The organism is Streptomyces sp. NPDC040410, from assembly GCF_055595715.1.
Genome location: NZ_JBVIVK010000006.1, coordinates 311,918 through 369,453 on the forward strand (window position 1 = coordinate 311,918; position 57,536 = coordinate 369,453).

Annotated in this window: 49 protein-coding genes and 4 pseudogenes (1 of these 53 cut by a window edge); 26 read left to right on the top strand and 27 right to left on the bottom strand. The window is 69.2% G+C overall.

Translation table 11 applies throughout. The features are described from left to right. Positions 1-224: 224 nt before the first annotated feature. Positions 225-695, bottom strand: a pseudogene (locus ACZ562_RS15775) (alpha/beta fold hydrolase); the annotation flags it as partial. Between ACZ562_RS15775 and ACZ562_RS15780 the strand changes: the two are divergent. After that, positions 648-968, top strand: a pseudogene (locus tag ACZ562_RS15780) (PLP-dependent aminotransferase family protein); the annotation flags it as partial. The pseudogenes ACZ562_RS15775 and ACZ562_RS15780 sit on opposite strands and share 48 nt — an antisense overlap. Before the next feature lie 195 nt (positions 969-1,163). Here ACZ562_RS15780 and ACZ562_RS15785 read toward each other — a convergent pair. Both ACZ562_RS15785 and ACZ562_RS15790 read right to left on the bottom strand, forming a co-directional pair. Further along, a complete protein-coding gene (locus ACZ562_RS15785) occupies positions 1,164-1,826 on the bottom strand; it encodes a response regulator (protein ID WP_471178554.1) in 663 nt (220 codons plus the stop codon). Then, positions 1,823-3,112 carry a sensor histidine kinase gene (locus tag ACZ562_RS15790; RefSeq protein ID WP_471178557.1) on the bottom strand — a complete coding sequence of 430 codons (1,290 nt, stop codon included), beginning with the start codon at positions 3,110-3,112 and terminating at the stop codon, positions 1,823-1,825. The genes ACZ562_RS15785 and ACZ562_RS15790 overlap by 4 nt, the downstream gene beginning before the upstream one ends. A gap of 395 nt (positions 3,113-3,507) precedes the next feature. Between ACZ562_RS15790 and ACZ562_RS15795 the strand changes: the two genes are divergently transcribed. Next, positions 3,508-4,998 (top strand): alpha/beta hydrolase family protein, encoded by a 1,491-nt coding sequence (locus tag ACZ562_RS15795; protein WP_471178559.1) that lies wholly within the window; start codon positions 3,508-3,510, stop codon positions 4,996-4,998. Between the two features lie 274 nt (positions 4,999-5,272). Here ACZ562_RS15795 and ACZ562_RS15800 read toward each other — a convergent pair whose 3' ends face one another. The 9 genes from ACZ562_RS15800 to ACZ562_RS15840 form a co-directional block, all read right to left on the bottom strand. Next, complete coding sequence (locus ACZ562_RS15800) at positions 5,273-6,508, bottom strand: cytochrome P450 (RefSeq protein WP_471178562.1); 1,236 nt, start codon at positions 6,506-6,508, stop codon at positions 5,273-5,275. A gap of 24 nt (positions 6,509-6,532) precedes the next feature. Further along, positions 6,533-7,924 (bottom strand): NAD(P)/FAD-dependent oxidoreductase, encoded by a 1,392-nt coding sequence (locus ACZ562_RS15805; protein WP_471178565.1) that lies wholly within the window; start codon positions 7,922-7,924, stop codon positions 6,533-6,535. Further along, positions 7,914-8,141, bottom strand: a complete 228-nt coding sequence (locus tag ACZ562_RS15810) for a ferredoxin (protein WP_471178568.1) — start codon at positions 8,139-8,141, stop codon at positions 7,914-7,916. Before ACZ562_RS15810 ends, ACZ562_RS15805 begins: the two co-directional genes overlap by 11 nt. Before the next feature lie 107 nt (positions 8,142-8,248). Further along, positions 8,249-8,887: a hypothetical protein gene (locus tag ACZ562_RS15815; RefSeq protein ID WP_471178571.1), complete on the bottom strand. Its 639-nt coding sequence runs from the start codon at positions 8,885-8,887 to the stop codon at positions 8,249-8,251. A 2-nt stretch (positions 8,888-8,889) separates the two neighbouring features. Further along, complete coding sequence (locus ACZ562_RS15820) at positions 8,890-9,183, bottom strand: hypothetical protein (RefSeq protein ID WP_471178573.1); 294 nt, start codon at positions 9,181-9,183, stop codon at positions 8,890-8,892. A gap of 132 nt (positions 9,184-9,315) precedes the next feature. Beyond that, positions 9,316-9,714 carry an ACT domain-containing protein gene (locus tag ACZ562_RS15825; RefSeq protein WP_471178576.1) on the bottom strand — a complete coding sequence of 133 codons (399 nt, stop codon included), beginning with the start codon at positions 9,712-9,714 and terminating at the stop codon, positions 9,316-9,318. A 32-nt stretch (positions 9,715-9,746) separates the two neighbouring features. Then, positions 9,747-10,034 (bottom strand): hypothetical protein, encoded by a 288-nt coding sequence (locus ACZ562_RS15830; protein ID WP_471178578.1) that lies wholly within the window; start codon positions 10,032-10,034, stop codon positions 9,747-9,749. Continuing rightward, positions 9,992-10,342 (bottom strand): hypothetical protein, encoded by a 351-nt coding sequence (locus tag ACZ562_RS15835; RefSeq protein ID WP_471178581.1) that lies wholly within the window; start codon positions 10,340-10,342, stop codon positions 9,992-9,994. Before ACZ562_RS15835 ends, ACZ562_RS15830 begins: the two co-directional genes overlap by 43 nt. Beyond that, positions 10,339-11,442: a M20 family metallopeptidase gene (locus ACZ562_RS15840; protein WP_471178839.1), complete on the bottom strand. Its 1,104-nt coding sequence runs from the start codon at positions 11,440-11,442 to the stop codon at positions 10,339-10,341. The genes ACZ562_RS15835 and ACZ562_RS15840 overlap by 4 nt, the downstream gene beginning before the upstream one ends. Before the next feature lie 265 nt (positions 11,443-11,707). Here ACZ562_RS15840 and ACZ562_RS15845 point away from each other — a divergent pair, with 265 nt between their 5' ends. The 4 genes from ACZ562_RS15845 (at position 11,708) to ACZ562_RS15860 (ending at position 16,054) form a co-directional block, all read left to right on the top strand. After that, entirely contained in the window at positions 11,708-12,592 is an 885-nt protein-coding gene (locus ACZ562_RS15845; RefSeq protein ID WP_471178583.1) for a LysR family transcriptional regulator, read from the top strand. Between the two features lie 262 nt (positions 12,593-12,854). Beyond that, positions 12,855-14,045, top strand: coding sequence for a CHAT domain-containing protein (locus ACZ562_RS15850; RefSeq protein ID WP_471178586.1), 1,191 nt, complete (start codon positions 12,855-12,857; stop codon positions 14,043-14,045). 32 nt (positions 14,046-14,077) lie between these two features. Beyond that, entirely contained in the window at positions 14,078-14,590 is a 513-nt protein-coding gene (locus ACZ562_RS15855; protein ID WP_471178588.1) for a hypothetical protein, read from the top strand. Then, positions 14,591-16,054, top strand: coding sequence for a hypothetical protein (locus ACZ562_RS15860; RefSeq protein ID WP_471178590.1), 1,464 nt, complete (start codon positions 14,591-14,593; stop codon positions 16,052-16,054). Here the strand turns inward: ACZ562_RS15860 and ACZ562_RS15865 are convergent. After that, entirely contained in the window at positions 16,030-18,105 is a 2,076-nt protein-coding gene (locus tag ACZ562_RS15865; RefSeq protein WP_471178592.1) for a hypothetical protein, read from the bottom strand. The two genes, ACZ562_RS15860 and ACZ562_RS15865, sit on opposite strands and share 25 nt — an antisense overlap. Positions 18,106-18,595: 490 nt before the next feature. Between ACZ562_RS15865 and ACZ562_RS15870 the strand changes: the two genes are divergently transcribed. The 5 genes from ACZ562_RS15870 (at position 18,596) to ACZ562_RS15890 (ending at position 23,622) form a co-directional block, all read left to right on the top strand. Further along, positions 18,596-20,134 carry a phytoene desaturase family protein gene (locus ACZ562_RS15870; protein ID WP_471178595.1) on the top strand — a complete coding sequence of 513 codons (1,539 nt, stop codon included), beginning with the start codon at positions 18,596-18,598 and terminating at the stop codon, positions 20,132-20,134. Then, positions 20,131-20,991, top strand: a complete 861-nt coding sequence (locus ACZ562_RS15875) for a fatty acid desaturase family protein (protein WP_471178597.1) — start codon at positions 20,131-20,133, stop codon at positions 20,989-20,991. Before ACZ562_RS15870 ends, ACZ562_RS15875 begins: the two co-directional genes overlap by 4 nt. After that, a complete protein-coding gene (locus ACZ562_RS15880) occupies positions 20,984-21,589 on the top strand; it encodes a TetR/AcrR family transcriptional regulator (RefSeq protein WP_471178600.1) in 606 nt (201 codons plus the stop codon). The genes ACZ562_RS15875 and ACZ562_RS15880 overlap by 8 nt, the downstream gene beginning before the upstream one ends. Positions 21,590-21,884: 295 nt before the next feature. Continuing rightward, positions 21,885-23,183 carry a DUF6745 domain-containing protein gene (locus ACZ562_RS15885; protein WP_471178602.1) on the top strand — a complete coding sequence of 433 codons (1,299 nt, stop codon included), beginning with the start codon at positions 21,885-21,887 and terminating at the stop codon, positions 23,181-23,183. Between the two features lie 13 nt (positions 23,184-23,196). After that, entirely contained in the window at positions 23,197-23,622 is a 426-nt protein-coding gene (locus tag ACZ562_RS15890; RefSeq protein ID WP_471178605.1) for a hypothetical protein, read from the top strand. 181 nt (positions 23,623-23,803) lie between these two features. Here the strand turns inward: ACZ562_RS15890 and ACZ562_RS15895 are convergent, their stop codons facing one another. Beyond that, positions 23,804-24,277, bottom strand: a complete 474-nt coding sequence (locus ACZ562_RS15895; protein ID WP_471178608.1) for a hypothetical protein — start codon at positions 24,275-24,277, stop codon at positions 23,804-23,806. A gap of 479 nt (positions 24,278-24,756) precedes the next feature. Here ACZ562_RS15895 and ACZ562_RS15900 point away from each other — a divergent pair, with 479 nt between their 5' ends. The 3 genes and pseudogenes from ACZ562_RS15900 to ACZ562_RS15910 all read left to right on the top strand — a co-directional run. Then, positions 24,757-25,362, top strand: a complete 606-nt coding sequence (locus ACZ562_RS15900; RefSeq protein ID WP_471178611.1) for a GNAT family N-acetyltransferase — start codon at positions 24,757-24,759, stop codon at positions 25,360-25,362. 402 nt (positions 25,363-25,764) lie between these two features. Then, positions 25,765-26,940 carry a serine/threonine-protein kinase gene (locus ACZ562_RS15905; RefSeq protein ID WP_471178613.1) on the top strand — a complete coding sequence of 392 codons (1,176 nt, stop codon included), beginning with the start codon at positions 25,765-25,767 and terminating at the stop codon, positions 26,938-26,940. A gap of 43 nt (positions 26,941-26,983) precedes the next feature. After that, positions 26,984-27,118 (top strand): annotated as a pseudogene (locus ACZ562_RS15910) (AraC family transcriptional regulator); the annotation flags it as partial. 62 nt (positions 27,119-27,180) lie between these two features. Here the strand turns inward: ACZ562_RS15910 and ACZ562_RS15915 are convergent. Then, a complete protein-coding gene (locus ACZ562_RS15915; RefSeq protein ID WP_471178616.1) occupies positions 27,181-27,687 on the bottom strand; it encodes a PadR family transcriptional regulator in 507 nt (168 codons plus the stop codon). Between the two features lie 1,026 nt (positions 27,688-28,713). Here ACZ562_RS15915 and ACZ562_RS15920 point away from each other — a divergent pair. Beyond that, positions 28,714-30,030, top strand: coding sequence for an ABC transporter substrate-binding protein (locus ACZ562_RS15920; RefSeq protein ID WP_471178619.1), 1,317 nt, complete (start codon positions 28,714-28,716; stop codon positions 30,028-30,030). A gap of 217 nt (positions 30,031-30,247) precedes the next feature. Then, positions 30,248-30,850: a hypothetical protein gene (locus ACZ562_RS15925; RefSeq protein ID WP_471178622.1), complete on the top strand. Its 603-nt coding sequence runs from the start codon at positions 30,248-30,250 to the stop codon at positions 30,848-30,850. A 132-nt stretch (positions 30,851-30,982) separates the two neighbouring features. On the opposite strand, the gene ACZ562_RS15930 is transcribed toward ACZ562_RS15925, so the two are convergent. From ACZ562_RS15930 to ACZ562_RS15940, 3 genes are all read right to left on the bottom strand, one after another. Next, a complete protein-coding gene (locus ACZ562_RS15930; RefSeq protein ID WP_471178625.1) occupies positions 30,983-31,819 on the bottom strand; it encodes an SDR family NAD(P)-dependent oxidoreductase in 837 nt (278 codons plus the stop codon). 471 nt (positions 31,820-32,290) lie between these two features. Further along, positions 32,291-32,794 (bottom strand): ATP-binding protein, encoded by a 504-nt coding sequence (locus tag ACZ562_RS15935; protein WP_471178628.1) that lies wholly within the window; start codon positions 32,792-32,794, stop codon positions 32,291-32,293. 299 nt (positions 32,795-33,093) lie between these two features. After that, positions 33,094-34,356 (bottom strand): ABC transporter substrate-binding protein, encoded by a 1,263-nt coding sequence (locus ACZ562_RS15940; protein WP_471178631.1) that lies wholly within the window; start codon positions 34,354-34,356, stop codon positions 33,094-33,096. Positions 34,357-34,511: 155 nt separating this feature from the next. On the opposite strand from ACZ562_RS15940, the gene ACZ562_RS15945 reads away from it, so the two are divergent. The 3 genes from ACZ562_RS15945 to ACZ562_RS15955 are packed head-to-tail and all read left to right on the top strand — an operon-like array spanning position 34,512 to position 38,096. After that, positions 34,512-35,015: a PadR family transcriptional regulator gene (locus ACZ562_RS15945; protein WP_471178634.1), complete on the top strand. Its 504-nt coding sequence runs from the start codon at positions 34,512-34,514 to the stop codon at positions 35,013-35,015. Continuing rightward, complete coding sequence (locus tag ACZ562_RS15950; RefSeq protein ID WP_471178637.1) at positions 35,012-35,782, top strand: ABC transporter ATP-binding protein; 771 nt, start codon at positions 35,012-35,014, stop codon at positions 35,780-35,782. The genes ACZ562_RS15945 and ACZ562_RS15950 overlap by 4 nt, the downstream gene beginning before the upstream one ends. Positions 35,783-35,786: 4 nt before the next feature. Further along, positions 35,787-38,096 carry an FtsX-like permease family protein gene (locus ACZ562_RS15955; RefSeq protein ID WP_471178640.1) on the top strand — a complete coding sequence of 770 codons (2,310 nt, stop codon included), beginning with the start codon at positions 35,787-35,789 and terminating at the stop codon, positions 38,094-38,096. Positions 38,097-38,585: 489 nt separating this feature from the next. Here the strand turns inward: ACZ562_RS15955 and ACZ562_RS15960 are convergent. After that, positions 38,586-38,743, bottom strand: a pseudogene (locus tag ACZ562_RS15960) (IS256 family transposase); the annotation flags it as partial. Positions 38,744-38,858: 115 nt separating this feature from the next. Further along, positions 38,859-39,884, bottom strand: a complete 1,026-nt coding sequence (locus ACZ562_RS15965; protein ID WP_471178643.1) for a recombinase family protein — start codon at positions 39,882-39,884, stop codon at positions 38,859-38,861. Positions 39,885-40,490: 606 nt separating this feature from the next. Here ACZ562_RS15965 and ACZ562_RS15970 point away from each other — a divergent pair. Both ACZ562_RS15970 and ACZ562_RS15975 read left to right on the top strand, forming a co-directional pair. Next, entirely contained in the window at positions 40,491-42,848 is a 2,358-nt protein-coding gene (locus ACZ562_RS15970; protein WP_471178646.1) for an ATP-binding protein, read from the top strand. A gap of 304 nt (positions 42,849-43,152) precedes the next feature. After that, complete coding sequence (locus tag ACZ562_RS15975) at positions 43,153-43,464, top strand: NIPSNAP family protein (protein ID WP_471178649.1); 312 nt, start codon at positions 43,153-43,155, stop codon at positions 43,462-43,464. A gap of 193 nt (positions 43,465-43,657) precedes the next feature. Here the strand turns inward: ACZ562_RS15975 and ACZ562_RS15980 are convergent, their stop codons facing one another. Continuing rightward, entirely contained in the window at positions 43,658-44,575 is a 918-nt protein-coding gene (locus ACZ562_RS15980; protein WP_471178652.1) for a LysR family transcriptional regulator, read from the bottom strand. 79 nt (positions 44,576-44,654) lie between these two features. Here ACZ562_RS15980 and ACZ562_RS15985 point away from each other — a divergent pair, with 79 nt between their 5' ends. The 4 genes from ACZ562_RS15985 to ACZ562_RS16000 all read left to right on the top strand — a co-directional run bounded on the left by ACZ562_RS15985 (position 44,655) and on the right by ACZ562_RS16000 (position 51,380). Next, positions 44,655-45,398 carry a helix-turn-helix domain-containing protein gene (locus ACZ562_RS15985; RefSeq protein WP_471178655.1) on the top strand — a complete coding sequence of 248 codons (744 nt, stop codon included), beginning with the start codon at positions 44,655-44,657 and terminating at the stop codon, positions 45,396-45,398. Positions 45,399-45,528: 130 nt separating this feature from the next. Then, a complete protein-coding gene (locus tag ACZ562_RS15990) occupies positions 45,529-46,179 on the top strand; it encodes a CatB-related O-acetyltransferase (protein ID WP_471178658.1) in 651 nt (216 codons plus the stop codon). Between the two features lie 492 nt (positions 46,180-46,671). Beyond that, positions 46,672-48,429: an RNA ligase family protein gene (locus ACZ562_RS15995; RefSeq protein ID WP_471178660.1), complete on the top strand. Its 1,758-nt coding sequence runs from the start codon at positions 46,672-46,674 to the stop codon at positions 48,427-48,429. After that, positions 48,429-51,380 carry a poly(A) polymerase gene (locus ACZ562_RS16000; RefSeq protein WP_471178841.1) on the top strand — a complete coding sequence of 984 codons (2,952 nt, stop codon included), beginning with the start codon at positions 48,429-48,431 and terminating at the stop codon, positions 51,378-51,380. Before ACZ562_RS15995 ends, ACZ562_RS16000 begins: the two co-directional genes overlap by 1 nt. Positions 51,381-51,606: 226 nt before the next feature. On the opposite strand, the gene ACZ562_RS16005 is transcribed toward ACZ562_RS16000, so the two are convergent. After that, on the bottom strand, positions 51,607-52,365 hold the full coding sequence (locus ACZ562_RS16005) for a hypothetical protein (RefSeq protein ID WP_471178663.1): 759 nt from the start codon (positions 52,363-52,365) through the stop codon (positions 51,607-51,609). 859 nt (positions 52,366-53,224) lie between these two features. Then, a complete protein-coding gene (locus ACZ562_RS16010; RefSeq protein WP_471178666.1) occupies positions 53,225-53,653 on the bottom strand; it encodes an Lrp/AsnC family transcriptional regulator in 429 nt (142 codons plus the stop codon). 84 nt (positions 53,654-53,737) lie between these two features. Here ACZ562_RS16010 and ACZ562_RS16015 point away from each other — a divergent pair, with 84 nt between their 5' ends. After that, complete coding sequence (locus tag ACZ562_RS16015) at positions 53,738-54,382, top strand: LysE family transporter (protein WP_471178669.1); 645 nt, start codon at positions 53,738-53,740, stop codon at positions 54,380-54,382. Between the two features lie 49 nt (positions 54,383-54,431). On the opposite strand, the gene ACZ562_RS16020 is transcribed toward ACZ562_RS16015, so the two are convergent. The 4 genes from ACZ562_RS16020 to ACZ562_RS16035 form a co-directional block, all read right to left on the bottom strand. Continuing rightward, a complete protein-coding gene (locus tag ACZ562_RS16020) occupies positions 54,432-55,025 on the bottom strand; it encodes a DinB family protein (protein WP_471178672.1) in 594 nt (197 codons plus the stop codon). A gap of 250 nt (positions 55,026-55,275) precedes the next feature. Continuing rightward, positions 55,276-55,839 (bottom strand): hypothetical protein, encoded by a 564-nt coding sequence (locus ACZ562_RS16025; protein ID WP_471178675.1) that lies wholly within the window; start codon positions 55,837-55,839, stop codon positions 55,276-55,278. Between the two features lie 335 nt (positions 55,840-56,174). Then, entirely contained in the window at positions 56,175-56,924 is a 750-nt protein-coding gene (locus tag ACZ562_RS16030; RefSeq protein WP_471178677.1) for a maleylpyruvate isomerase N-terminal domain-containing protein, read from the bottom strand. A 144-nt stretch (positions 56,925-57,068) separates the two neighbouring features. Beyond that, positions 57,069-57,536 carry the 3' portion of a GNAT family N-acetyltransferase gene (locus ACZ562_RS16035; RefSeq protein WP_471178680.1) on the bottom strand. 153 nt of this gene lie beyond the right edge of the window, so the window shows 468 of its 621 coding nt (coding positions 154-621); its start codon lies beyond the right edge, outside the window; its stop codon occupies positions 57,069-57,071.

The following is a 57,536-nucleotide window of genomic DNA, read 5'->3' on the forward strand; positions in this document are numbered from 1 at the left end:
GTACGGGGGTGTGACCGTGTCCGGAGCGGGCCTTGCCCGGTACGCGGGCGGCCCTCACCTGGGCAGTGGCTTCACGGCCGGCGGGGGACCGGGGGAAAGCCGCACGGCCTGATCGGCCACGACGAGGGCATCAGGTTGAGTGTGCTGTCTGCTGCGGTTCCGAGGGAGGCGTTCCGCAGCCTCAAGAGGCGGACGACGGGCGGCACTGCCGCCGTCTTGTCCGGTCAGTCACTGATGGCCGCCAGAAACCGCGCCAGCGCCGCGTTGAACCGGGCCGGGCGTTCGAGGTTGGGCATGTGCGCTGCGGCTTCGATGACTGCGAGGGTGGACTGGGGCAGGGCCGCGTGCATGGCTTCTGCGTCGGAGACCGGGGTGTACGGGTCGTCGCGGCCCACCATCACAAGGGAGGGAACCGTCACGCGGGTGAGGAGGTCGCGGTAGTCGGGGCGTTCGGCGCGGCCAGGCAGCGCCGCGGCCGCGCCCTCGGGATCGGTGGCGGTCATCATGCTGCGGACATGGGCGGCGACGTCCGGATCCGCGTCTGGCGCGACCATCTTGTGCAGGACTTCGTCGGCGTAACCCTCCATGCCCTCGCGCAGCAGCCGGTCGGCGAGGTCGCGCCGCTGCTGCTTCCCATCGGGTGTTTCGGTGTGGTCGACCAACTCGTCACCGCCAAGCGAGCGGACGCCGCCCGGCGGCAGCGGCTCGTGGCCGAGCAACTGGACGGCTTTGCCATACGCGCCGACCCGTACGGCTACTACGCCTGGTGGGAACTGCCCGCGCCCTGGCGTGCCGATGTCTTCGCCGCGGAGGCCGCGCACCGCGGCATCGCAGTCACACCCGGCTCAGCCTTCACGGTCGGCCCCACCAGCGTCCCGAATGCCGTCAGACTCGGACTCGCGTCCGCTGCCCCACCAGCTCTGGCGGCGGCTCTGCGGACGCTCACCGAGATCGTAGGCACCGGATGACCCGGCCGACACACTCCCGGGCCTTCTTCTCCCCGGGCCTCCAGCAGACCGAGCACCGACGGCACCGGCCACGTCCACGAGCGAGACGGACGAACGAGTCACGCCCGTCACCGAACCAAGTTCATGCCCACCCCGCCCGAACCGAACGATCACGTTCGGCCCACGGGCCCACGGGCCGGCGGCGAGGCGGCGGCGTCATGCCGGGTGGATGAGGCGGCTTTCGTAGGCGAAGACCACGGCCTGTACCCGGTCGCGGAGTTCGAGCTTCTGCAGGATCCGCCCCAGATGCGACTTCACAGTCGCCTCCGCGAGGTACAGGGTGGCCGCGATCTCGGTGTTGGACAGGCCGCGGCCCACCTGGACGAGCACCTCGCGCTCGCGGGCGGTCAGCCGTCGCAGCCACTCGTCGCGGTCGGCGCTGCTGCCGTCGGGGATGTGTGGGCAGAAGTTCTCCAGCAGGCGGCGGGTGATCCGCGGGGAGACCGCCGCGTCGCCCGCGGCCACGCTGCGTATCGCGGTGAGCAGTTCCTCGGGCCTGGTGTTCTTCAGCAGGAAGCCCGAGGCCCCGGCCTTGAGTCCGGCGAAGGCGTATTCGTCGAGGTCGAAGGTGGTGAGGATCAGCACTCTGCTCTGCGGGGAGACCCGGATGACCCCTCGGGTCGCCTCGATGCCGTCGGTCCCGGGCATCCGGACGTCCATGAGGACGACATCGGGGTGCAGCTCCCGGGCGAGGCGTACGGCCTCCATGCCGTCCGCGGCCTCGCCGACCGGCGCCATATCGGGCTGGGCCTCCAGGACCGTGCTGAAGGCCATACGGAGCAGCGCTTCGTCGTCGGCTATCAGGATGCGGATCGTCACGCGGACGCCTCTCCGCTGCTGCCGAGGTCGAGGCGGGTATGGACTCCCCAGCCGCCGCCCGGGAGCGGTCCGGCGTGCAGCTTCCCCCCGTAGGCGGCCGCGCGCTCGCGCATGCCGGGGATGCCGTGGCCGGACGGCGTGGCGCCGGAAAGTGGCGGGCAGGGACCGCTGTCGGTGACGTCCACTGTGACGGTCTCGGCTGAGCACCGCACCCGGACCTCCGCCTGTGTGCCGGGGGGTGCGTGCTTGAGGGTGTTGGTCAAGGCTTCCTGTACCAGGCGGTAGACGGTCAGTTGCGCGGTGGCGGGAATGGGGGTGTTGCCGCCCCGGACCTCGAGTCGGGTTGGCAGCCCGGCGGCGCACATCTGGTCGGCGAGGGTCTCCAGTTGTGCGATGCCGGGCAGCGGGTGGCGCTCCGCGTCCGGTTCGCCGGTCCGCAGGACACCCAGGGAGCGCCGCATGTCGGTCAGAGCCTGCCGGCCTGTCTCGGAGATCTGGAGCATCGCGGTGGTCGCCTTGTCGGGCGACCGGTGCTGCGCGTAGACGGCGGCGTCGGTGAGCGCGACCATGACGGACAGGTTGTGGGTGACGATGTCGTGCATCTCCCGGGTGATACGTGTCCTTTCCTCGGCGACGGCCAGCCGCGCCTGCTGGTCCTGCTCCTGCTCCAGGCGTGCGGCCCGTTCCTCCAGGGCCGCGAGGTAGTCGCCCTTGGTCCGCACGTTCACACCCAAAACGGCGGCGGCGACGACCATCGCGGTCGCCGCGACGAAGGGGGTCGGAAGTGCGCCTTCCGGCACCCAGCGCAGACAGGCCAGCGAGACCCCTGCCTCCACGATGGCAGCGGCGACAAGCGTGCCACGCCGGCCCGAGTTCGCGGCCACCGTGTAGAGCGCCACCAGCAAGGCGATGTCCGCCAGCAGTTGGACGTCCGTCAGCCACTGGACGAAGGCCGCGGCTGCCACGGCGCCGAACACGGTGAGCGGGGCGCGGCGCCGCCACACCAGGGGCAGCGCAAGGGCGGCGGTCAGGGCCACGGCCACCGGCAGCCCCTGCGGCGCGGACGTGGTCATGATGTTGACGAGGAGCAGCGCCGGCAGCAGCGAGTCCCACACCATGGGCGGCAGCCGGGAGCCCCGGCACCGGGCGGCACTCACCAGTCGCGCCGCTCGTACGGAGGCAATGTCGACGAACATCGTCAGCCGTACGGCTGTCCTCGCCCGCCACACCCGGTCCCGGTCGCGCACCGGGTGGGCATCGCCGGGTTCCGCGGCGGCCTCGGTCATCACATGTCCCTGTCGATTCAGCGTCATGGTGGCGGCCGGCGCCGCCACCGCGTACACCCTGAGCCGGGTCGAGTACGGGGAGCGGGAGCGTGAGGCCCGCGCCGCCCGGCAGGTACCGCGGCCCTGTCACGGTAGGCCGCGGGCCGGCGGAGCACATGAGTCCACCGTCTGATGGCACGGTGGCGAGATACGACCGTAGGAGGAGTCCCGCTACCTCCCGCGGTCGCAGAGAGCCGCTGACCTGGGCGTGCCTCGATTGCGACTCGGGTTGCACAGGGGGCATGCCTGGATGCGACTCCGGTTGCACGGTGAACATGCCCGGATGCGACTCCGGTTGCACGTGGGGCATGCCTCGGGTTGCCACACCGGTTGCACACGATTGCGACCCCGGATCGATGTGGGAGCGCGCCCCCCGCGCCGAGGATGGCCGGGTGACCGAGATCATCACGGGACTACAGATGTCCCTTCTGGAAATCCTTGTCTTGCTGGGTGCCGTCGCGCTGGTGCTGGCGCGCTGGCTTCCCCCTGCCGTCCGCCCGCGCGTCACCATCGCTGCGGGAGCGGTTTTCGTACTGTCCGCGATCGTGCTGAGCGTGGTGGGGATCCGCTGGCAGATGCTGCCGGTACTGGCAGGCGCTGCTTTCGCGCTGCCGTTCGCCGTCGTGCCTCTGCTGCGACGACGTACCGGCCGGCCGAAGTGGCGGACCCGATGGTGGCTGGCGTTGCCGGGATCGGTGGCATGCGTCGGCCTGATCGCCACGGGCCCGGCGGCCGCCTGGGCCTTTCCCGTACCGGTCTTCCCCGAGCCGTCAGGCCGCTTCGCGGTCGGCACCCGCGTGATGCAGTGGACCGACCCACAGCGCCCTGAGACCGCCACCGCCGACCCGCACGACCGGCGCACGGTCGTGGTCCAGCTCTGGTACCCCGCGCAGAAGAGCCCCGCAGGCGCGCAGCGGGCCCAGTACCTCGGACGCACGGAGCACGAGGCGCGCACCGTGTCCGACGCCCTCGCCCGCTATGCCGGCCTGCCCGGTTTCCTGGTCGACGGCGTCCCGCGTGCCCACACCCATTCGGTCTTCAACGCCCCGGTGGCCGACAGGGGCGGACGGTTCCCGGTCGTGCTGTTCTCTCCCGGGCTGGGGGGAGTGCGCACCCAGAACACCGCCTGGGCGGAGGAACTGGCCAGCCACGGCTATGTGGTCGTCGCCCTCGACCACCCGTACGACTCCGCCGCCGTCGTCCTCGCCGACGGCCGAACGATCAGCACGAAGCTTGCCTCCACCGGCGACCGGGACAAGGACGACAAGCTCGCGGCCGGCTGGACGAGGATTCGGGCCGCGGACCTCAGCTTCGTCCTCACTCGGCTGGGCCGTCTGGACCGAGGTGAGATCCCGGGCGCGCTGACCGGACGCCTGGACACCGGCCGGGTCGCGGCGACCGGCCACTCCATGGGTGGTGCCGCCGCCCTGCAGGCAGCCCGCCAGGACCGCCGGTTCGCCGCCGTCATCGATCTGGACGGCTACCCCCACGACCCCACCCTGCGCTCCTTCCACCAGCCGGTGCTCGCGCTCACCCAGGCCATCAGCCCGGAAACCGACCCGCGTTACATACCCCGCCTCACCAAGGTCCTCAAGCTCAGCACCGCGACGAGCTACCGGCTCACCATCCCCGGCGCCGCACACCTCACCTTCATGGACGCCCCCCTCTACCTGCCGCCGGTGCCCTCGATAGTCGGGTCCCTGGGCCGCACCGAGAGCCCGCGTGTCGTCGCCGAGACCTCGCTCGCCTTCCTGGACAGCACGCTGGGGCACAAGCCGGGCGACCTGACCGCCGTTCTGTCCGCACACGGCGACCTCAGCGTTTACCCCCAGGGCAGCAGCCGGTGATCGGCTGCTGCCCTGACAGCCCGTCAGGTGCCGTCCGGGGCGCGGGACTGCGGCCGCCGGACCGAAGCCCGCCAGGGAGCAGCGCGGATGCCGCCACTGGGCCCGCACGGCGCTGCGGCGATGCCGCCGAGAGCACGGCGGCCGCCGCGGAAGGGGCTGTCCGTTTCACTCAGTCCGTGGTGGACGACCCCACGGCGCTCACCTGACGCCGCGGGGCCCGCCCTCCTGGCGGAGTGCACGGGCCCGGTGCGGCGAGCGTGCCAGACGACAGGGCCTAAGGCCGGATCCCGTCGCAGGCGATGGGCAGATGCCGCGGCCCGCGCAGCACGGCGTTCTGCCGGTAGGGGGGCGGGTCCTCCAGCAGGCGGGGGTTTTCCAGCCTCCTGGCCAGTTCCGACAGGGCGAGCTGGGCCTCCAGCCGGGCGAGCGGTGCGCCGAAGCAGCTGTGGATGCCGCTGCCCAGGCCGAGATGCTGGATGTCCGGGCGGTCCGGGTCGAAGCGGTCCGGATCCGCGAAGCGCTGGGGGTCGCGGTTGCCGGACGCCAGAACCAGCCAGAGGGAGGCGCCCTTGGGGATGGTGACGCCGCGGACCTCGATGTCGGCGATGGTGGTGCGCTGCGGCATCAGTTGCACCGGCGGCTCGAAGCGCAGCAGCTCCTCGACGATGGGCACGGCCAGCCGCGGATCCGCACGCAGCCGCTGCAGGATGTCGGGACTGCGCAGCAGGGTCAGCATTCCGTTGGTGACGAGGTTGACCGTGGTCTCGTGCCCCGCGATCAGCAGCAGCGCCGCGGTGCTGAGCAGTTCCATCGTGGTCATCGCCCCGTCCTGGCCCTTGGCCGTCGCCAGCTGGGACAACATGTCGTCGCCGGGCTTCTTGCGGCGCTCCTCGATCAGGCCGGCCAGGTACATGCCCAACTGGGTACGGGCCTCGTGCGCGCCCTTGCCCCGCTCGGCGGGATCCGCGTCCGGGTCGGGGTCCAGGCTCGCGGCGATGGTGTCCGCCCAGTTGTGGAAGCGCGCCTCGTCCTCGCGCGGCACCCCGAGCAGCCGGCAGATCACCGTCACCGGGAAGGGGTACGAGAACTGGTCCACGAGGTCGATCCGGCCCGGGTCGCCGATGCCGTCGATGAGGCCGGATACGATGTCGCGGAGTTCGCCGCGCATCCCGTCGACCCGGTGGGGGGAGTGCGGGGGGCCGAAGGGCCGGGTCGTCATTCGGCGCAGCCGGTCGTGTTCCGGCGGGTCGAGCCGTAGGAAGCTCGGCGGCAGGGCGCTCTCCGACTGGGCCGGCTCGGCCAGCGGGTCGCCGGTGGTCGAGGCCAGATTGCGGGCGTCGGAGCTGATCCGAGGATCGTGCAGGAGGCTGCGGATCTCGTAGTAGGTGCTGATGACGTACGGCCCGCCGTCTTCGTGGTGGACCGGCGTTTTCCGCAGCTCTTCGTAGATCGGGTACGGATTGGCCCGGTTGGCGTAGTCCAGGATCTGGTGCAACAGGGATTGCGTCATGGCGAGTCCTTGTGGCCGTGCGGGTCAGTGCGCTGGGGTGAACGTCATCCGGCGGTCGGCAGGCGAGTATCCGCTGAGGGTCACGGTGGGCCCGTGGGTGGGGACCGACGGGTCGGGGAAGTCCGCGTCGACCGGCCGCTGTCCGTCCGCGCGCCGGTCGATCGTGGGGAACGGCGGCGGGAACGGCGTGTTGGTCTCGATCAGCTCCTGGTAGAACGGCAGCCACCGGGCATGGTCGAAGGCGACCGCGCCGATGACGCGCCCCTGGTACCCGTAGACGCCGATGAACCGGTGACTCTCGAGCGAGCCCTGCGAGATGAGGATCTCCGTCCCCAGCGACGGCACCCCGACCGACTTGATGTTGACTCCGAACTGGGAGGACCAGAAGGCCGGAACCTCCATGTGGGGGAGGCGGTCCGTGCTCTCGCTCAGCATGTTGTGCGCCGCGATGCCGGCCTGGGAGACGGCGTTGCCCCAGTGCTCCAGAGACAGGAACTGGTAGCCGAACAGGGGGTGGGGGCAGCGGGCGACGTCGCCCGCCGCGTAGATGTCGTCGGTCACGATTCCGCGGATGTCGAAGGCACGGCAGCCGGCGTCGCAGGCGATGCCGCGGGGGCCGGCCCCGAGCCCGGACCCGGCGAGCCATTCGGTGTTGCGGGTGGCGCCGAGCGAGACGATCACCACGTCGGTCTCCACGGTGGAGCCGTCGGACAGATGGGCGGCGCGTACCCGGCCCGAGGCGTCGCCCTCCAGAGCGGTCACCATGACCCCGCACCGCAGGTCCACACCGTTTTCACGCTGGAGCTGGGCGGCGACCGCGCCGACCACCCCGCCGAGCGCGCCGACCAGGGGCGCCGCGCCGCGCTCGGCGACGGTGACGGCGAGGCCACGTTCGCGGCAGGCGGAGGCGATCTCCGAGCCGGTGAACCCGGCCCCGATGACGAGGGCCCGCTTGGGTCCCCCGGCCAGCCGCCGGGCGAGCGCGGCGCTGTCGTCGCGGGTCCGCAGCACGAAGACACCGTCGAGGTCCGCCTCGGCCTCGTGCGGCCACGGTCGCGCCCGCACTCCGGTGGCGATCAGCAGCCGGTCGTACGGCACCTCGTCACCGTCGGCCAGCCGCACCCGCCTCGCGGCCATGTCCAGGCCGGTGGCCGGGACACCGAGCCGCCAGCTCGCGTCGACGGATCGGCGCCTGGGCAACGCGGTGTGCTCGGCGTTCGCCTTGCCCAGCAGCACCTGCTTGGACAGCGGTGGTCGGTCGTACGGCTCGTGGGGCTCGTCGCCGATCAGCGTCAGGGAGCCCGCGAAGCCCTTGTCACGCAGGGTTTCCGCAGCCCGCAGGCCCGCCAGCGAGGCACCGACGACGACGATGCGGCCCTCGCGTCTGAGCCGGTCCAGGGGCCCGTCACCGATCACCGGACACCGCCTCGGCAGGTACGTCCACCGCGTCGACCAGGACTGCCTGGACGGGGCAGGCAGCGGCGGCTTGTGCCAGCTTCTCGCGCTGTGCCTCGTCGGCCTCCGGGTTGTACAGCAGCGCCTCCTCGCCGTGCATGGCGAAGATTTCGGGGGCGAGGAACGCACACTGCGCGTACCCCTGACAGCGGTTCAGATCGACGGCAATCCTTACCAAGGGATCGGTCCTCTCGATTGGCCCGGTCAATCCCCCTCCGACCACCCTCGGTGGCCGGAAAGAATGCGGCGACGAGGAGGAGACCGTTCGAGTGACGGCGCCGCGGCTCAGGTCGGGGCGGCGGGCCTTGGCCCGGCGGGACTCCGGCCCCACAGGATGTTCAGGCTGACGACCAGTGCCCAGGCCGGGAAGACCAGTTCGGACCAGGGCAGGCTCGCTCCCACCACGAGCAGCGTCAGGCCCGCCAGGTAGCCGAAGACGACGAGCGGGCGCGGCAGGGCGCCGAGGCGGCGGCCGATGGTCGAGGTCGTGATGATGAACACCGCCGCCATCCGCATGGCGTACGTGGTCAGCAGGCTGTAGGCGAAGTCGCGGCCGAAAGAAGAGGGCTGCTGACTCTCGTCGAGTACGGCCCCGGCCGCCGCGGCACTGCCGAACAGGGTGGCGACGAAGACCAGGCCGCTGCCCAGGAACACGGTGGAGACGAACCGGTCCTCTCCCTCTCCGGCCTGCTCGCGCAGAGCGCCCATGAACCACAGGAAGGCGATTCCGGCGAACGGGAGCAGCGCCAGCGCGGTCTGCACGGCGTTCCGCTGTCCGCCGTCGACGGCGACGTCGTCCCCGCCGGCCCCGCCGGGCAGGGCGAGGCGTACCAGGACGATCGCCGCGGCCATCAGCATCGCGAACACGACCCCCGCTGTCCCGGCGGCCCGGCGTGTTCCGAGGCGCTCGCGCTTCTGCTCCATGGTCACTCGCTCTCTGTCTGCACTTCTGTTGTACAGACACCAGCGATCCTGGGCCTCGCGGCACCGCGGCATCTCGGGAGGAAGACCGCGGTACACGCCATCCCGACGACGCACAGCGTGCCACCGGCGTGGAGTTCCTGCGCTGCGATGTGGCTGAGGCCGTCCGGATCGGCCTGGAGGCCGCCGGGGCCAGGAACCTCGAGATCTTCTCGCCCACGATCGGCCGACAGCTCCTCGAACGCGGGCTGATCGACGAGATCGACCTGCACATCGCGCCGGTGAACGTGCGCTGCCACCCGGTCCGCCAGGGTTTGCCGGTTGGAGCTTGCTGGGCCACCGAGCCTCTGCGCGCACCCCCCCGTGACAGGGCCTCGCGGCCCCCGCCGCGACCACCGACGAGTGGCTGTCACCGGCATTCCGCCCACCTGTCAGGCAGACCGTCGCGCGAGATCTTCCAGTACGGCGATTGCTCGGGCGGCACGCTCGTACGGCACAAAGAGGTGGTCGTGGTGGAAACCCGCGACCACGTTGCAGCTCAGCCCCGTGTCGGCGAGTTCCTTCGCCACGGCGGCAGTCAGTCCGACCGCGTCCAGGGCCGAGTGGACCCGCAGCGTGATCCAGCCTGCCACGTACTCGTAGGCCAGCCCTGCCGCGTCGGCGTCCTCCAGCCGCACGACCAGGGTCAGGCCCTCCTCTTCGGCGACCGTGACGACGGGCGTGACGCCGGGCGGGACGCCGCCGTCACTGGTGGTGAAGACATAGCGTCCAGGACTCAACTGGGGGCGCATCGCGCTCAGTAGTTTCTGCAGATCTCTCTCACCAGCCACGCCCACCACACTACGCGCAGCGGCCCGTGACATCAGGGGGCCGTCGGTGGATCGAGGTCGAAGGTGCGGTGGAGCCGGTCTTCGACCGCCCTGAGGCCCTTGACGCCTTCGGAGAGTTCCTTCCAGCCCCGTGACTCCTGCTCGGCCCGTTCCGGGCTCCGACTCGGGGCGATGCCCAGCCGCGTCGCGTCGTAGACGTCGCCACCGCCGTGGCTGACGCGCTTGAGGGCGGCCGACCAGGCGGCCTGGGTCCTGGTGTCCGGGATGGGAGGGTACTTCAGGGCCTCGTGGACCTGGTCGAAGAACCGGCTGAAGTCCATGATCCAGGTGTCGTCGTCGTGGTGCGAGTACACCGCCTCGGCTCGCCGCGCACGCCGGTCATCTGCTCCTCGCCTCCGGACTCGTACCAGAAAGTGACGTTGTTGGCGATGAGCGCCGGGTCGGTGACGGACGGGTAGGCGGTCGGCGGGGCGATCTCCGTCGGTGTCAGTGGCCGGTCGACGACCGGCGTGCCGCTGTCGGCCGACGTCGCGCCACGATCGCCCGAGCAGACGGCCGGTGTCACGGCGGTGACAGCGGCGAAGAGCAGAAGGTGCACGCCCCTGAGGTGGCCCGTCAGCGGCTTCATCGCGCAGTCCTGGTGATCAGCTCGGCGAGCAGCCGGGTACGGGGGACCATGTGGGCGACCTCGACGTGCTCGGTGTCCGTGTGAGCGCCACCGCCCACGGCGCCCAGGCCGTCCAGGGTCGGGCAGCCCGTCGCCGCGGTGTAGTTGGCGTCCGAGGCGCCGCCGACGGCGGCCGTGTGCAGGGGCGCCTGGCCCAGTTCCGCGGCGACGCGGGAGGCGAGGGCGAACAGTTCGGCGGAGGACTCCGGTTCCATGGGCGGCCGCCCGGCGCCGCCCAGGATCTCCAGCCGGGCTCCGGGTGTTCGGGGACCGAGTTCTCGTACGAGTTCGTCGATCCAGTCCTGCGCCGCGGCGGTCGGCACACGCACGTCCACCGACAGCCGCGCCAGCGCCGGCACCGTGTTGCGCGAGCTGCCGGCCGACAGCAGGGTGGGCGTGACCGTCGCGACGCCCAGGACGGGGTCAGGGGCGCCGACGGCACCCATCGCGGCTCCGATGCCGGCGACGGCCAGCACCTGGTGAGCGGCCTCGACGGCGGCGTTGACCCCCTTGTGCGGTTCCTGACCCGCGTGCACGGCCCTGCCGTGCACCACGATCTCGTACCGTGACGTGCCCTTGCGGGCGGTCTTGAGCGCGCCCTTCCGGCCCGCGGCCGCCTCCAGCACGAAGGTCGCCGCGCACCTCCGTGCCGTTTCCTCGATCAGCTGCCGGGAGGTCGGGGAGCCGACCTCCTCGTCACCGTTGACCAGTACGCACACCCCCTCCGGGGAGGGCAGGGAAGCCAGCGCGTGGAACATCTGCACCAGGCCCGCCTTCATGTCCAGAACTCCGGGGCCGCGGGCGATCCCTTCGGCCACCGACCAGGGGCGGGACCGGAGCGAGCCGATGGGCCACACCGTGTCGTGGTGTCCCACCAGCAGCACGCGTGGGGTGCCGAACGTCCACCGCAGATGGGTCACCCCGTCGATCACGATCGTTTCCGGGGCGGCTCCCAGCAGCCGCGCGCCGAGGGCGCCCACCACCTCGGCACTGCGCGCCACCGCGGCGTGGTCCGCCGAGAAGGACTCGCACGACACGAGTTCCTCCACGTCGGCCAGCATCGCCGACAACGCGAGCGCGGCGTCCCGGGTCACCGGTTCCACCGCTTCTCAACTTCGTTTCGCACCAACACACTTCTCCCTCGGATCGGATGGGTCAGTGGAGCGGCGGCGCCCCTTCCCCCGACTGCCGGAGCGCCGCCGCATGAACGACGTTAGAGCGGGGCAAGGCATGTCACCAGCGACTGGATTTCATGGGATCCATGTGTTGGAAGAATGTGTCGAGGGAGTTCGGTGGCCGGACGGAGGCCCTGACGGGGGGAGGAACGTGTTCGAGGTCGACATGCTGCGGCTGCTCGTGACCGTGGCCGAGACCGGGTCGTTCACGAAGGCGGCGGCCCGGCTCAATTACACGCAGTCCGCGGTCTCCCGGCGGATCGCCACGCTGGAACAGCAGGCGGGCGGGCCGCTGTTCGAGCGGCTTCCGCGGGGCGTACGGCTCAATCCCGCCGGGCGTGCGCTGCACCGGCACGCCGTGGAGGTGCTCGACCGGCTGGCGCGGGCGGAGCTGGAACTGGCCGTGCTGCACACGGGACACGGCGGGCTGCTGCACGTGGGCTCGTTCGCCACCGCCAACATCTCGCTGGTGCCGGCCGCCCTGCGGGCGCTCCAGGAGGCCAGGCCGGATGTCGAGGCCGCCGCGGTCGAGGGCCCGACCGACACGCTGATGCGGCGCCTCGCGGACGGGGCGCTGGACCTCGCCGTCGTCAGCGACTATCCGTCCGGTCTGCCGTCGGCGGACGGGGTCACTACGACCGTGCTGTGCGAGGACGAACTGCTCGTCGCCCTCCCGCGCGGGCACCGCCTGGCCGATGCCGGGACGCTCGATCTGTGCGAACTGCGCGACGAATCCTGGCTCCAGAGCAATTACGGCGACCGCCCCACGATGCTCGCCGATGCCTGTGCGCGGGCGGGCTTCAACCCCAGGAAGATCATCCGGATTGCCGAGTGGACCGGGAAGTTCGGCTACGCGGCGGCCGGACTGGGAGTGGCGCTGGTCCCCTCACTGGCGGCCTGGGCGGTCCCCGACGAACTCGTCCTGTGCCGCCTCACCGACCCCGCCCTGCGCCGGAAGGTATACGTGGCGCTGCCTGTCACCCCACTGCCGGCTGCACTGAAATTGCGGGATCTGCTGCGGGACGCCGTGGACTGAGCGGGGCCCGCACACCGAGAGCACGCACCTGACGCCGCGGCGCCCGCCCTCCGGGCGGACGACGGGAAGGTGACGACAGGACCCGGGGGCGCACGGTGTCAAGAATCAGCGCCCTTGCCTTCGCCATGCGCCCCTGTGGTGGAGCCACTGCATTCGACACAATCAGGCAGGGCACATGAGGGGGCGACTTCGGAGATGGCTTGGCATCAAGGCGGTGCGTGTGACCACCGGTGATCGGCGTGTCGTCCTCGTGGAGTACCACGTGCGAGACGAAGAGACCTACGCATGCGTAGTGACACCAGAAGGCGCGGAACCCGAGGTCGTCCGGGTCGACGTCGGCAGACCGCTGTTGCAGGAACTCGCCGGGGAGATGGGCGGCGCGGACACAGCCGACGTGCTCCAAGACCGCTCCTTGGCGAAGTTGCTGTCGCCGGCGCTGGACGCGGCAGCCGCCGGCGACGTGCTGTACGTCGTACCGCACGAGAGCTTGCACCGGATTCCCTTGCAGGCGGCCTGGGTGGACGGAGCTCCGGTGATCGAACGGAATCCGGTGGCCACGGTGCCCAGCGCCTCAGCGTTGCACTACTGCCGGGCCAGACGGAGGAGTCGCAGGCACTCGGCCCTCATCGTTGCCGATCCGAGCGGCGCCCCGACCCCGCTGGTCTTCGCACGTGTACAGGCGCTGGCGATTGCCGAGCAGTTCACGAACTGTCGACTCATGTCAGGCGTGGAGGCTTCGCGCGACTCGCTCATGCTGGCCCTGAAGGGACAGCGGGACTGGCCGGACATCCTGCACTTCACGGCGCATGGCGTGTACGACCCTCAGCAGCCGCTGCGATCGGGCATCGAACTCGCGGACGGACGCCTGACCGCGGCCGACATCCTCGGAATGAGCCTCGACATCGGTCTGGTGACGCTGGGAGCATGCGAAACCGGCCTCGGGGCTGCCACGGCGGGCGACGACATCATCGGCCTGTCCTGGTCCCTGTTCTGCGCAGGTACTCCGACGGCCCTGCTGAGTCTGTGGCGTGTCGACGAACTGTCGGCGACCATGCTGCTGACGCGTTTCTACTCGGAATTGCAGTCGGGACGGTCCAAGGCACACGCGTTGCAGGCGGCCCAGCTGTGGCTGCGGCAACTCACCTACGCGCAGGTGATCGCACATGCGGGAGCGGCCCGTGCACAGCTCGGCGGCGAACCGGGCTTCGGGCAGGTCATCACTGAGCACGAGGCTTGGCTCCGCCTCAGCTGCGAGGACTACGCGGGAGCGCTCACGCTCTACCAGGGTCTGCTGAAGGACTCGACATGGGCAGCAGCGGACCGCCGGCGCCTCGAGGTGTGCGAGTTGCAGACCGCTCTGCTGTCTCGACGACGTGCCGGCCGGCCCGTTCGACTTCCCTTTTCCGATCCGCGTCACTGGGCCCCGTTCTTTCTCACCGGCGATTGGCTGTGAGCATGATGGATCGACGAACGACCTCTGACATCATGGCCACGGCATTCGTGTCCGGCACCGAACTCGCCTTGTTGCGGGCCGGGTTGGTGGAAGGCACCAGCAGAGCGTTCGCGGTGCTCATCGGCCGAGGAGGCGAGCCGGCGGGTCTTGTCTGCGCCGACCGCAGTTGGCCCGCGCCGGTCGTGCCCCACGACCTGCCTGTCGCGGAGCTGCTGGCGGACGTCGTCGCGCTTCGCACCCTCAACGAGGGCGTCCCGGCGCTTGTCGTAGCCAGGGAAGGACGGGGCGTCGGGGTCATTTCCGTGGAGCTGCTCACCGCTTTGCTGGCAGAGGTGGTGATCGAGAACGGACCGGGCAACAAGCTCGGCCTGGAAAGCCGTCCCATGGGGCGGCCCGAGCAAGCCGCTCATCTGTGCATACGCTGCGCGGCCTGCAACCACCCGAACGACTTCCTCCGGTGGCCTCCACCGCAGGAGAGCGTCGTGTGCCAGAACCCCGACATCAATGTCGGGCCCCATGTCTTCTCGGCGTTCTGGGACGGATGAATGGGCGGGCTCGTCGAGACCATCACCAGCCTGGTGGACCGCAGGCATCTGACGAGCACCTACATCCCGGTGGTGGCCTTCCTCAGCGCCGTCGGCCTGGTCGTTGTCTCAGGCATCGGATGGTCGAAGTGTCTTCACGGCTGGAGCTCGTTGCACCCTCTGGCGCAGCTCCTGCTGCCCTTTGCCTGGCTGGCTGTTGCCCTGTTGCTCGGTCAGCTGCTGGAAGCCTCACGGCTGGGGCTGATCCGGCTCCTGGAGGGCTACTGGGAGGGGCTTCCCGGGGGAGAAGGCCTGGCCAAGCGATGCCGGCAATGGCACAAGGAACTGCGCGACTCCGCGGCTGAGGGGAGTATGCGCCGGAGCGACTACCCTTCGCTCGACCGGCATCTGATGCCCACCACTTTGGGCAACGTGCTGCGTGGGGCCGAGATGCACAGCCTCTACCGGTACAACCTCGACGGTGTCACGGCCTGGCCGCGCCTCTATCCCGTCCTGCCCGAGAACCTCCAGCTGATGGTCGCCACCGCCACCACCCACCTGGAGGCGATGGTCACCATCAGTGCCCTCGGCACGGGGTTCACCGTGGTCGGCGGCACCACCGCTGTCTGCCTGCTGCCCTGGTACGGGGCGGCCGCATGCGTGCTTGGAGGCGGTGTCGCCGCGTGGGCGGGCTACCGGGGCGCGGTGGGAGCCGCGCAGGCCTACGGGCAGCTCTACGCGGCGGCCTTCGACGTCCATCGCTGGTTGCTGCTCGATGCCATGGGACTGACCCGTCCCTCCGGATACGGTGCGGAGCGGCGCCAGTGGGGAGCACTGAGCCAGTTGTGGCAGTTGGGCTCGGTGGACAGTGATGCCGTCGGCAACTTGGGCTACGCGGCCGCGTCCCCCGCTACGAATCCACCACCCCCCACTGCGGCCCAGCCTGTGGCACCTCCGTCCTCATCCCATGTCGCCCCCCTTCGACTGGGCCGTCGCCTGGGGACCGCCTTGGTGGCGGTGGCCGCGCTGGCATCGGCCCTGACCGCGGTGCGGCCCGACGGCGGACCGTGCAGGGTACGGGCCGCGCTGCCCGCCTACCACCAGCTGACCGTGGCGGACATGCAGGACGCGCGGTGCGCCCGGTTTTCGGGGCGTTACACACTTCGCCCGGTATCCGCGCGCAAGGATCTGCCGTCCGGTGCGCTGGGCCCGCGGCTGCGCCCGTCGGCGCTGGACGGCCTGCACATCGCCGTCGTAGCTCCTTCCCCTGCCCGGGACCACGCGGCCACGGTCAAACGAGGCAGCGTGGTTTCGGCCGTGGCGGTCTCCCCCAAGGGGGCCGTCACCGTCGTCGACCCCCTCACCGTCCTCGACCTGCTGGACCATGGCCGCAGCGTCGTTCTGGCCGGTAGCCCGTCCCAACTCGCGAAGGTCCTGTCGGTCGGCGCAAAGGGACAGGTTCACCTGCTGGCGGCCGCAGGCTGATCCGTCTGTATCCCGTCCTCACGCAGCAGGGTCTGCACTTCGGCGAAGCTGATCGGTGTGCCGCGCCGCAACCTCAGGTACCGGACGCCGGCGTCGCCCGCCGCCTCGATCCTCTCCTGGGCCAGGCGCAGCCTGTTCTCGGCCTGGCGGACCTTGGCCAGGGTGTCCGCGTCCTCCGACGCCCTGCCGCCGAGGGAAACGAGCCTCGTACGGTGGTCGCGCACGGCGGCCAATGCCTTGCGCTCCTGGACGACCAGGGGTTCCAGCTCGGCCGGCACCGGGATGGTCAGGGTTTCACCCAGCACGTCCAGCAGGGAGCGCGCCCGGGAGCGTTCCATTACCTCGAACGCCCTCACCTTCGCGTCGGACGGCGGCCAGTCCTCCTCGTTGCCCCAGTCCGTCAGCAGGAGTGACACCATGGCGGCGTACCAGTGCTGTTGCATGTAGGTCGCCTCGCTCTTGCGCTGCGGGTCGAGCAGTTGCTGACGCGCCAGCTCGGCGACCTCGACGGCCTGCGAGAGCTCGCGGTGCATACCGGACAGCCGCTCGTGGTCCATTTCCAGACCCAGCAGGACGGTGCACGCAGCCGAGTACTTTCCTAGATCGGCATAGCGCACGGCGGCCTCCTTGGCGCGCCCGACCAGGTACCGTGCATGGTCCTCACGACCGGTGGCGATGCACCTCTTCGCCTCGTCCAGCAGCGTGTCGGCCTTGTTGACCAGCTTGAACACCCCGCTGTATCCGTATCCGGTCCCGGGTTTGAGAACCGTTCCGTGGGCCAGCAGCTCCTCCGCCATGCGCATGCTCTCCACCAGCGAGTTCCGCAGCCCGGTGGCCATGACCTCGGCGAAGCCGGCGGGCAGCTCGGCCCGCAGTGCCCGGACGTCGTGGAGTATGTCCGTGCCGCTCAACCGCCGGGGACCGCCGGTGGGGTCGAGAGTGCCCTGCGCCGCCTCCGGATCACGCAGTACGCCGAGCAACTCGGCGTACACCCAGGCTGTCCGCCGGACGAACGGCAGGAGTTCCTCGTCTCCGGCGAGAGCGTAGAGGGCCTCCAGGTCATCCGCGGGGGCCCGGAACGCCAAGCCCTGTTCGCAGTGGCCCCACAGCCGGCAGAGCGCTGCCCAGTTGGGCATGTCTGCTTCCGCATAGTGGGCACCGGCGGCGATGTAGGAGACCGCCGCTTCCTCTCGGCGCATGCGTCGCTGGTCGAGCGCGGCAACGCTCTGCTGCAGGGTGCCGTGTGCGAACAGGACGTCTCGATCGAACGCATCGTGCCAGGCCTCGCCTTGGGCGCGGAGGTCGTACAGGGCGCCGAGCGCGGATCGGGCCACGCGTGTGAGCTTCTCGGCCTGGTCCGCTGTCGGGGTCCGCAGGAACGGTGAGGGCGTCCTGCCGTTGAGGTCGCTCAGCAGGGCGGCCGACTGAGCCGTGGCGGCCAGGGCGAGTATCAGCGAGGTGTCCACCCTGCCCGGACGGCTCAGAGCGCGCTGCCGTACCCAGTCCCTGACGGCCGCATCGGCGATCGGTTCCTCCACCTTGCGCAAGAGAGCGGCATCGTTGAGAGCACCCACCACGTCATGGTCGGCCCGTGCATGGCGGACGGACAACAACAGCGAGATGATCGCCACGCCCCAGGCCGCGAAGAGCAGTTCCGGATCCGGTCGCCTGAACCCCGCGACCGACAGGGCGAGAACCCCATCGGAACAGAGCAGGACTGCGGGGAGAAGGATCACACCCAGCAGACAGCTGGACAGTGCGCGGGTTCCTCCGCTCTGACTCCAGAACACCATGGTCAAGGCGTTGAATCCGGTGCACAGGGCGAACACGAGGGGAAGAACCAGCGCTGCGGCGGTCGGCAGCCCACTCCACGTGGTGGCCAGCCAGCCGCCGACGGGGCTGATGACCACAAGGACGGTCACCATCAGGCGGGTCTCCATTCGCGCGCGCAGCCGCAGCCGAGTGGGCAGCGTGCAGCGAAGGATCAGCCGGTGCCGTACGTAGAAGTACAACGACAGGGTGGTCGCACAGCCGAGCCGGGGCCACCACATGTCGGCGCTGTCCCCTGGCAGGGGGGCGAACAAGGCGGCCCACAGGGGCGCCGTGATGGTTATCCAGAAGCTTGCCCGGCTGAAGGGCTCACCCGACCGCAGAGCTTCGAACGGATGCTCGGCCCGATGAGCGGGGCGTCCGGCTGACCGATTCATCCCTCCATCATGCTGTCCGCGCGCGGAGCGCGGCAGGGCGCGCGGTAGCGCGCTTCCGCAGCGCCCCTCCAGCCGCTCCCCGGCCGGCACCGATGCACACGTCGGCCGCAGATGCCGACGGCGTCCACCGACTTCTGTCGGTCGGCGCTGGGACCAACTCTCGCCCCTGTCAGGGGACTTGCGGCTGATCCGTGCCTGCCCCTGCCGGTGTGCCCGCCGTGTGAACGGTGATCGTGGTCAGGAGCGCGGGGTGCGACAGCAGTGGTGGCCGGGAGGTTTGCCGGGATGTGTCCGTGCCGTTGACGTGGCGGGTGAACCGGTTCACCCTGAACGGGTGTTCAGAACAGTTGTTCAAAACGCGCGGGCATCCGCCGACGTGGCCGTGGTCGGCGGCGGCATGGCGGGCATGGCGACAGCACTGCGGCTGCAGGCGGCCGGTCTGTCCACGGTCGTACTGGAGGCCCACGGCCACGCGGGCGGCTGCGCCGGGTACTACCGCAAGCGAGGCTTCTCCTTCGACGTGGGAGCGACCACCCTGGTCGACTTCGGGCCGGGCGGCGTCGGCGGCGAACTGCTGGAGAGTGTGGGCGCACCGCCGTTGGACGCCGCGGAACTGCCCGGCTACCGGGCCCTGTTGCCCGATCGCGAGGTCGTGCTGCACCGCGATCCGGCGGCGTGGCACGCCGAACGGCTGCGCAAGCTCGGCGACAGTGCCGACCACCGCAGGTTCTGGGCCCTGCTCGACGGGCTGGCGCACACCTTCTGGAAAGCCAGCCGGGCCGGCGTCCGGCTGCCCGTGCGCGGCCCCGCCGACGCCTGGCACGACCTGCGGGCGGTTGGGCTGTCCGGTGCACGGCACGCCCGCCACCTGAACCGGACCCTGGGAGACGCGCTGCGCGAGCACGCTCTGCGGCAGGACGCGGCCCTGGTCGGTCTGCTCGGCATGCTGGTCGAGGACACCGTGCACACCGGCGTCGACGACGCGCCACTGATCAACGCGGCGCTCGGAGTGACCATCCGGGGCGCGGGACTGAGCCGGCACACCGGCGGCATGCACGGATTCTGGCGCGTCCTGGTGAGGCACTACCGGGGCCTCGGCGGCGCGCTGCGGGCGGGCTGCCGCGTCCTGCACGTCGAGGGCGGCCCCGGCGACTACCGGCTGACCACCCGTCAAGGCTCCGTCCACGCCCACCGACTCGTCTGCGCGGTCCCCGCCGCCACCACGGCGACGATCTGCGCCGGGCTGCCGGTCGCCCGCAGACTGCGAGCGTACCTGGAGCGGGACGCGCAGACGCTGGGCGGCGCGACCGTGGTCTTCCTCGGCGTGCCCGAGTCCGAGGTGGCCGGCCAGGAGCTGACACACCATCAACTTCTGCAGGCGTACGACCGTCCGCTGGGCGACGGGAACAACATGTTCATCTCCGTGTCCGCACCCGGCGACACGCTCAGCGCACCCCCCGGGCACCGGGCGGTGATGATCTCCACGCACACGGACCTCGCAAGATGGCGCGGCCTCGACCGGACCGCGTACGAGCAGCGCAAGAAGCAGGCCGGGGAGACGCTGGTCGCCTCCGCCCGGCGCGCGTACCCGCGTCTCGGGGAGCGGGCCGTGTTCGCACAGACCGGAACACCCCGCAGCTACGAACGCTTCGCGTTCCGTCCGGACGGAGCGGTCGGCGGGGTGCGTCAGCACCTGGGCAACACCAACCAGCACGCCATCCCCCACGATCTCGGCGGCCCAGGGCTGTGGCTCGTCGGTGACTCGACCTGGCCGGGCCTCGGCACGGTCGCCTGCGTACTGGGCAGCCGCATCGTCGCCGAGGGGATGCTCAGAGAGAAGGGCATGCCGAGGAAGAAGGGACGGCCGCGATGACGGCATCCGATCCGGCCGCCGAACCCGGCCCACCGGCCGCGCTGCCCCCGCGGGCGATCGAGCGCCCGGCCCCGGGCCTGCCGTCCCTGGCGGAGCTCGGCGAGGACCTGCTCGTCACCACGCGCAGGCAGCGGATCGTCGCTCTGTCCCGCCCAGCAGCCGGAGTGCTGTGCTTCGCGGGCGCGGTGTGGCTGGGCTGGTGGTGGCTGACCCCGCTGATCGTCTTCGGCATCTTCGTCGCGGTCGTGACCGTCACCCACGACGTCGTGCACCGCACGCTGGGCCTTTCGCCACGGGCCACCGACTGGGCGCTGTTCGCGATGGGGCTGGTCCTGCTGGAGAGCGGGCACGCCTACCGGTCCACGCACACCCAGCACCACCGGCTCTTCCCGCACCCGGACGACCCTGAAGGCTACCCGGCCGAGCTGTCGCTGCTCGGCGCCGTCTGTTACGGTCCCGTCTTCCTCGTACGTCTGTGGCTTTGGTCCTACCGGCGCGGGCGGGACCGCCGCTGGCTCCTCACGGAGGCCACCGCCCCGTTCGCCGCGCTGGCCGGGGGAGTGCTGCTCCTGCCCCACACACCGGGCGTGCTGGTCTATACGGTGATGGCGATCGCAGGGAGCTGGGTGTACCCCCTCCTGACGGTCTACCTGCCGCACCACGACTACGGAGACACACCGTTGACCCAGACCCGGACGCTGCGCGGGCGGATCGTCCCCGCCCTCTTCCTGGAGCTCACCTACCACCTGGAACACCATCTCTACCCGCGCGTGCCCAGCCACCACCTGCCGGAGCTCGCGCGCCGCCTGGAAGGCCACTTCGCCGCCCACGGAGTCCGGCCGGTGCGCGTTGTCTGACACCCGTGAGCGCGTCCTGGACGCCACCCTCGCCTGCCTCGTGCGCAACGGCTACGGCGGCACGACAGCGCGGGCGATAGCCCAGACCGGCGGCTTCGCGCCCGGGGTGATCTATTACCACTTCTCGGACCTCGACGATCTGCTGGTGGCGGCCGTGGCGCGGACCAGCGAGTCACGCATACGGCGCTATCGCACCGAGTTGTCCGGGACCGACCGGGCCGCGCCCGCGGTGGCACGGCTGCGCGAGCTGTACGAAGAGGACACCCAGACCGGGCACATCGCCGCCGTCCAGGAGATGTACGCCGGAGCCAGGCCAGGATCACGGCTGGCCGCCCAGCTGGTCCTCGAAACCAGGAACTGGGAGAGACTGGCCGAGGAGTTGCTGACCACACTGCTGCGCGGCAAGCCGCTCGCGTCCGTCGTACGCGTACCCGTGCTGGCCGGCGCCGCCGTGGCCTTCTACCTCGGCATGGAAACCCTCACCCACCTGGACGGCGACCGCTCCCGCCCGGCGACCCTCTTCGACCAGGCGGCCAGGCTCGCCGCGGTCTTCGACCGGATTCCCCGCCTGAACCGCCGGGCACGCCGCACCCCTTGAACATCCAACGGCCTGACAGTGCGCGATGACCGGTGCCCCGCACCTGCGGTCCGCAGCGGTTCAGGAGACCCGGGAGGCGACGCAACGGTCCTGTCAGGGCGAGGAGCGAAGTCGGCAGGTGCGGCTGCGGAATCGCAGTGCGGGAGAGGGACTAGGAGGAGGACCGGGGCCGGTACCGGGGGGACCGGTGTGGCCGAGACGGCAACCGATGTGCCCGCGGCCGGCGTCCGTTGTGGCGAGGCGTCAACTGTCGTGCGCCCGATCGGCGTTGCCGGAGGCCCGAGAGGAGAACGGTGTGGCAGAGGTCGGGCGCATCACCGAACTGACGCCGGAGCAGGAGTCCTTGCTGCGCGAGGTCGGTGCGAAGTGGGCGACGGCGGGCGGAGCCACCGGGCCCGGTGACCGGGTGGCCGCCGAGGAAGGGGTCCGTGTCGCGTACCGTGCCGCCGGATTGCCGCTCCCGCGGTTCGTCGTCTGGCTCGACTCTCCCTGGGCAGGCCTCGTCGGGCAGTCCCTGCTCCCCGGGATCATCGCCGCAGTGACCGCAGGACGGGCCGCCCGGATGCGGGCCCGCCTTCCCCGCCGACGGCGCGCCCAGGTCGCCGGCCGGGGTGGCTTCCTCCCAGACCGTCATAAGGTGTTCGAGTCGCAGGTGACCGACGACGTCCTGCACCAGGTGACCCAACTGGCGCGCGGCCCCGCGCTCAGCCGCACCGACTGGCGTGTCCTGGCGCGCGAGGCGGTACGCGACCAGGTGCACGCCCAGTGCGAACTGGTCGCCTGGGAGCCGGACGGCGAGATCGAGGGGTACACCCAGGCGCAGGTCATGCTCGACCCCGACGTACGGTCCCAGGTCCACGCCCGACTGGTGGCCCAGGTGGCCGCCCAGGCTGGGATCAGCGCCGCCGCGCTGAAGCCGCCGGGACAGCTGCCACGGCGGTGGTGGCGCGCCGAACCCCTGGGCCTGTGGGGCCTGGTCGGCTACGCGGTGGACGACGGCATGGAACGCATCGGCGTGCGCGGCCTGGAGCGAGGGCACGGCGAGCGGATGACCCTCCCCGAGGTCGGCTGGTGGTGGGCCTTTCGCGACTACGCCGTCCTCACCCGCCGACCGGACGTCTACCTCCGCGACGCCGAGGGACGGCCCCACTGCGCCGACGGTCCGGCGGCGCGGTGGCCCGACGGCTGGGCGGTCTACGCCTGGCACGGCGTAAGGGTCCCGGCCGCCCTGATCGAGGGCGCCTGGACAACCGACCGGATCCTGCGCGAGCGCAACGCGGAGGTCCGCCGGTGCGCGATCGAGCGGATGGGCTGGCCCGAGTTCGTCTCCGCGGCGGGCCTGCGGCAGGTCGGCGCCAGCGAGCCCGACCCGGGCAACCCCGGCCAGTACCTGTCCCTCTACGACGTGCCCACCCGCCTCTACAACGTTCCCGTGCGGGTCCTGCTGTGTACCAACGCCTCCGTCGAACGCGACGGCACCCGGCGCCGGTACGGGCTCACGGTGCCCGGCGATGTCCCCGACCCCGTCACCGCGGCAGCAGGGCTCCTCGGCATGACCCGGGAGCAGTACCTGACCATCACCCGCGCCACCTGAACAAGGAGTAGCCATGGACCAGCGTCAGCCCACCCTTGAGGACGTCACCGCCCTCGCCGGCGTCGACGTCCTCGAACACCTCGACCGGCAGGCGACCGTCCCCGTGTCGTCCGGTCTGCAGCGCCAAGGCGACATCGGACTCATCCCCGTCGGCCTCATCGGCTACGCCCCGCCCAGGAGCGGCGACCAGGTGCCCGTCACCGGCGTCCCGCTCGTCTCCGCCGGGCAGGGCGGCCACACCCACCTTCTCCTCGCCGACGGCAACGTCACCTGGGCGCCGATCGACGACGGCGCGGACGTGGGCTGCTTCACGGTCCACGAGGGCGCCGTGGCCTACGTCCTGCACCCCGAGCACGGGGCCATGGGCCACGCCCCCGGCACCTACCTCGTTCGCCGCCAGAGCGAACAGGCCGACGACAAACGCCTCGTCGTCGACTGACGGTGAGGACCGGCCATGGCACCGCTCGGGGGCCTGACTTTCCGGCTGACTGCCGCCTCGGCCGTCCTTGCCGTGAAGCGCCGGCCTGCCGGACGGTGCCGCTCGGCGCGTGGCCGGTCGGGTGTCCGTGACCTCACAGGAGCCCGGCTGCGGACCGCGCGCGTCATGCCGAGCAGGCTTCTCATTGGTTGTTCTCGCTCTGACGAGTTGCTCCCCCCACGGCAACCAACTGCACAAGTTCGTCGAGCTGGCCCGCGATGATCATCCTCCGGCGCTCCAGCAGGTCCCTGTAGACACTCAAGGGGACGGGCTCACCACCGGATGCCGCCTGTGTCAGCGTGAAGCGGGCCTCGACCTCCAACGCGAGGTAAGCCCTGCGGCGTGCGTGCGCCGCTCGCTGATGCACCTCCGGCTTCAGGAAGGCGATAGCAGCGCCGAGCCCCGCACTGATGAGCGCCAGTACAGCCGCTGGGATACGGGCACCTTCCGAGGACAACCCCGTTGCGCCCGAGATCCCAGCCAGTACGGCGGCCGGCAGTCCGAGCGCGGCATGCGTGAACCACCAGAACTGGCGGCGGAAGCGATGCTTCCGCGCCTGCCGTTCACACTCGGCCCGAAGGTCGGCGACTTGGCTTCCTACGACATCATCTTCCATAGGGCGAGCCTGGCATTCCCGGCACCGGCCGGACAGGGCGTATCCACCGGCTCTCGCCTCGGGACGTCGAAGCGTGCGCAAGACGTGCACCTGGCAGGGAGAGGTCGAGACGCCCCGGCATCTTCCCCCTGTGCCGCGGTTCCGCTCCGCTCTCTCAGACCTGGTTCGCACGTGGGTCCTGCGGTTCCGTTGACCACGCAGACTGAACGGCTCCCGCAACATCCGCGCCCGCCCGCGGGAGTTGTGACGACACGGGGCGCCGGCTCACCCTCGAACCATGCGCCCGCGGGGCCGAGGGGCGTGGGCTGAGCGCGGGGGCGCTCGACCTCCGATCGACCACAGCAGTGATGCCACGATCCACAGAAGGGGGCCGGGTCATGAGACTCGTCGACCGTGCCCGCATGGTGGTCAACCCGGTGCCCGGCCCGCCCGTGCCGATAGCGTCCACCGGGCAAGGGATGATCACCTGGGGGTAGGGCATGAACTTGGAGACCGCACCACTGGCAGGTGCGAACGTGCGGCTGGAACCCCTCTCGCACAGCCACCACGACGGCCTGTGCGAGGCGATCCGTGACGGCGAGTTGTGGAACCTGCAGGTGACGCTCGTCCCCCACCCGCGCGATGTGGGTGCGTTCATCGACGACGCGCTGGCCGCTCACGCCGCCGGCACCCAGCTCGCGTACGCGACCATCGACCTGGCCAGCGGGCGCATCGCCGGATCGACCCGGTTCATGAGGATCGACCTGCCCCATCGCCGGCTGGAGATCGGCTTCACCTTTCTCGGCCGGTCCTGGCAGCGCACCGCCGTCAACACCGAGGCGAAGCTGCTGATGCTTACCCACGCATTCGAGACGCTCGGCATGAACCGCGTCGAGTTCCTCACCGACGTACGCAACAACACCTCCCGGGCCGCCATCACCCGTCTCGGCGCCACCCAGGAGGGAGTCCTGCGCCAGCACATGGTGATGCGCGACGGCTGGATCCGAGACTCCGCGCTCTACAGCATCACAGGCTCTGACTGGCCGGACGCGAAGAACGCCCTCACGGCCCGCCTCACGCAGCAGCCGCCGGCCAGCCGATTGTGATCAGCGACGTACATTGGTCGCGTGCCGCAGAAACGGACTCGCCGCCATCTCGTACGGGCGGCAGTCCGAGCGCGTGCAAGCTCGCCGAGCGGTACGCGACCACCCCACGCCGGGCCGCCCGTGAGATCATCACTGATGCGCAGGCAGAGTTCCCGACCTTCGCCGAAGACATCGAGGGACTCTGCCGCTGAAACGGGCCACGCCCAGCTGGGCTGCGCGGGTCCCCCGACTGACGAGCGGTGTACACGGCAACTGCGCAGTAGGCCGGCCCGTGGCAGCCAGCCATGTGGCACAGTCCTTCTGAGCCCGGGCCTGCTCCTCCTCGGGCGTCAAGGCCCTTTGGCGCAACCTCAGGAGCTGCTTTAGGGTGACGCGCGGGATCTCGGGCTGGGAGGGGCTGGGGTGGATCGGATCGGCACCTATGCGATCGAGCGGGTGCTCGGCGAGGGCGGGATGGGCACCGTATATCTGGCTCGCTCGCGGGGCGGGCGCCCGGTAGCAGTGAAGGTCGCCAAGCCTGAGCTGTCACAGGATCCCGGATTCCGCGAGCGGTTCCGGGCGGAGATCACCGCTGCCCGCGCGGTAGGGGGCTTCCACACGGCACCGGTGGTTGACGCCGATCCCGACGCGCCGGCCCCCTGGCTGGCGACCGCCTACGTTCCCGGCCCGACCCTTGCCCAGCTCCTCACTGCCCAAGGCCCCATGGGCGAGGGGGCACTGCGGCGCCTGGGGCTGGCTCTGGCCGAAGCACTGCAGGCCATCCACGGCTGCGGTCTGATCCACCGCGACCTGAAGCCCGGCAACATCATCATGGCCGACGACGGCCCCCGGGTGGTGGACTTCGGCATCGCCCGCGCGGTCGAGGGCACGCGTCTGACGATGACCGGTATCGCCGTGGGTACACCAGGCTTCCTGGCGCCGGAACAGGCTGAAGGGCTGCCGGTCACTCCGGCCACGGACGTCTTCGCACTGGGCGCTGTCCTCATTGCCGCTGCCGGCGGCAGCGCGTTCGGAGACGGCACGCCGGCGTCGCTGATGTACCGGTCCGTCCACCACGAGCCCGACCTGACCGCTCTGCCGGCCGCGCTGCGCGACATCGTGGCAGCCTGCATGGCCAAGACCCCGCAGCAACGCCCCACCGCCGGACAGCTCCTCGACCTGCTCGCTCCCCTCGAACAGGATCGCCGCATGGCCTCTCAGCCCACGCTGGTCGCGCCGTCTCCACCCCTGCCGCCACCGCCTCCCCATCCACCCGCACCTGCGACGACAGGGCCCGCTACGGAATACGCCGGTGAGGGACCGGAGTTCCTTGCCCTGGACCACAAAAACGCCATCGTCGCCGACGCCCGCGGTATCTCCCTCGGCGTCAACGGCCGTACGACCGACTTCCCCTGGTACGTCGTCCAGGCCGTCACGCACACGGAATCCGGTCGCCGCTTCGGCCTGAGTGTCACCGTCCACCTCACCAACGGCACCTCGGGCACCTGCCGGGTCACCACTCCCGACGAGGACGAACTTGACGAGTGGATCGACCAACTGACCCTCGTACGGGAACACTTCCTGCCGCCTCGCATGTAAAGGTCCAGTGGTCCGAGGTGGATGTGCGGCGCGGCCTGAGTCTGCAGCCGCCGCCCGTGGTGCCCGCATGATCTCCATCCGTACGGGGGCCTTCGTGCTTGCCGCCGCGGCCCTGCTTGACGGCCGACGTGCCACCACCCACTGGCAGCAGACCGGCACGCTGGGGCGTGACGATCCGGCCGGCGAGGGCCGCTGCGGTGGCGGTGCCGTTCTTGGAGCATGATGCCGCTCAGGCGTGCCTCACTCGAGCTCGTCCTGACAGCGCTCGAGCCAGTCCAGGTCCGCTTGCAGATGCAGGGCTGCTCCCTCGATCAGCAATCGCGCGGCGCGATTGTCCCTGTCCTCGGCGGCGGCAAGCCGGGACAATCCTCGCATAGCGTTGAGGTAGTGGCGGCGCTGCTTGTTGATGAGTGCCCTCCGGTCGGTGATGCCGGTTGCCGGGGCCAGGACGAGCTTCATGAAGAATTCGTCGCGCACACGAGGTCCGTCGGTCGGCTCGGCGAACCACTTGGAGAGGGCCTCCCTGCCGTCCTTGGTGATCTCGTAGACCCGCTTGTTGGGGCGGCTGGACTGGTTGACATCCTGGCCCTGGATGAGTCCACTTTGTTCCAGTCGACTCAAAGTGACGTAGATCTGGCCTATGTTGGGGTGAAGGTACGCCGCGCCGAAGGTCCGCTCGAGGCTCTGTCTGAGCTGATAACCGTGCGCGGGCTCCTTCGCCAGCACTGCAAGTAACGCCAGGCGCACGGTGCCCCGCCTCCCTCCTAGCGTGCCTGGACATCGTGGCAGCCGGTCCAGCCCGGTCGCAGGCCGCTCACATACCTGGGATCATCTTTGTCCCGGCTTCGATGTGCTTACACTGAATACATAACAGATAGGTTACGCGCCGTCCTGACGTGAAGGCGATGCGCTGAGGGCAGCGGACTGCTGCGCGGGGCCGGGGGGCGTCTCGTCCGTCCGTGATCGCGTGTCCCGGTGGCCGCCGCGGCCGTCGACGGTGCCGGCCACGGAAATGCCGGCTGGACACCGCGCTCAAGCTGCTGCGTCGTAGCGGGCGCAGCGGTGTCCGCGCCGCGCCGGCTCCCGGTGGCCGGCGGGGTGTGGCGCTGTGGGTCCGCTCCGACCTGGCCCGTTTGCCCTGGCAGGAAGCCGACTGGCGCCGGCAGCCGCCGTCCGCGGCTGGTGTCCCGGGCCGCGCGGCGGGCGCCGTCGCCCCTGAAAGGGCCGCTGTGGCTGGACAGGGCGGGTTCGCGCGGGCGGCCGGCCCGGCTCCTGCTCGGCGGATGTGTCTTTGCGAGAGGTGGCACCTCCGCCGACAGTGCGGCGAACCCTCGGCCGGGGAGACTGGCCCAGCGGCTCAGTCCCGCCGTTCCCGAGGTGCACCGGAAACGAGTTGTTCTCGCCGTTGACATTCACAAGTTCGTCATACATAACATGTAGCTATTCCTCGTGAGCACTCAGCGACAGTTCAGGATGGTGACGCTATGAGCGACCCGGGCGGCGACGACTCGTTCAGCGGCGCAGCGGGGATCGCCCATGTTCCGGGTCCTCGGACCCCCAGGTCAGGGCCGTCACCCCATACGGCGCCCCCACACCGCCGGACGATGTCGCACCGCCGGTGGCTTGCCCACCCGACCACCTGAACGGGCGCCGGCCGGCATTCGGTCTTTCTGGCACCTGTACCACGACGGCCTGCACCTGAGGCGCAGCCTGCCCCAACTGCCCATCTCCATCCTCCCTTCCCAGCCAGGTGTTCACAGACAGGAGAACGCAATGAAGCGCTCTGTGGGAGCAGGCATTACGACAGTAGCCCTGCTGGCCTCCGCAGCCGGCTGTGGAACCGAGGGCTGGATCACTGACAGCGGCGGTCAGGAACTCAGGGGAGAGACGGTGTCCGTTGCGGCGGTGTGGACAGGCGCCGAGAAGGACAACTTCGAGAAGGTCCTCGACGCGTTCTCTGCCAAAACCGGAGCCAAGGTGAAGTTCATCTCCACCGGTGACAATTTCTCCACCGTCGTGGGCAAAAGGATCGAGGGCGGCAGAGCTCCGGACGTCGCCATGATTCCCCAGGTCGGTGTGTTGCATCAGTTCGCGAAGAAGGGTTGGCTCAAGCCTCTCTCGCTGCGGGTGGGCACCACTGTCGCCGCCAATTACGCTCCCATCTGGAGAAACTACGGCACGGTCGCCGGCATCTACTACGGCCTGTACGTCAAGGCGTCCGACAAGTCGACGGTCTGGTACAGCACCGAGGCGTTCGCCAACGCAGGCGTGGAGCCCCCGAAGACCTTCGACGAGATGGTCAAGGCCGCCAAGTCCATCGACGGCTCGGGACTCGGCGGGTTCGCGGTGGGCGGCAAAGACGGCTGGACCCTCACGGACTGGTTCGAGAACATCTACCTCTCCCAGGCAGGGCCGGACAGCTACGACAAGCTCGCCACGCACGAGACGAAGTGGACCGATCCCACGGTGGTCGCGGCGCTCACCACCTTCGGAAAGCTGTTCACCCAGGACGGCGTGGTCGCCGGAGGCGCCGGCGCAGCGCTGAAGACCGACTTCCCCGCCTCCGTGCGGCATGTCTTCAGTGACAACCCCAGGGCGGGCATGGTCTACGAGGGCGACTTCGTCGGCGCCGTCGTGTCGGGTGACCTGAAGAAGAAGGTCGGCAAGGACGCCAAGATGTTCCCGTTCCCACCCGTCGCCGGCGGCAAGGCGCCGTTCGTCGGGGGCGGAGATGCAGCCGTCGTACTCAACGCTGGAAAGAACCAGGAGGCGGCCATGAAGCTGGTCGAGTATCTGGCCACGCCCGAAGCCGCCACCGTATGGGCCAAGCAAGGCGGGTTCCTGTCCCCCAACCGCGGCGTGAAGCTCGAGGCCTACCAGGACCCCACCACCCGCGAACTCGCGGCTGCACTGATCAGGGCCGGAGACGGCGTCCGGTTCGACATGTCCGACCAGGCACCGGCCGCCTTCGGCGGCACCGTGGGCGCCGGCGAATGGAAGATCCTCCAGGACTTCCTGCTCACGCCCACCGACGCGAAGGGCACCGCCAAGAAGCTCGAGTCCGCAGCAAGCGCGGCCTACAGGGACTGAGGTCGCATTCCACAGCAGCCTCTTCGGCGACTCCGGGACCCGCGTTGTGAGGCTTGGCAACTGCACCCGGAATCCAAGCGGATGAGTGATCGTCACCAGCTCGCCGACTTCCCCTACGCCGGAGCCGGCATCTCACCGCCCTGCCCCGCTGGAGGTGCCGGCTCCGGTATCGGCGACGAGAAGCTGCCCACTCGCTGGAGTCAAAGGAGCGATACACGTGAACTTAACGGACACACCCTTGTCCTCTGCATCGTCCACCCCCTGCCCAGAGTGCCGATTTGACCCCAAGTTGATTCGCCATGAAGAAGCCGCCGAACTGGTCACCATCAACGAATCCGCGTGGCGCCAACTGCTGACGACACGCCACCCCAGCCGCCTGAGTGAACTCCCAAGGTCAGGCGCGCCTTCTCCACTCCAGCACGCATGCCTGCTCTGGCGGGCTGGTCACGACTTCGCCGGAGCCTTGTACGCCGTACTGTCCGGCGACGTGGCGAGGAACCTCGACCAGGTACAGCCGCCTAATCCGGATGTGTCGAATGAGCAGGACCCCTGGATCGTCGCGAAGGGGATCGAGGTTTCGACCACTGCCATCGCCAGGCACTTTCAGGAGATGACCCTGCGTCAATGGGAGCAGGAGGTCGTATGGCGGGGCAGCTTCCAAACCATTGGAAATCACGCAGTCCGACTGCTGCACGAAATGATTCATCGACAGCATCTCGTGATCATGGGAATTCTCGATATGGTCGGTTCCGCTGAGGACCGGAGGGTTTTGCCGGAGAGCCTCGGAGAACCCCGGAAGGACAGCGCCCCAGCCGAATAAGTCCGGATAGATCGGGGGGATGCCGTCCCATCCGTCCCACTGCGCCACGGCTCCCGCGGCTCGAAGCCGCCCAGCAATCCCTCGCCCGGTTCAAGCGCACGCCGCGATACCTTCCGGCGGTGCCCCACATGCCTACGGATTCGTACCGATGGTGTACCTGAGCCGGACTGCGCGTCCGCGTACCGAGCGAATCCACGGTGCCCCGCACGCTGCGTGGATGACCTTGCCGGTGACAGAAGCCGCCTGGCCCGACACGATGAACGAAACGAGTGCGGCGACTTCGTCGCCGCACCCGTACCGCGTGAGGGGGAGCCCGCTGAGAGAAGCAGGGCGCCCTGGCTTCTGGAGGGCGGCCGCTCTGGTCGCGTCGACGTAACCCGGAGCGACCATATTGACGCGAACGCGGTGCCGCACGACCTCGTTGGCCAAGGCGATGCTCATGCCCTGGATGCCTCTGTTTGCGACCGAGCATCGAGTCAAGGCGTCTGCATCGTGGTGGCGGTCGGAGACGGACGACATGTTGACGACGGTTCCGTCTCGCCGGCTTATGAACATCGGGACCAGCGCCCGGCAGAGATTGAATGTGCCGAGGAGGTTGATGTCGCCGACATCGCCCCGGTGGTCCGGCAGCGTCACTGCCGGGCCGTTGAGGACGATACCGGCCGCATTGACGAGGACGCTGACCGAGCCGAGGCTGCGGACGGCCTGCCGCACGAATCGGCCCGCGTCATCCTGGTCGGTCACGTTGCACGACGAGTAGAAGACCCTGCTGCCCAGATCACGGATGAGATCGGCGGTCTCGGTGGCTCCATTCGTGCCGTCGCCGTCACAGAAGGCTATGTCGTAGCCGTCTGCGGCCAGTCGTACGGCGACATCCCGCCCAATTCCGCGGGACGCTCCGGTGACAATGGCCGAACGCCGTTCGGTCAATCCTCTGCCCTTTCTGATATGAACTCTCAGCCAGGTCACCCACAGGTGACGCGACAGCAAGCGGCGACAAGCCCGAGCGGAAGTCATCGGGGGTTGGTCGGGAGCCTGCCGCCTGTGGCGCTGCGATCCCCCGTTCAACGAGTGGGCCGCGTTGCCTGCCCTGAGTCTCTGCAGAAGCGTCGCTGACCAGTAGGGGAGAACTACTCAGATGCCCGGTCGAGTGATCGTGGCGGGGGATCAGCGCCGGGAGCTCCCGGGGCCCCGTGGGCCCGGACAGACAGATTGTCGCGTCACCGGCGGACGGCGGCGATGCCGATGCGAAGGGGCAGAGACAGAGGCAGGAGGCAGACACGGGAGGCAGAGACAGAGGCGAGCCGGCCGGATGCGTCGTTCCGGACGACTGAGGGGCCAGGACCGACGGGGATGCCGACGCGTTCCACTGCAGGATCAGCGGCGCGATCGCGTGGCGGTGGAGGGGCCAAGATCTGCGGCAAAGGCCGTAGGACTGAATCAGGCAGGATCGCCGAGGGTGTCCATGGGGCCCGGTTGTGCTGTCAGCGCTGGTCGCAGGGGGAGGGAAACCCGCACTGTCTTGCCTCGACGGTCCGGATCGGAGCGGGATTCGAGGGTGCCGCCCACCTCGGCGGCAAGGTCCTTGACCATCCGCAGGCCCCATCCTCCGATGCCGTCCGAGGGCGAAGAGGTCGGCACATGGGGGAGGCGGGGGTCACGGTCGTGCACGGCGATGGTCACGGCCTGGGCACTGGCGATCAGAGTGAGCTCGGCGCGGGGTGACACCCTGGCGGCGTGCTTGACCGTGTTTGCCACGAGCTCGGTGATGATCACCAGTGCACGGTCGAGCCACTCCTGGTCGGTGCCCGCCGTGCAGTCGGTGAGGACCGCCCGGGCGGCGCGCCGGGTGGCGGGGACTGACTGCGCAACGGTCGGGAAGGCCGACTGATAGCGGAACTGGGGGGTCAGCAGGGTGCCTATCAGGGACGCGGGATCCCCCACACCGTCCAATGCGTCCCTTGCAACCGGGGTTGTAAGCATGTCCAGTAACCGTCCTGACTTGTTCGGACTGGAGAAGTGGGAGTGCGATCCCGCCGGGGAGAGCGGCCTCGCGGTGTCGGCGGTAGAGGGGGCCTCTGGAGCCGGGACTGGGTTATGCATACATGTTAAGTATGGACGGGGATGGTGTGTCAATGGTGTTAGGAGAAGGATCAAGAGGCTATGCCCGGAAAATGGCACGCATGCCTGTGACCTGCCGCGCTGTACGGGAGGTGCCCGCCGCAGGTGCCGTCCTCGGTCACTCAGCGTTCGTGAACGATGGCCTCAAGCTCATCGGCGAGGCGGGCAACCGCGGCATCAGATGTCTCGCGCCCTGCCAGGGCGTCGTATGCGACGGCCTGGACGGCCAGACTGACCTGCTCATAGTTCGGGCTCTTGGGCCGCGGCTTTGCTGTGAGAATGCTCTGCTTGAGCGTCGGCAGGTACGGGAACCTGCGGATCAGGGCCGGATCCGAATACAAAGCAGCGCGCACGGGCGGCAGCGATCCCTGGGTGAGGACCTCCCGTTGCACCTGAGTACTCGTAAGGTAGGAGATCAGTTCCGTTGCAGATTTCTTGTGCTGTGAGTGCGCGTTGATCGCCAGGTTGGAGCCGCCGAGGATGCTCGAACCCTGCCCGTTCGGCCCGGGGAGCGGGACGACACCGACCTTCCCGGCGATCTCGGAACCCTTCTCGTTGGCCAGGTCGTACACGTAGGGCCAGTTACGGAGAAAGAGCAGATCGCCGTTCTGGAAGGCGAGCCGGGACTCCTCTTCCTTGTAGGCGAGTGCTCGCTTGGGGATCCAGCCGTCGCGCACGCCCCGCGCAAGGAAGTCCAGGCCCTCGCGGGCCGAGGCGGAGTCGACGGCGACCCGTGTCCCCTCCGCGTTGAGGATCTGCCCTCCCGCAGACTGCATTACCTCGGCGATATTGACGGTCAGCCCCTCATATGGAAGGTACTGGCCGGCATACCCGTCAAGGCGGTACTTCGGTGCGACGGACTTCGCCAACTGCTCGAGTTCCTTCCAGGTCCGAGGCGGTTGCCGGCCTTCGCGCTGGAGGATGTCCTTGCGGTAGTAGAGCAGTCCCGCGTTGGTGACGTAAGGGACGGCGTACAGCCGCCCGCGGAAGGTGGCCGTGTCCACGACCGGAGGCAGGAACTGGTCGAGAGGAAAGCGGTCCGCCTCGACCGGTGTGATCCAACCGGCGGCGGCGAAGTCAGAGGTCCAGGTCACGTCGATGTTGAGCACGTCGAAACGACCGCTGCCCGACCGCAAGCCGCTGGCCATCTGCGCGCGAACCTCGTCCGCGGCCTCCGGCAGCTCGATCACTTTCACCTTCTCCGTGGGATGCGAGCGGTTCCACTCACTCAGCACGTCGTGCAGGTAATCGGTGATGTCACCGCCGGTCACGAAGGTGATTACGTCAGTGCCCGAGGAGAGCTCAGCGCTGCCGTCCCCGGTGCATCCTGTGAGCAGGAGGGCTCCCGTAAGGAGTCCGCCACCAGCAGCTCGTGCCCACTGCATGGATGCCTCCCGGTCTATGCCGCGCTCGGCAGTTCTGGACGTATGCTCTATGCATACCTGTTAGCCATGACGGATTCCAGAGCTGATAGAAAAGGCGGAGGAGCCGACGGAAGCCCAATCCTTCCCCTGGTCCGCGGCGAGGAGAGGATCTCAGAGTGCGTCTCGCCCTTCTGGTGCTCCTGTCCAAGGGCCCAGCTCACGGCTACGAGCTCAAGCAGGCTCTCGAGCGGCTCATGGGTGCAGCCTACCCCCAGCCGAATATCGGGCAGGTCTATGTCACGCTCAGCCGGCTGGAGAACGCACATCTGATCGAGGGCGAGGACGTCGCCCAGTCCAGCCGGCCGAACAAGCGCATCTACCGACTCACCGAGGCCGGGCGGGAGGCGGTGGCCGACTGGTTCGAGGAGCCCGTCGAGCCGAAGATGCGGGACGACTTCTTCATGAAGCTCGCGCTCGCCCACGAGACGGGTACGGCCGATCAGATCGCCTTGATCAACAAGCACCGGCGATACTGCCTCAACGCCATGCGTGACCTTTCCAAGCTTGCCGCCTCGGAGGGCCGGGACCACCGGATCTCGCAATTGATGATTGAGGGTGCGATGCTGCACCTACAGGCAGACCTCGACTGGCTGGAACGCTGTCAGGAGGAGCTGGAATGAGCCGTGACAACTCACCCAGTGCCCCTGGTTCACAGCCCATGGTGAAGGCGCTCGGCCTGGCTAAGACATACAAGGCAGAGGGCGTCGAGGCGAAAGCCGTCCGGGGCGTCGACCTGCACGTCGAGCCAGGCGAATTCGTTGCTGTCACCGGCCCCTCGGGCGCCGGCAAATCCACCCTGCTGCACCTTCTGGGAGGGCTGGACCGACCGGACAGCGGAAGCATCTGGCTGGAGGGCCGCCAGGTCGACTCGCTGAGCGAGGCCCGCTGGGCCGTGCTGCGCCGACGCAGCATCGGCATCGTCTTCCAGTTCTTCAACCTGGTCTCCAACCTCACCGTGGCCGACAACATCGAACTCCCCGCGCTGCTGGCCGGCAAAAGCCCCCGGCAGGCGAGGTCCAGCTGCGAGGAACTGCTCGCCGAGCTGAGTCTGGAGACAAAGACACGCAGCATGCCGGGCGAGTTGTCCGGGGGCGAGCAGCAGCGGGTGGCGCTGGCCCGGGCCCTGGTCAATCACCCGCGTCTCCTGCTGGCCGACGAGCCGACCGGCAGCCTGGACAGCAAGGGAAGCCGCGAAGTCATGCGGCTGCTCACCCGCTTTCATCAGCGTGGCCAGACCATCCTGCTCGTCACCCACGACGCGCGGGTGGCCAGCACGGCGGACCGAGTGATCAGTTTCTTCGACGGCCAGGTCGTCGACGACGCCGTCCTCGGCGGCCCGGAGCACGTGCCGAGCAGCGTCGCCGACATCCTCAAGCTCAGGGACTGAACTGATGCGGGCCACCGCGCGCTGGGCGCGCGCCGACCTTCGGGCAAACCGCGGCGAGGCACTGTTCATCGTGCTGGCCACCGCGGGGATCATCGCCTCCCTCCTGCTGGCGGGGGCGCTCCTGCAATACGCGGCCAACCCATGGCAACGCGTCTTCACTCAGTCGTCCGGCGCACATGTGTGGATCCACACCCGGACCACGGAGGGCGCCGAGAAGCTGACCGGACTCGACGGAGTCGAAGGCTTCGCCGGCCCGTTCCCGACGGTCCAGGCAGCCGCTGAACACCGTGGCGCGCGGGTGTCACTCGAGTTGCGCGGAGCCGGACCCCAACCCCCCAAGACAGCTCGTCCATTGGTGGACTCGGGCAACTGGCTGGAGGACACAACACCGAACGGCGTGGTGCTGGAGCGTACGGCCGCTGACGCACTGTGGGCCAAGCCGGGCGACACCCTCAGGGTCCGCGGAGAGAAGGGCGAGTACACGACCCTGCGCGTCGTCGGGCTCGCGGACACCTCGGAGCCGCGCTATGCGCGCGGAGTGACGCCCGGCGTCGCCTGGGTACTGACCCCGCAACTTCACCAGATCCAGTCCAACACCCAGCGCATCGGCCAAACAGTCGGGCTCCGGCTGGCAGACCCGCGGGACGCCGACTTCGCGGTGCAGCAGGCGGTCACTTTGATCGGTGCCGACAAGGTTGCAAAGGTCTCGACCTGGGAGGAGGCACGAGCCGAAGCCGAGGGTGACAACCGCCTCCTGGGGCTGCTGCTCGGCTCCTTCGGCCTGGGGGCCTTGCTCGCTGCCGCCGTCGCCGTGACCGGAGCGATCAGCACCCGTATTCGCGGGCACCTGCGCGACATCTCCGTACTGAAGGCCATCGGCTTCACCCCGAGCCAGGTCGTACGTGCGTTCCTCGTCGAGCACTCCGCTCTCGCGTCGATCGGTGTCGCAATCGGGGCGGTCGTCACGGCCACCGTCGGCCCTCTCATCCCTGGTCGCATCGGGGAGGCGATGGTGCTGTGGGGCAAGCTACCGGGGCACGCGTGGGCCATCCTCACCACGTCGCTGGGTGCGGTGCTCGTCATCGCCCTCGCCACCACCCTGGCCGCGTGGCGCGCCGGACGTGTGTCCCCCATTCCCATCACCCGAGGGGCCGCCAAGAGCGGCCGCCGACTCTCCGGAACCGCCAGACTCGCTCTTCGGCTGAGAACGCCGCCAGCCCTCCTCCTCGGCTGGCGCGGGGCGTTCTCCCGGCCGGCGCGCGCCACCGCGGCGGTGGGCCGACTCGCCATCCCCCTGCTCATGATCACAGTCGCTCTCGGGGCCTGGTCGACCCTCGACCGCTTCGAAAACCGGCCGGAGGACATCGGACTCGCCGCAGAACTCAGTGCCAGGCCCGAAGGCATTGACGACGCGAGCGCACGCAGGCTGCTGTCCGATCAGCCGGGAGTGACCAAGGTCTACCCCGGCGTCGAGGTTGCTGCACTGGTCCCCGGCCAAACCAGAACGATCACGCTCCGCGGACTTGGAACCTCAGACGACCCCTACCCCTTCAGCATCGCAGCGGGCCGCACCATCCGGAACTCGCACGAAGCCGTCGCGGGTGAGGGGCTGCTCGATCTGCTGGGAGCAGACATCGGCGACTGGGTCCGGATGACCGTGGGAGGAAGCCCGCAGGTACTCCACATCGTGGGCCGCAGCATCGAGCCGCAGCACAACGGCCGGGTGATCTCGACAACCGTCGACACGCTTCGCGAGGGGAGCGGTCCGCTACGACCGGAGTTCTACAACCTGGTTCTGACGCATGGAGCCGACCCCGACAAGGTCAGCACGGCACTGGCCGACGCCTCGCACGGTGGTCTCGAGATCCACAAGAACGCCAATCCCGCCGACCAACTGTCTCCCGCCCGTGCAGTGATCATCGGGCTGGTCGGAGTGTTCGCCTTCATCGGCCTGGCTGAACTGTCCACCTTGATCGGCTCCGGACTGCGCGACCAGGGACGAGACCTCCTCGCTCTCAAAGCCATCGGACTCACTCCCCGCCAGATCACCGCGGTGATCGTCACCAGCACGGGGTTCGTCGCGGCGGCAGCAGCCGTGACGGGAACGATTCTGGGAGTGTTCGTGTCCACGTGGTTGATCGACTTGCAGGGGGAATCCAGCGGCCTCGGCGCCGGAATTGCGCAGCGGCCCCCGCTGGAAGCACTGCTCCTGCTCGGCGCAGCCGCAGTCGCCGGTGCGATCGCCGTCTCGGCCCTGCCCGCCAGGCGAGCCTCCCGGCGCAGGCTGACAGACACACTCGGCGACGTCGGGTGACCGAGCCGTTTCGCACTGCGTGTGGCTTGTGCAAGTAACTCGGCTCAGCCATGCGCCGCTGGTCCATCTGACGTAGGGCGCCCGACCCGCGCACGGGTGCCTCGGCTGGAGTGGCGTCGGGCTGTCCGGCGCCGAAGCGCCAGCGGCGCCTCCTGGGAACACCGCGACAGGCCCGCCGTATCAAGCACATCAAGCCGCGCCCGCCATGATGTCTCCGAGGGCCGTTGCGCTGAGTGGCGGCTTTGCTTGGAGTCGGCTCGACGTGCCGAGACGGCGGCCTCACAGCGGGCATGTGAGTAGTTTTCCCGTGTCGCATCGAAGGAGCCGCCTGGGAGGGTTTGACAGGTAGAGCCGTCTACCCCCGCTGACGGATTCTGCTGTCGCCCGGTGGCCTTTCCCGCCGTCCCGGGCGACTTTCCCTGACTGTCGCCCGGGCGGCTCAAATCCCCCGCTGCCGCCCGGGCGACTGTCGGCGCGTCTTTGGAAGCACTGCTCCTGCTCGCCGGGCTCGGCGCCGATCCGGACGGTGGCCTCGGCCTCGATGAGTTCCTGCAGATCCGCTGGGCCAGGACCCTGATCAACTCGATTCCGTCCGCCGTACGCAGTGACTCCATCAGGCGGAGTAAGTCATGCTGGGACAAGGCCATCGCGCGTCCTCTCGTTGAACGAGCTTCGCTACTCGGAGGGTTGCGCGGTGGCCGCCTCATGACCAGGGGCTATGCGGAGATCGCTGTTCCACCACTCGGCGGGACACCATCCCGGCTAAACAGCCAGAGTCTCCTTGATGACGAACTGGACCGGCTCAAGCACAGCCTTGGCATGCACCAGTCTCTCGGCGTCAGCGTAGACAAGCCTGAGCCCGAAGCCCCTCAGTGCCTCCGCTCGTGCTCGCGGGTCGCTTCCGTCCAGCACGCTCAGACGATGGGCGGCCTTGGTGACCATCGCCTGCATGTCGTCAGGGCGTGCCATGTCCATCGTCGTCTGCAAGAGCCGGATGCTTGAGCACACGGAACGGAGCCAGAGCGTGAGAGGTCCCAACACTCTCCGCTCGCGCACATACACGTTGTGCGAATGATGGCCGGGGTTCACGGCCAGGTTTCCGGCTGTGAAACGGCAGCGATAGTAGGGCTCGCCGTTGTTCCACGCCCCTTCCATCAGCCTGTTGCACCTGGCACAACGCAGCAGACCGCGCAGGAGGTACAGCCTTCGCTCGGAGGATGGGCCACCAGGAGAGCCGACTCGGCGGGAGGCGAACAACTCCTCTACATGCTCGGCGTCCTCGAGTGGCACCAGGGCCGCGCATCGCGGGTTGAGGAGGACGGCGCGGACGGCACTCTTGGACCAGGAAGTCCCCTGTCGTCCCTTACTGATGCCCTCCTCGTTCAAGCCGGCAGCGATGGTCTGCAGTCCTCTTCCCTTGGCGTACTCACGGAAGATCCGCCGGACGATGGGGGCAGTCTGTTCGTCGGGCAGCGCATCGGATCCGTGTGCCGACTCTTCAGACGTCCTGACTGCCCTGTATCCGAAGGGAAGTCGGCCTCGCGGGTGAGCGGGCGTTATACGCAGGTCTGCCGGTACGGCCTCTGCAGCTTGGGACCGCGCTCCCGAGCGCCGGTGGTCGGACGTAACACCCGTATCCCCCGGGGAACCCGCTTCGGCTGGGGCGTCCGCAGGATGCGCGAGTTCATGGTCCGTACCTGGCTCCCGTAACGACTTGTGCGGCGATGACGCTGTCCGTGCCGCTCCTGATGGTCCTGAGGGTTCGATTGCCGCGGGCTGGGTCGTCATTCCGGTGCGGTTCGTCTCCCATCCATGCCGGGACGAGCGGAGACCTTCCCAGCTCAGGCAACTGCAGCCCCCTCGCCGCCGACGACGAGGGGGCCGTAACTACATGTTAGGTACTCGCGGTGGGGAGTGTTAACCGAAAAGGCCTAAATATGGGGGTTCAGAACCGGCTAGTGCTTGAAATTCTACTTAACACGTATGTAGCGTGCCCTGGTCGAGCCTGAGTTGGATCCCCCGGATCAGGCCGGCTGTGAGGTGCGTTGGCTCACGCACCTGCCGCACTCGCCGTGGTAGCTCAGCCACGGCGGGTGCGGATCCCTGCTGTCATCGGCCCGGCCGCTTGGTGTCGAGGTATGCGGGCGTGGTCACTGGAGGGCACCGGGGGAGACGGGATCCGTCCGTGACTTCGGCGCACACCAGGCGACGGCTCGTGTCTCCTGTTCCGGCTGCTTCCTTCGTGGGGCTCAAGGTCCGCTCCCGGTTGGTGCGGCCGCTGCCCTTCGCCGGCGTGCGACCGCTCCAGTCCTGCGGGGCGCTTCGAAGTTACTTCGCGGTAGTTTGTCTGGTCGGCAGTATGTTGGGCCCATGGATACGTGGACGCCGGGCGGGGTGACCGGCATCCCCGCGGATCTGACGGCCTTCATCGGCCGACAAGCGGAAGTCGCCGAGGTCAGGCAACTCCTGTCGGTGTCGCGTCTGGTTACGCTGACCGGGGTCGGCGGAGTCGGAAAGACACGCTTGGCTCTGCGAGTGGGCTCCACGGTCGCGCGGGCGTTTCCGGGCGGTGTCTGTGTCGTGGAACTGGCCAGCCTGCGTGATCCGCAGCTCCTTGCACAGAGTGTGGCCGATGCCCTTGGACTGCAGAACCAGGCCGGGCGTGCCGCCGTCGACGTGGTTGCCGAGCACCTGGGCAGCAGAAGGACGTTGTTGATCCTCGACAACTGCGAGCACCTTGCCGCCCAGTGCGCGCGAGTTGTCGACGCGCTGCTTCGCGCGGCGCCGGACCTGCGTGTTCTCGTCACCAGCCGGGAAGTGCTCGGGGTCATCGGAGAGCAGGCGTTCATGGTTCCCCCACTGCCGGTCCCGAAGCTGGATCCGAGTCCTGATCGCAGGCTTTCCGTGGACGAGTTGCTTCAGTACCACGCGGTTTCCCTGTTTGAGCAGCGCGCGGCGGCGGTTCTGCACGGGTTCTGTGTCACCGAGGACAATGCGCTGGCGGTGGCGCGGCTGGTGGACCGCCTGGACGGCCTTCCGCTGGCGATCGAACTCGCCGCAGTCAGGATGCGGACACTGACCCCGCAGGAAATCCTGGCGCGGCTCGACGACCGCTTCGCGCTGCTGACCTTGGGCAGCCCCGCCGCCCCGCCGCGCCAGCAGACGCTTCGGGAGCTGATGGACTGGAGTTATGCGCTGTGCTCACCGCATGAACGCACCTTGTGGGCCAGGGCGTCGGTTTTCTCGGGCGGGTTCGACCTTGAGGCTGCGGAGGCGGTCTGTGCGGCAGCCGACGTTCCCAGGCAGGCGATGGTCCAGCTCGTTCAGCGTCTGGTGGAGAAGTCGATTCTGGTGCGGCAGGACCGTGCCGGCAGAGCCCGGTACCAACTGCTGGAGACAGTCCGTGAATATGGGCAGGACAGACTCGCCCAGGCCGGTGCTCGGATGGAATTCCGTCGCCGTCACCGTGATCACTATCTCGGCCTGGCGGAGCAGGCCCAGGCCCACTGGTTCGGCCCGCACCAGGTCACCTGGCTCAACCGGCTCCGCCAGGAACACCCCAATCTGCGCGCGGCCCTGGACTTCTGCCTGGACACCCCGGGTGAGGCGGAGACCGGCATGGCCATGGCCGTGGCTCCTTGGGACTACTGGATCACGGTTGGCTCGCTCAGTGAAGGACGTCATTGGCTCGGCCGGCTGCTGGAGGCCGACAGCAAGCAGAGCACGCTGCGCACCTCGGCGCTGGGAACCTACGTCTACCTCGGCATCCTGCAAGGGGATGTCGAGGCGCAGATGCCGCTGCTGACCGAATACCGTACGGCAGCCGAACGACAGCAGGATTCCTTCGCTCTGGCCTGGGCCCAGCACCACCTGGCGATGGTTGAGGTGTTCCGGGGCAAACTGCCCGACGCCGCAGCACTGTTCGAGGACGCGGTCGCACGGCACCGTGAGCAGGGCGATCCAGCCGGTGTCTCCGAGTGCACATTCAAACTCGCCGTCGTCACGTGTCTCCTGGGCGACTACGACCGTGCCCTGGCACTGTGCCGGGAGGCTCGCTCCATCGCTGCCCGGCATGGAGAGTCCTGGGTGAGGGCGCTCAGCATTTTCTGCGAGAGCCTGGTCCGGTGGCAGAGCGGGGAACGCGGCGCAGCCGACAAACTGGCCCGAAAGGCCGTGCGGCTGCTGGGTCCCCTCAACGACCGATGGGGCATCGCCCTGTGTGCCGAGATCGTCGCGTGGAGCGCGGCGGCGGCCATGGAACACGAGCGCGCCGCCCACCTGCTGGGGATCCTCCACTCCCTGTGGCAAGCCATTGGCGGCAACCTCTTCGCAGCGCCTTTCCTGATCGAACCTCATGAGCATTGTGAGAAGGACGTGCGTGCGGCTCTGCCAGGAAAGGTGTTCGACCGGGCGTTCCAGCGCGGTGCGTGCTTCACCTTCGACGCGGCACTCGCCTATGTGCTGGAGGAAGCACCCTCCGCTGCCCCACCTGCGCAACAGGGCAGGAAACCATCCAGAGATGCCATCCTCACCCGTCGGGAGACCGAGGTCGCCAACCTCGTAGCCCAGGGCATGAGTAACAAGGACATCGCGGCCAAGCTCGTCATCGCCCAGCGCACGGCCGAGAACCACGTCGAGCGTATCCTCGCCAAACTCGGACTCACCTCCCGCTCCCAAATCGCGGCGTGGATATACGAGAACCGCGGAGCCGACGGCGAGACCACTCCAGGCGATGCCTTCGGATGGCGCTGACCGCCAGGCGGGAACGCCGGCCCGCCGCTCGGTCGACTCTGGCGTGTGTCCGCCCGCAGCCACCAGCCAGATGACCAGGCCGGCCCCGCACCCGGCCGGATCGGGGTGCGGGCCGACAGCCGGGACAAGGCTGACCACACCGCAACCGCGAACGCCTCAACTCCTGAAAGCACACCTGGTAGCCGAGGACGTCCCCAGGCGCCAGGCCGGCCAGTCGGACTTCCAGTGCCAGGGCGAAGGCGACGTGAGGGCCCGCCACGCGGGCCGACTTCGTGATTGCAGCGTCTCACTGCATCATGTAGGCGTGATCACCGTTCATCTGAGGTACGAGATCGACGCGGACAGGCTTGAGGACTTCGAGGAGTACGGGCGCCGCTGGGTTGGGCTCGTCAACCGTTTCGGGGGGACGCACCACGGCTACTTCCTGCCGAGTGAGGGCGACAGCGACATCGCCTACGCCCTCTTCTCGTTTCCCAGTCTCGCCGCGTACGAGCAGTACCGCACGGACAGCATGTCTGATCCCGAGTGCCAGGACGCGTTCGAACTGGCTCGTCGCACGCGCTGCATCAAGCGGTACGAACGCCGCTTCCTCCGACCGCTCGACAGGGGTTGCTAGTGCCGAGTCAGCCACGGTTTGCCCGTCGAGGAGCGGCGTCCGGTGCGTGCTCTCGGCGTGCCGGCCGGAAGTCCTCGTACTGGACGTACTCGGGCTTTCGGGCGGTGCGGCGAGTGGGGGACCTCCCACGTCCATGAGGCAGTGGGGGAGGCTGCCGGGCGTCGCGACGGGGCGAACCTTGGCTGACGCGGCACTAGGTCGCTGTGAGGTGCGTGGTGTGACCGTGATGAGCAGCTGTGCTCAGCGCGGCGATGACCGCGGTGGTCGTGGGGTTGGCAGTATCGGTGTGACGCGTCGCGGCGAACAGCAGGCGAAGGATCGGGCGGTCCTCGATGACCGAGGCGTGGATCCCTGGTGTGGCCGGGTCGATGGCCGTCCGGGGAATGAGCGCGGTGGCGAGGCCGGCACGGGCGAGGGTGAGCTGGGCCGCGATATCGGCGGTGACGTAGGGCGTTGAAGGTGTGAAACCGGCTTGGTGGCAGGCGTGCAGGATGGCTTGTCCGCAGTCCGTGGTCGGTGGTGGCACGGCGAGTCTGCGGGTGGCCAGTTCCCGCAGGCAGACGGGTCGGTCGTCGGCTTGGTCCGCCGCGGTGACGACGAGCAGTGGATCGTCGAGCAGTCGGTAGGTGTCGACGTTCCGGGGCGTGGCATCGGGCAGGTGGTGATATCGCTGTCCGAGCACCACATCGACGGTGCCGAGCGGAAGTTCCCGTAGCTGCGCCTGGTCGGTGACAAGGCAGGTGACGGCGAGCTGCGGGTGCCGCGAGGCGAGTGCGGTCAGCGCGGGGGCCACGATGCGCGCGACGGTCGACGGCAGCGCGGCGAGGGTGGTAGTCGCGCCGACCGTGCCTCTGACCGCCGCGACGGCGGTCTCGGCCTCTTGGACGGCGCCGAAGATCCGGTCGGCGTGTTCGAGGAGCACCTGCCCCGCCTCGGTCAACGCCACGGTGCGTCCGTCGGGGCGCAGCAGATCGACTCCCACGTCACGCCGCAGCGCGGACAGCTGTTGGGATACGGCCCCGGGAGACAGGCCCAGCGACTGCGCGGCTGCGGCGATGGAACCTCGCGCGACGACGGTCTTGAGCATGTGCAGGCGGCGGAGGTCCATCATGAATCGATAGATTACCTAAAGGGCCACAGGAGAAAACACGCCCTTGTCCTATTGGGTCCTGGTGGGCGACCTTTGGCGCATGGAGATCTTCGACTGCATCGCCGCGGTGGCCCGGCCCATCCATGACTTCGGTGACGAGTTCATGTCCGACGAAGCGACCCGCACGATAGGTCTGCGCGCCGGTTTCCCTCCAGGGCGCAGCTTCTACTGCCGTGGTCGTTTCGGGGTGCTCGGTGAGGTGCCGGTCCCCGTGCTCCAGGCCGTTCAGGGTTTCCTCGGTCCCGGCCTCGTCTGCGCAGGTTGGTCGGAGGGACGGGCCGTGATGTCGGCAGAGGACGCAGCCGCTTGCTACGCCCAGGCCATCTGGCGGTGGGGACGCACTCACATCCCCGCCAGGGCCGACGTAGAGCACTTCAATCGGCTGGCCCAGCAGCTGATCGACGCTGCCGACGCGGACGCACTGCCCTTGTTCGCCGGCTGGCGTGCACGGCCCTACCCCGAGGATGACCCGGTCGGTGCGGCCATGCAGCGCATACACGTGCTACGGGAGCATCGCGGTGCCTGCCACCTGGCTGCGGTGCGCCAGAGCGGTCTGACCGCCCAGGAGGCCATGGTCATCAACCTCGGCATCGAGCAGGCAGCACATTACGGCTGGGAACAACCACACCCCGCGGCCGCAACACTGATCCCTCGATGGGAGCGTGCCGAGCGGCTCACCACAGAGCTGCAGGCACCGCTCTACGCCACGCTGACCGCCCGGCAGCGCACCGAATTCGGTCAGCTCGTCAGCGGATTGACCGCCTCTGGTCATGACCTGACATAGGTATGGTCGCGGCACCGGTACACACCGATGGTGGCTGACTCTCGGCTCGGTATTAATCGGTGTCCTGGCGAGTGCGGCACGGCGATCATGGACCGGACGCCGACACGCAACTCGTAAGGATTCACTCGCCATGCATGTACCTGCCGACCCGACGGTCCTCCATCCGATGCCTGAGCAGCCCCGGGTCGTGCTGCTCAGGTCACTGGTGAAGTCGCCGCTGATCGAGGTGGGGGAGTACTCCTACTACGACGACCCGGACGATGCGACCGCATTCGAGACGCGCAACGTCCTCTACCACTATGGGCCGGAGAAACTGATCATCGGCAGGTTCTGTGCACTGGGGACGGGAGTGCGGTTCATCATGAACGGCGCCAACCACCGCATGGACGGCCCCTCGACCTTCCCCTTCCCCACCATGGGCGGCTCGTGGTCCGAACATTTCGACCTGCTCACCGGCCTGCCGAGCCGAGGGGACACCGTCATCGGCAATGACGTCTGGTTCGGTTACGACACGACAGTGATGCCCGGCGTGCGGATCGGACACGGCGCGATCATCGGCTCCGGCGCCGTGGTCACCGCAGACGTACCCGACTACGGGATCGTCGGCGGCAACCCTGCCCGCCTCATCCGCACCCGGTACAGCGAACGGGACATCGCCCGGCTGCTGGCCGTGGCCTGGTGGGATTGGCCTGCGGAGCACATCACCGAGCACGTGCGGACGATCATGTCGGGCAGCATCGCCGACCTGGAAGCCGCTGCCGCGGACACGGCTGACGTGTAGGCGAGGCACAGGAGTCCCGCGGGTGGACGTCGCGGCGTGCGATGAGCCGGTCGATCGCCGTCTTCATGCGTGCCGAGGTCTTCGGAGCCGGGCGGGGCCGGCCGTGTTGCCCGGGCCGGCCACCGCGGCCCCTCACAACCTCGGTCAGGGCATCAGCCCGCGACCCGTGGCGGTCGCGGCCGGGAGGTCCGGTGCTCACTGCGTCGCCCGCCAGGGTGGGTGGCCTCGCGGGTCGCTTCGATGGGCGGTGGTGGCGACCGCATCCAGCGGATATCCCTTCCCCGTAGGGCACTTCACCGTACGGGGAAGGGGCCGGGCCCTTCAGCACCGAAGTCGTGTGCCTCGTTCGCGCCCGGACTGCGGGCAGTTGACCCGGTTACGCGCGACGCGGTGGTGCGACTGTCGCCTGTCCGGCGGATATTGCGTGGCTGCGCCGTTGCCCGGCTCCATACAGTGGCCTGGCACGACATCGCCACGGGAGGCTCTGGGACCATGCGGACGCACTATCCGCGCACACCGCATCTGCCCTGGTCTCCGGGTGCCACACCGGACGATGTGCGGGCCGGTGACCTGGCGGGGCTCAGGGGCCGGGAGGTCGTGGTCACCGAGAAGCTCGACGGGGAGAACACCACCCTCTACCCGGACGGGCTGCATGCTCGGTCACTGGATTCGGGGCACCATCCGTCCAGGGCCTGGGTCAAGGCTCTCCAGGGGCGGATCGGGCCGGAGATTCCGGCGGGGTGGCGCGTGTGCGGGGAGAACGTCTACGCCCGGCACTCGATCGCGTACGAGGGTCTGGAGAGCTGGTTCTACGGTTTCTCGGTCTGGGACGGCGAGCGGTGCCTGGACTGGGATGGCACCGTGCGCTTTCTGCGGCGGCTCGGGGTACCCGCCCCGCGGGTGCTGTGGCGGGGCACGTTCGACGAGCGGGCGCTGCGGGCGCTGCGGCTGGATGCCGCGCGGCACGAGGGGTATGTCGTAAGGGCCGCGGAGGGTTTCCAGCAGGCGGAGTTCGGGCGGCGGGTCGCCAAGTGGGTGCGCCCGGAGCACGTACGGACGGGTACGCACTGGATGCACGGCCCCGTCGTGGAGAACGGACTGGGCCCGGCCGCGGCGCTGTGGGCCGTGCGTTCCGGCGCAGTCCCCGATGTGCCGTCGCTGCTGGCCGCGGTCGGAGTGCCGGAGTACGGCCCGTTCCCCGCTGCCGGAGCCGTCGCCGTCGAGGCAGCCGCGCGGCTCGATCTGCTGGGGCGGCTGGGGGATGCGCGGCTGGCCGGTGTGCTGGCCGCGCTGCTGCACCGAGCCCCCCGGGCCCGGCTGGCGGCGCGGCTCGTGGCTCCTCTGGGCATGCCGCTGGCCCGTCGCGTCGCCGACCTGGTCGGGCTGCACACCCGGCTGCACCGCCCGTTCCCCGACGAGGAGCGCCGCGGCGGGCTGATACGGATGGCCACCGCGGCCGATCTGGGGGTGTTGCACGCTGTGGCGGGCGCCGTCCTGGCCGGGCGCGGGAGCGAGGAGGCCGCCGATGCACGTGAGCTGGTGGAGTGGTCCGCGCTCCATGCCGAGGAAGCGGGGCTGCTCGGGCCGGAACCGCTGCAGCCGCTGCGCGGCGCTCTGCGCGCCGCGTTGTCCGGCCTGGGCGCGGACGCCGCCGACCGCTGCTGGGCACAGGCACGGGAGACATGCGCCCAAGGGCGGATCGTCACCGTCGAGGAGGCTCTGGCGGCGACCTGGCGGTGGCGGACGGGGTCGTTTCCCCGGCTGATCCACCTCGTCGGGCCCTCCGGCAGTGGCAAGAGCACCTTCGCCGCCGGTCTGCCCGGTGTCGACGCCCGCGTCTGTCTGGACGACCTGCGTCACGCGCGCGGCTCACGGGCGGACCAGAGTGCCAACGCGGACGTCCTGCGGGAGGGCCTGGGCAGGCTGGACGCCGCGCTGGCCGGAGGCGGCACCGTCGTGTGGGACGCCACATCCCTCAGCCGTCAGCAGCGCTCCCTGGTGCTTGCGGTGGCGCGACGCCGGGACGCGCTGGTGACCCACGCGGTCATCCTGGTCGACGAGGACGAGACGGCCCGGCGCAACACGGCACGGGCGCATCCGGTGCCGGCCGGGGTGCTGACCGCACAGCTGCGTCGGTTCGACCCGCCGTACCCGGGTCAGGCGCACCGCACCTGGTACGTGGGCGCGGGCGGATCGGTCGATGACAAGGCCGGCGCTCTGGAGAGCACCCTGGAAGGAGAGGAGGCGTGATGCGCACCAGCGAGGAGATCTTTCACAAGGTCCGCTGGGATGCCCGGTTCGACCCGGCCCGGTTCGTGCTGGGCATCCATCAGCGTGGGGCTGCCGTAAAGCGCGTCCCGCTGCCTTCCTTCACGCCCGGCGGTGACATCCCCTGGCACCGGGTGCTGTTCGTCGAGGCGGACGGCGAGCTGGTGTGGGACCGCGCCACCGGCATGGACCGCCTCGACGACTGCGACGCCGGCCGGGTACGGCGGCCTCGCCGGCTGAGGGCCCCGTTCTTCACAGCCGGAACGCCGTACGCCTGGCAGGAGGCGGCCGGATGGTGCCCCGTGGCCGAGGCTCCCGCCGCGGCCTCGCCGGACACGGCGGGCGCGGTTGGCGCACTGCGCGTACTGACCTGGAACACACTGTGGGACCGCTACGACAGCGACCTCATCGACACGGCCCGCCGCCGCCCGCTGCTGGTCGACGCCCTGGAGAACGCCGACGCCGACGTCATCGCGCTGCAGGAGGTCGAGCCCCAACTGCTCGCCATGCTGCTGAACGCCGACTGGGTCCGTGCCCAGTACACGCTGAACACCGATCCGGCGGGCCACGACGTCGACGACAGCGGGCTGTTGATGCTGAGCCGCCTGCCCGTGCGGGAGGCGGGACGGCACGTCCTCGGCCCGCACAAGGCGGTCACCGCTCTCGTCGTGGACACCGCGTCCGGCCCGCTGGTGGTGGCTGCCACCCACCTCAGCAGCGACCACTCCGACAGCGGACCCGCCCGGCGGAAGGCCGAACTGGCCCGGCTCGCCCACGGACTGGCGGGCGTGGACGGCGACCTGATCGTGCTGGGCGACTTCAACGACGGCGGCGACGGGCCCGACGGACCGGCTTCCGTACTCGGGATGCGCGACGCCTGGACCGAAGTGCACGGGCCCGACGACGGCACCCCCACCTTCGACCCCGTCGTCAATCCGCTGGCCGCCGTCTCCTCACTGTCCGGCCGCGCATCCCGGCTGGACCGGGTACTGGTACGCGCCGGAGCGGTGCGCGTGGCCGCGGCGACCCTGCGAGGAGACTCGCCCACCCAGGAAGGCCTGTATCTGTCGGACCACTACGGAGTGGAGGTCGTCCTGGGTCTGGGCAGTGCCGGCGGGTCGCCCGCCGGTGTGACGCCCGGTGGCAGCGACGTCCTTGAGGTGCCGCCGACCGCCCGTACGGCGGTGGCATGGCTGCCGCCCCGGCAGCTGTGGCCGCCGATCCAGGAACTGCGCCGGGAACACGACCCGCAGATCCACCGCTGGCCGCCCCATGTCAACCTGCTGTTCGGCTTCGTACCGGAGTCGGACTTCGAGCGGGCCGCGGCGCTGCTGGCCGCCGCAGCCGAGGAGATACCGGCCTTCACCGCTCGGCTGGAGGGCGTGCACACCTTCGGGCACCGGGAGGACGCCACCGTCTGGCTCGACCCGGCAGCCGACGGCGAAGCGCCCTGGGCGGCGCTTGCCCGCGCCCTTCGGCGGCGCTTCCCGCGCTGCCGGGGCCGCGCCGAGGGTTTCACCCCGCACCTGACGCTGGGCCGCACCCGGGATCCGCAGCGGGTGGCCGCCCACTGCGCAGCCCGGCTCAAGGGCATGACGGCCGAGGTCGGGGAACTGGTACTGCTGTCGCGCCGGGGCGACGAGCCGATGCGGGAGCGGGCCACGATCTCCCTGGGCACTGGAGAGGTGCGCTGGCTGCCCGAGACCGGCAGCGTGCGCGAGGACGGAACCGGCACCGGGGCAGAGCAGCCGACCGCGGAGGACGCGCAGCGCGACACCGACGCCGCGCGGACGGAGCTCCGTATCGCCCAGGCGCTGGCCGAAGGGGCCGTGCAGGTGGTCGGGTCCCGGCACATGGGCTGCCAACTGCCCGGCGCGGACCTCGATCTGGTGGCGGCCGTGCCCGACAACCTCGGCATGGCGGAGGTGACCGAGCGGGTGACGGCCGCGCTGCCGGACGCCACCCGCGTACGCCTGGTCACCGGCGCCAGGGTGCCGGGGCTGAGGCTCACCGCCGCAGGCTTGGACGTCGACGTGGCGGTCGTCGCCACCGGTCCGGTGCCCTGCGGGGAGGCCGTGGCCCGCCGCACCGAGCTGGGCGAGGCGAGCGCGATCGCCCTGAGCGCGGTCAGCGACGCCGACGCCGTCCGTAGGGCGACCGGCGATGCCCACGCGTCGTTCGCCGGGCTGGCCAGACAGGTGAAGGCATGGGCGAAGGCCCGCGGTCTGGACTCGGCGCCGTTCGGCGGACTGCCCGGACTGGCCTGGACGATTCTGGCGGCGCGCACGGCACGAGAGGCCGGACACCTTCCCGCCCGCGACCTGCTCAGCGAGTTCTTCGGCACTTGGGCCGCCTGGGACTGGCGGGAGCCGATCACCCTGTCACCCTCAGCCCTCCTCGCCCCGACACCGCACGCCCCGGTGACGGTCATGACGCCGACCGCTCCGGTCCGTTCGTGCACCGAACAGGTCACCGCCGGCACTCGGGACCTGCTGACCCAGGAGCTCTACCGTGCCTGGGAGATCCTCGAAAGGGCGGCCAGGACGGGCACCGACCCCAGGCCCGAACTGCTGTCGCACCCGCCGCTGCACCGCCGGCACGCGGCCTGGGCGATCCTCACCGTACGCCCGTACCGCGGCGAGGAGTTCGAGGAGACACTCGGCCGCTTCCGTGGCCGTGTCCGGGGTCTGCTCACCGCCCTCGAAGACGCCGGCACGACCGACGCGCACGCCTGGCCCCACCCCTTCGACAAGGGTCCGCATTCGGCCCGGTACGCGATCGGCCTCGGCCAGAACCCACCCGACGCGGAGCAGATCGCCCGGCTCGCCGACAAGTGGAGCAGGATTCTGCCCGGGGTCGACATCACATGGGCGGAATGCGGCGCCGTGCCGACGCAGAGTCACAACCCCGGACGCAGCGGCGGGCCGGTATGAGCCCCAGCACGGTGTGGTTCTTGCCGATGGGACGGCGCCGTACGAACCCGTTTTCATGGACGTCGACTTGCTGCCGCCACACGAGTAGGTATGGGGTCAGGCACAGCAAGCCGAATGCCAGAGCGATGAACCCGGATTCGGAGCCCGCTCCGCTCCTGTGCAGTCCTGCCACTGCGGCGATCCCAAGGAGCATGCTGACGGAGGCGAGGTAAAATCCCTGCCGCTATCACCGGCGCCACCACCTGCGCCTGTTGCGCTCACTCAGCTGCCTCGCCCGGTCGACCTGTGCCTGCAGGTCGGCGTGATCCACGTCGGCGAAGCGGGCGACGACGTAGTTCCACTGGGCCGCCGCCTCGTCGTCCCGCCGCATGGTCTTCAGGGTGGAGCCGAGGTTGTTCGCGGTCCACGCCACGAATTCCAGGACGCTGGGGCGTGGGTCATTGCCGAAGCAGCTCACCGACTCTCCCCAGACGGCCACCGCCTCCTGGGTACGCCCCAGTTCCTCAAGGGTGCAGCCATAGTTGAGCCTTGCCTTGGCCAGCTCCTCGCTCACCACGGTCTCGTCGTCGGAATGCTCCCACGGCCTGTAATCGATCCAGCGGGCCAAGTCATCGAAGGTCTGCAGCTGTTCAGCGGTACGGCCCAGTTTGCCGAGGTCGATCGCCCTGCCGCCCCACGCGGCCGCCAGAGGCCTGCGGAATATCGCCTCCGGCCGTCCGGAGAACATGTCGATGACCTGCTGATGACGGGCCAGAGCTCGTTCCGTTGAAATATGATAGGTGCAGATGTATGCACCCCAGTTCAAGGCATCGGCGACCCTGCGCCCCACCAGCGGATCCTGAGTGCCGCCGAAACGCGCGATCAAGTCGTCGTAGACGGCCAGCGCCTGTGCCCAAGCAGAATTGCCGTGCCGCAGTTGCAGCGCCTTGCCTTCTTCGAACAGGGCGGTGGCGACGGTGCGGTCCCCATCGACTGCAGACATCAACTTCCTCTTTCCTCATCCTCGTCAGTTACTCATGGCGCAGGCGAGCAGGGTTCGGACCGCATCACATCCCCATGGGCGCTTCGCAGCAGTTTGCCGCCCTGCCCGCAGCGCATGTGCCGGAGGTTTCACCCCCGAAGCAGCCTGCCGCGACCCTGGTCATGGCCTGGCCGAGCAGGCCGGCAGCGACTTTCCGGTATGGACGACTGCCGTAGCCCCGCGCCGACGGACCCACTGCCAGGCGCCCGACACCCGAGACCGAATCCAGCAGCGCGCGGCACCGGGACAGCCGATACTCAGCCCCGGGCCGGCCGGTACCTGTACCACTCCAGGACCCGAACCGTAGAGGGCCCAGACCGAGGTTCAACCGCCAAACCACCCCACACGCAGACAGTGGAGTAGCGAATTGGGTAGTTCCACTCACAGGGGTTGACGTGGTGGTGCCTGCCGTGTCGGGTACGGTCCTCGAAGTGGTCCAGACCCAGGCCGTGTTTGAGAACCCGGGCCGAAAGGCCGGACTGGGGGAGAGAGATGATCGGGCCTGGTGGCCGGCCGCTGGTGACCGTGACTTTTGCTCGCGGCTGGGGGTGGGTTGTGTGGGGCGGCGTATGTTGAACTCGGCGGAACACGGTGGCGTTGAAGGTCCCCACCTCGGGGTTGAGCGTCTCGCCGGTCAGACCGCGGCGGAACCCTTCGTACGCGGAGCGTGCCGTCGTCGACCGTCTCACGTTCGACGGCGCCATCTTTCGGAACCGGCACTGACTCCCACCGCCACCCCGGCACCGGAGCCCGAACTGAGCATCCCAGTCAGCTATTGACGGGCACAAGCACATGACCTTCGCACTGGCGTGAGTCCTACGCTTCAGTCGAGCACGATCCGCAAGGCGAGCCGTGTGCTGGTCTGGGCGACACCGGCCGTGCGCTTCAGGGCACGCACGATGGCGTCCAGCCCCGAGGCGTCGGCCACGCGAGCGCGGATCAGATAGTCATGCTCGCCCGTGACGTGAATCACCTCGGTGATCCCCGGCAGCCGCACGACCGCCTTCTCGAACTCTTCGTCGGTGGTGTCGGACCTCAGCCTGGCATCAATGAAGATCACCAGCCCGTCACGGTCGAGCGCGGAGTGGTCGACAAGGGTGGTGAAGCCCCGGATCACTCCGCTGCGCCGGAGCTTGCGAACGCGGTCGGTGGCCGCGTTCGCGCTGAGGCCGACCCGACGGCCCAGGTCGCGGAAAGATATCCGCGCATCCTCTTGAAGAGCACTGAGTATTTCCCGGTCTATCTGGTCCATACCGCGATTATCTCAGCCCACGCCGGTCGGAATCCGCATCCGCCGACTGGGCCCCACCATGCTGCAGTGGTGATGGAAACAGTCATGAGCAGTGGCATCGCCGGCGCTGGTGCGGGTCTGGGAGTGGCCATGCCGCTCGGCGCGATCGGTGTATTGCTGATCCAGGAGGGAATGCGCGGCTGGCGTCCCGCTGCCGCAGCAGCCTGCGCAGTGGCGGTGGTCGACCTGGCCTACGCGGCGGTGGCCGCGGCCATGGGACCCGCACTCACGGCTGCGCTGTCGGAGCAGGCACAAGCATGGGTGCGGCTCGCTTCCGCCGCCGTCCTGGCGGCGATGGCCTTCCACGGTCTGCTGTCCTTCCACCGGAAACGGTCAAGACAACAGACCCTGGCCTCCCACACTCCGGTCCCGGTCACACCGGTCCGGACGCGGACCGCCTTCACCCGGTTCGCTGCCCTGACGATGATCAACCCCCTGACCGGGCTCTACTTCGCCGCTCTGGCAACGGGACATCCCGGCTATGCCAACACAATGGCTGCACTGGGAGTCTTCCTCGCCTGCGTCTTCCTCGCATCACTGCTCTGGCAACTCCTGCTCGTAACGGTCGGAGCAGTCGCCGGCACACGGATATCCGACACTGCCCGTGCGTGGACCTACAACGTCGGCTATGGGATCGTCGGTCTCTACGCCGTCGTCCTGGCCTGGCCGCTGCCCCGGGTGCATGCCTGACTGACGTCAGAACTGACCCATCAACATGGCCACCCGGTCCGGTCCGAAGTCACCCCTCTCGGTCAGCTTCCTGAGCTGCACTCTCCAGCCGGCTTCGATAGTTTTCCCACCATGCCGAGTCGCCCGGCGCCATGCTGTCATTGCCCTTGTTCATCCCGACGGCACCGTCCATGAGTTCCCGGACGATATCGGCGTGACCGGCATGCCGGTGGGTGTCGGCAATCACGCGCACCACGGCATGATGCAACGTCACCTCGTCCCTGCCGTTGGGCCACCACGGCACCCTGCCGATCGTGTCCAGCGCCAGCGCGTCGATCGTCGCGTCAGCGTGCGCCCAGGCCCGGCGGTAAAGCTCCACGATGTACTCGCGTGACTCGTCGGCGGTGGCCCACATATCCGCGTTGGGCTCGGCACCGCCTTCGAGCCAGGGCAGCGACTCGCCGGACGGCCGTGCGAAGGTGTCGCCGAGGTAGCCCAGTTCCACGCTGGCCACGTGTTTCACCAGCCCCAGGAGGTTGGTGCCGGTCGGTGTCAGCGGGCGGCGGATGTCGTACTCCGAGAGCCCCTCGAGCTTCCACAGCAGGGCATCACGGGCGGACTGCAGGTAAAAGTGAAGGTCGGCCTTGGCATCCGATGTGGTCATGGGGCCAGTCTGCCGCTCGGGTGATCTTTGTCCAGCGCCCTCCCCTCTCTTCACGGCGATGCACATCATTGACGTGACGAGCCTGGTCACTTGAGACAGGGTCAGATCGACGGAGTTGCCTGGCGATCGTGCCCGCGGGCGGCGAGGATACCGACTGCGAGCACGCGCTGGGCCTCGCCCCCAGAGTGGAGATCACGTGGTCGATCCTTGGACGCGGTACCCCTGCCGGTCGTCAGGACCGTCGTCGGGGTCAATGCGCCAGGCACGGGGCAAGCGATTGCTCGCCGACAAGCGTGTTGAGCTGTCCGGCTGCGGCGTCGTGGAGGTAGAAGAGCATCATGACCTGACCGTTGTGCCGCACATAGAACCGCCGGCCGTCGCGTTCCAGGTCGTCCATGAGATAGCTGACCACCATCCCGTCGACCCAGTTGTCCCTGACCTCGATACTCCAGCGGCGTTGCTGGTCCCCGACCGAGTATTCGATCCACGCCTCTCTGGTGTCCATGTCAACGTGGTCCCGCAGATCGGCCAGAGCATCCGGCCGGCCGGCGATCCGGCACAGCTGCTTGGCTATTGCGACGTACGCGCCTGGCCCCTGAACACATGCGGTGTTGAGGTTCCATGCCCGGTCGCAGAACCATCGTCCCCACGGCTCGGCTTCGACTTCGCTGCCGAGCAGGAACAGCACCAGGTCGAACGGCGTGTGTTCGTACGACTCCCGCGACCAGGAATACAGCAAATCGTCCACGGTCCTGCCGGCCGCGAGGGGCAGTCCCAGCTCCGCCAGCGTGGAGAGCTGCGCTTCAAGTTTCATGACCGCGATCGTAGTCCCACCGGGGACGGCGGTTACGGCACTGTCGACGAGCGGCTGCGCAGGCCCCGGCCCCGGTCGGTCGGCAGAGTGGTGTCGGCCGACCGGAGTTGGCGCAGTCATACCGTCTCGCTACGGTCGGAGCCAGCCCGGCCCGGAACGGGTCCCCTGGCACGTACGTGTGGCGTCCGAGCGCGCGCCCGCCGAGCGGTAGCGACCGCGCCCAGCAAGTGAATGGACGGCAATTCCCCGGGGTGCTTGCGTATATTGCGTTTCCGGTCGGCTCCCGACCGACCAGGGCACCGTGGAGCACGGGGCAGGGCAGGCCGCTCGGCTCTTCAGACGTAAAGGAACGCGTTGATCAGATCCGCTTCCCGCGCCGTGACAGCGGACAGGTCGATACGGCCGCCGGGTAGTCGCCGACCCCAGACCGCCAGAAGGCGGTCCGCCGCCGAACTCCGCACGACCGGCAACTCGTTGTCGACTGTGCGCATCTCCATCGACGGCGTCGGTGCCACTCGGACCAGGAGATCGTCACTGCCGGGGCTGCGCATCAGGAACGCGAAGTCTTCTGATGCCTGACGGGGACGAACGGCTCGTCCCGCGGCTGATTCCTGCAGGGACGTCATGCCCGACAGCACCTTGGCCGCGTGTGCGGTGAGAGCCGGCTGGGCGAGCAGCTGCCGGCCGGCCTCGTCATCGCCGACGACGTCCCAGCGGTGTACGGCGAGCTCGGATCTGTTGTGCGTACGAAACTCCTGTCCGGTCAGCCGGAGCCCGGTGAACTCGACCGCGCCGCCGGCGAGAATCAAGGCGTCCACGGCACCGGTCAGACGGCTGCCCTCACGCGCCAGGCCGCCCAGCAGCTCGTCATAGGGCAGTGCACGAAACGTTGCCTCGCGCTCGTCGAACGGCCGCGTAGGCCGGGCAGTTGCACCCTGCAGGTGGGCTTCGATCAGGTCCGCCTCCTCCTGAGCGCCGGCTGCCACGTGTGCTGCGAGGTCTCGCACTCTCCAGCCCTTGCACGCTGTCGGCTGGTCCGGGGGGTGGTTCATCAAGACCGTGAAGAACTCGGTTGCTTCATCCATGGCCCGATGATCAACTGGCGGGCTCCCGTGCGCTGGCGGCAATCGGACATTGAGTTCGGGCCGAAACCTCGGATCCCACCTACAGAGAAGCTCTCGCTGTCCGTGCTGCGGCCGCACGAAACCCGCAGCGCGGGTCGCCCGGGCTCAGCCGGCAACGAGGCGAGCGGTCAACCGCTCCTTCACGGCGGGCCACTGGTCGCTGAACAGCGCATAGTAGACGTTGTCGCGCCAACTGCCGTCGGGGCGGCGCATTTCGCGACGGAAGACGCCTTCGCGGACCGCGCCCAGCCGGGCTATGGCATTCTGGGATCGGATGTTGAGGTGGTCGGTGCGCCAGGACACACGGCCCATGCCCAGGTCCTCGAAAGCGTGAGTGAGCAGCAGCAGTTTGGACTCGGTGTTGACCGCGGTGCGCCAGGCGGCGCGGCCGTACCAGGTCCAGCCGATCTCCAGACGCTCGTCGCGGGCGCTGAAGAATCCGTACGTGGTCCAGCCCACCGCGCGGCCGGTGGACAGCTGGACTACGGCAAAGGCCACACGTGTACCGGCCTGACAGTCCGCGATCAGGCGGTCCAGCAGGGCGGCCATCTCCTCCCGGGTGCGTGGGGTGGA

Excerpts from the sequence above, each read along its gene's own strand:
- ACZ562_RS16015 (WP_471178669.1), top strand. The coding sequence starts at position 53,738 with ATGAGCAGTGGCATCGCCGGCGCTGGTGCGGGTCTGGGAGTGGCCATG.
- ACZ562_RS15955 (WP_471178640.1), top strand. The coding sequence starts at position 35,787 with ATGCGGGCCACCGCGCGCTGGGCGCGCGCCGACCTTCGGGCAAACCGC.
- ACZ562_RS15890 (WP_471178605.1), top strand. The coding sequence starts at position 23,197 with ATGGACCAGCGTCAGCCCACCCTTGAGGACGTCACCGCCCTCGCCGGC.
- ACZ562_RS16030 (WP_471178677.1), bottom strand. The coding sequence starts at position 56,924 with ATGGATGAAGCAACCGAGTTCTTCACGGTCTTGATGAACCACCCCCCG.
- ACZ562_RS15860 (WP_471178590.1), top strand. The coding sequence starts at position 14,591 with ATGGGCGGGCTCGTCGAGACCATCACCAGCCTGGTGGACCGCAGGCAT.
- ACZ562_RS15835 (WP_471178581.1), bottom strand. The coding sequence starts at position 10,342 with ATGAAGCCGCTGACGGGCCACCTCAGGGGCGTGCACCTTCTGCTCTTC.
- ACZ562_RS15985 (WP_471178655.1), top strand. The coding sequence starts at position 44,655 with ATGGAGATCTTCGACTGCATCGCCGCGGTGGCCCGGCCCATCCATGAC.
- ACZ562_RS15865 (WP_471178592.1), bottom strand. The coding sequence starts at position 18,105 with ATGTGGTGGCCCCGGCTCGGCTGTGCGACCACCCTGTCGTTGTACTTC.
- ACZ562_RS15830 (WP_471178578.1), bottom strand. The coding sequence starts at position 10,034 with ATGGACTTCAGCCGGTTCTTCGACCAGGTCCACGAGGCCCTGAAGTAC.
- ACZ562_RS15795 (WP_471178559.1), top strand. The coding sequence starts at position 3,508 with ATGTGGGAGCGCGCCCCCCGCGCCGAGGATGGCCGGGTGACCGAGATC.
- ACZ562_RS16000 (WP_471178841.1), top strand. The coding sequence starts at position 48,429 with ATGCGCACCAGCGAGGAGATCTTTCACAAGGTCCGCTGGGATGCCCGG.
- ACZ562_RS15790 (WP_471178557.1), bottom strand. The coding sequence starts at position 3,112 with ATGACCGAGGCCGCCGCGGAACCCGGCGATGCCCACCCGGTGCGCGAC.
- ACZ562_RS15895 (WP_471178608.1), bottom strand. The coding sequence starts at position 24,277 with ATGGAAGATGATGTCGTAGGAAGCCAAGTCGCCGACCTTCGGGCCGAG.
- ACZ562_RS15875 (WP_471178597.1), top strand. The coding sequence starts at position 20,131 with ATGACGGCATCCGATCCGGCCGCCGAACCCGGCCCACCGGCCGCGCTG.
- ACZ562_RS16010 (WP_471178666.1), bottom strand. The coding sequence starts at position 53,653 with ATGGACCAGATAGACCGGGAAATACTCAGTGCTCTTCAAGAGGATGCG.
- ACZ562_RS15940 (WP_471178631.1), bottom strand. The coding sequence starts at position 34,356 with ATGCAGTGGGCACGAGCTGCTGGTGGCGGACTCCTTACGGGAGCCCTC.
- ACZ562_RS16025 (WP_471178675.1), bottom strand. The coding sequence starts at position 55,839 with ATGAAACTTGAAGCGCAGCTCTCCACGCTGGCGGAGCTGGGACTGCCC.
- ACZ562_RS15965 (WP_471178643.1), bottom strand. The coding sequence starts at position 39,884 with ATGACGACCCAGCCCGCGGCAATCGAACCCTCAGGACCATCAGGAGCG.
- ACZ562_RS15800 (WP_471178562.1), bottom strand. The coding sequence starts at position 6,508 with ATGACGCAATCCCTGTTGCACCAGATCCTGGACTACGCCAACCGGGCC.
- ACZ562_RS15840 (WP_471178839.1), bottom strand. The coding sequence starts at position 11,442 with ATGCTGGCCGACGTGGAGGAACTCGTGTCGTGCGAGTCCTTCTCGGCG.
- ACZ562_RS16020 (WP_471178672.1), bottom strand. The coding sequence starts at position 55,025 with ATGACCACATCGGATGCCAAGGCCGACCTTCACTTTTACCTGCAGTCC.
- ACZ562_RS15950 (WP_471178637.1), top strand. The coding sequence starts at position 35,012 with ATGAGCCGTGACAACTCACCCAGTGCCCCTGGTTCACAGCCCATGGTG.
- ACZ562_RS15920 (WP_471178619.1), top strand. The coding sequence starts at position 28,714 with ATGAAGCGCTCTGTGGGAGCAGGCATTACGACAGTAGCCCTGCTGGCC.
- ACZ562_RS15900 (WP_471178611.1), top strand. The coding sequence starts at position 24,757 with ATGAACTTGGAGACCGCACCACTGGCAGGTGCGAACGTGCGGCTGGAA.
- ACZ562_RS15990 (WP_471178658.1), top strand. The coding sequence starts at position 45,529 with ATGCATGTACCTGCCGACCCGACGGTCCTCCATCCGATGCCTGAGCAG.
- ACZ562_RS15980 (WP_471178652.1), bottom strand. The coding sequence starts at position 44,575 with ATGATGGACCTCCGCCGCCTGCACATGCTCAAGACCGTCGTCGCGCGA.
- ACZ562_RS15995 (WP_471178660.1), top strand. The coding sequence starts at position 46,672 with ATGCGGACGCACTATCCGCGCACACCGCATCTGCCCTGGTCTCCGGGT.
- ACZ562_RS15855 (WP_471178588.1), top strand. The coding sequence starts at position 14,078 with ATGGCCACGGCATTCGTGTCCGGCACCGAACTCGCCTTGTTGCGGGCC.
- ACZ562_RS15815 (WP_471178571.1), bottom strand. The coding sequence starts at position 8,887 with ATGGAGCAGAAGCGCGAGCGCCTCGGAACACGCCGGGCCGCCGGGACA.